The organism is Photobacterium frigidiphilum, assembly GCF_003025615.1.
GTDB classification, from domain to species: Bacteria; Pseudomonadota; Gammaproteobacteria; order Enterobacterales; family Vibrionaceae; genus Photobacterium; species Photobacterium frigidiphilum.
This window is the reverse complement of record NZ_PYMJ01000001.1, coordinates 230,686-288,356: the sequence shown is the minus strand read 5'-3', so window position 1 is coordinate 288,356 and position 57,671 is coordinate 230,686. Positions and strand designations below refer to the sequence as shown.

Sequence of the window (57,671 nt, the reverse complement as noted above, 5' to 3'; positions counted from 1 at the left end):
TCTGCTTGTTGATGATCTACTCGCAACTGGCGGTACAATTGAAGCGACAACAAAGCTAGCCCGTCGTTTAGGCGGTGTGGTTGAAGATGCTGCGTTTGTTATTAATTTGCCAGACATTGGCGGTGCAGAGCGTTTAAAAGGCATTGGCCTGAATGTATTTAGCATTTGTGATTTCGACGGCCATTAATGGTTGTTAGAATCATTAAACGCAGTGATTACGATAGCTAATTATTTCCTCTAGCCAGAATTACCTAAATCTGGCTAATGATTGGGCGCTCATCATTGCGCCCTCTCGCTCAAATACCCTCTCTGTGCTAGCATTGAATTCTTGATTTTGTAGGGCTATACGACATGAGTTATCAGGTTCTGGCACGGAAATGGCGACCGTATCAATTTAGTGATGTAGTAGGGCAGTCACATGTATTAACTGCATTGTCTAACGCTCTCGCGCACAACCGTCTTCACCACGCATATTTATTTAGTGGTACCCGAGGTGTAGGTAAAACCTCTATTGCACGAATTTTTGCCAAAGGGCTTAACTGTGAACAAGGGATTACTGCAACACCTTGTGGGCAATGTGGTACGTGTAAAGAAATTGATGAGGGACGTTTTGTTGATCTATTAGAGATCGATGCGGCATCAAGAACGAAAGTAGAAGATACGCGTGAGTTACTTGATAACGTTCAGTATAAGCCTGCACGTGGCCGTTTTAAGGTGTACTTAATTGATGAAGTGCACATGTTATCTCGTCATAGTTTTAACGCCTTATTAAAGACGCTAGAAGAGCCACCGGAATACGTTAAATTTATTCTCGCAACCACTGACCCTCAAAAGTTGCCAGTGACGATTTTATCTCGCTGTTTGCAGTTTCATCTAAAGCATTTAGACAATGATCAGATTCAAAGCCAGTTATCAAACGTATTAACTCAAGAAAATGTTGATTTTGAACCGAAAGCATTAAGCCTATTATCACGTGCTGCCGAAGGTAGTATGCGTGATGCATTAAGTTTGACTGACCAAGCGATAGCGCTGGGTAATGGCCAAGTTCATGCTGATTCGGTTTCAATGATGTTGGGTACGTTAAATACAGATCAAGCATTGTTTTTGTTAGAGGCTGTTTCTGGCGGTCAAGCGAATACAGCGATGGGTGGGCTTGAAGAACTCGCGAGTGTGGGTGTGGAATGGGATAGTTTACTACGTGAATTAGCCGCACAATTACACCGTGTTGCCATGCATCAGGCATTACCGGCAGCATTAGATATGAGTGCCCCTGATGCTGATCGTATTATTGCGCTTAGTTCAGCAATGACCCCACAAGATGTTCAGCTGTGTTATCAAATTGCGTTGCAAGGTCGTCAAGATTTAGCGTTCGCACCTGATGGCCGTATAGGGCTAGAGATGGTGTTGCTGCGCATGTTGGCGTTCAGACCGGTATCGGGTAGTGGGATTACACCTCAATCTATTAATGTACCAGCAAGTGAGCCTGCTGCGCCTCAACAAGGTATGCAGCGTGTTCAAGCATTAAAAGCACAGATGGGGTCGCAGCCACAAGCCGCTACTTCACAAGTCGCTACTTCACAAGTTGTAGCACCACACGTTATCGCTCCACAACATAGTGAGCAACAATTAGCGGCTAGTCCAAGTTCTATTCAGGAATCAGCGGGTACAGTACCGGCTGAGCAGTCTGCAGCACCACAAAATATACCGCCAGCACAACCACGTTCAGCAGCTTCTGGTTTACTGGCTGCGCGTAACAAGTTACGAAGCCAGTCAAAACGTGGTAATGAAGAGCAACCTGTAAAAAAGGGTGAACCGGCGCCAGCTAAAAAAGTCGCAACGAATGTGTTAGACCGTATTGCCAACAAGCATGCGGGGATACGTGTTCCTACCACAGGAAACACTGCAACTAACAGTGCGATGCCGGCGTCGATGATAGCGACTCATGCAAATGGTACTCAAGCAAATGTGCCTGAGAAAAAAGATGAGTATCAGTGGAAACCGATGCAACCAGTAACACCTGAAGAAGATACCAAGCTTGAGGTTGCCCCGCGTAAATTAAAGCAAGCGTTAGAGCATGAAAAAACACCTGAAATGGCGAAATTACTTGTCAAAGAAGCGGCAAATCAGGATAGTTGGTCCGATTTAGTGACTAAGCTAAATGTAGGACGGTTAGTTCAACAACTAGCGTTAAATTCAGCGTTTGAACAAGATAACAATCAGGTTACTTTGTATTTACGTCAATCGCAGAGTCACCTAGATAACCCGAAAGCACGAGAGCAGCTAGCGCAAGCAATTGGCGAGCTACAGAGTGTAGACATTGATTTAAAGATTGAGCTGAGTGGTAAAGGTCAGACGCCACTGGAATGGCGAGAAGGGCTTTATCAGCAGAAGCTGGGTCAAGCAAAAGAAAGTTTAGAAAGTGATGCTAATGTCACTTTTATCCGCCAGCGCTTTGCCGCAGTGTTGGATGAAGACAGTATTAGGCCATTGTAATGTAGCGAATTGCTACAGAGCATAATGAATTTCAACCAGACCAATAGAGAGAGATAATATGTTTGGTAAAGGTGGTATGGGTAACATGATGAAGCAAGCGCAGCAAATGCAAGAGCGCATGCAGAAAATGCAAGAAGAAGTCGCAAATATGGAAGTTACTGGAGAGTCTGGTGCTGGCCTTGTAAAAGTGACTATTACGGGCAATCACAGTGTTCGTCGTGTTCAGCTAGATGATAGCTTAATGGAAGACGACAAAGACATGTTAGAAGATCTTATTGCTGCGGCATTTAACGATGCTTCACGTCGTGTTGAAGAAACGCAGAAAGAAAAAATGGCAGGTGTTACTGGCGGTATGAATTTACCAGCTGGCTTTAAGATGCCATTTTAATCAATGCGAACCAGTCATTTACTGGAACAATTAATGGAGGCCTTACGTTGTCTACCTGGGGTTGGCCCCAAGTCGGCGCAGCGTATGGCCTTCAATTTGTTGCAGCGAAATCGCCAAGGCGGTTTACAGCTTGCTGATGCATTAAATCGCGCAATGACTGATATTGGTCATTGTCGTGATTGCCGTACATTCACTGAAGATGACATTTGTGCAGTTTGTGCGAATCCTCGTCGTCAGGAAAATGGTCAGATCTGTGTGGTAGAAAGCCCTGCAGATATTGTTGCGGTTGAATCAACAGGGCAGTTTTCTGGTCGTTACTTTGTATTGATGGGTCACTTATCGCCATTAGATGGTATAGGCCCTTCAGATATCGGCTTAGATACCCTTGAGTTCCGCCTACAAAAAGAAACGATAGCTGAATTAATTTTGGCGACGAATCCTACTGTAGAGGGTGAAGCAACTGCGCATTATATTGCCGAGCTTTGCCATGAATACGGTGTACCAGCAACGCGTATTGCACATGGTGTACCAGTCGGTGGTGAACTAGAACTTGTTGATGGAACAACCCTTTCTCATTCATTGGCGGGTCGCCAGAAACTGAACTAATTGCTTAGCAATGTACATTAGACCTTTCGATGGAATTGAACAGAGTTCGTAATAGATACCAATCATAGAGACAATCTGTGGTTGGTATTTTTTTGTCTTTTGGTTACTACTTTAAAATCATTAGTATTTATTATTCTTTATCTGGAATTTTCCCCTCTTATTTCATCACTCAATTTATACAATTATTATGATAATTAAGAAAAGCATTAAGTATCAATGCTTTATTTTATAATTTTAGATCGTTGAGTTTTTTGTAGCTCTGTTTAGTTTTTATATCAGGTTAATTTCTAATGATAACTATATAAATAATGTTTAAGTCTGTTTTTCTTTATAAGCTGTTGTTATCTATTGTTTAATACCTCCCATCATTGGAATGAAGTTTACAGCCACGGAAGATGTTCCCAAATATTCGACAGTGTGTGGCAGCACAATGACGAGGGGTGAATACATCAGGCAACTACCGATATTTTAATAAAACATCGTCAAGTGTATCTGGCCAAGTAAGGCTATTGATAAATACGCTGGCAGTTAGGAGTGAACATGAAAAAGACAACAATCGCGATCCTTGTTAGTGGTGCTTGTATGGCAAGTGCATCTGCAATGGCTACTACAGTTTATAAAGATGACACGACAAGCCTTGATGTTGGTGGTCGTGTTGAAGTACGTGCTAACTTCTCAGATGCAAATAAAACAGCAGGCGATGACAATAGCTTTGAAAACAACTCGCGTGTTCGTTTGAATATTGGTGGTGAGCATGCTGTTAATGATGATCTGAGTGTTCTTGGTTTTACAGAGTTTGAAATTACTGAAAATGAAGAGTACAGCGGTGATAATGAAGTTCGTTATATGTATGCGGGTTTGTCATCTAAAAAGATGGGTGATTTAACCTTCGGACACCAAGATAATGCTGTAACTTACCTAACAAACTGGACGGATAAAGCTGAAACATTCAGTGGTAGCATCAACGAGTATAATGCATCTACTTCTGACCGCGCGGCAAACGTTATCCGTTATGGTTATGCGACAAATAACCTAAACTTCCAAGCAAGCTACAACATTGATTCCACATCAACTAAAAATGAAGGTTGGAATGCAATGCTAGGCTACGACACTGGCTTCGGTCTGAACGTAGGTGTAGGCTATTCTGGTAGTGAACAAAAGATTAATAACGTTGGTAATCAACGTGCTGATTCGAATGTTGCTATTGTTGCTGCACAATACCAACATGATATGGGTATTGATGTAGCGATGACTTACCAAGGCGGTAAGCTTTCTGCGGTAAACAGCAATGGTGGTACAGGTCTGAATGAAAGTGACTTCGATGCGGTAGATGCTTACTTAGGTTATAACTTTGGTAATAATAATGTAAATGCGACATATAACTACCTAAGTGCAGATGATTCTAAAGACTTCGATATTAATAATATCGGGGTTGAGTACGCACACTATATGGGTAACTTTACTGCGTTTGTAAGCTATAAGTTTGCACTTCTTGATGACGATAAGAATGTTTCTTATGTAGGCGATAATGCTGACAATGAAGCAATGATTGGTGCTCGTTACGCATTTTAATGTAGCGATAAGCTAATAAATTATTGAATAGTAATAAGGAGCCTAGTGGCTCCTTATTTGATCTGATTAGGGGAAGGGTTAGAGATTGTGTTTTTAGCTAAACTCAGATGTGCCTATGCCCTTTACGATAAGTGAAATCTCATACTAGCCTAGATAACTATATGATTATTAGACTCGTTAATATTACTTGTAACTGCTTAATTATCTGACCATTTACTTATTCTTAATAGTACCAAAGCAAAGGTAAACGGTTAAAGAAGAGGGTATGTTGAGACGATAGAATAATGAATAATGAATTATGTTTGTTGCCTTGGCTTATCTGAATTACTTCTGCGGCATATTCAATATCTATTCACCATCAAAATGTATGTATTAAAAAACCACACCTAATCAGATGTGGTTTTAGAATTAAAGCGGTCTTTATGTCATTTTACAATTGCCGTTATTCTTACAGTGAATACAAAATATTTGAACCGTAAGTTAAGCTTGTTAGCAACATTGATTTTTGATCGATAATATCAATACGACGGCTTTGTTGAGCATCCATACGGAAAATCTTCTTCACAATAGTAAGATGCTGCTTTTGAAAGTCTGCATTTTTCCCTGATGTAATATCTTTAAATTCCACAGGTTCAGTCAATAAGTAACCACCGCTAATATCCCAGTTACCAGACTCAGAGATATGTAGCGTTAATGGCGATTCTTCATTACTGAATAATTTCATTAGTGTAATGCGCGAATACGTTTTATTGGGTAAATACACAACATGGCTCGTTTGCTCTACGCGACGTAGCATACCCAGCGTATTAAATTGCGTTTCTTCAATACGACTTACTGTGGTCGATTGCCATTCACGAGACATCAGCAATTGGTCTAACTTAAAGTCACTTGAATAATAAAGCCAAGTGCTAAAGATTCCCGACATGATCAAGACCATAAATGGCCAAAAGCGTTTGACAAAAGAGGGCATTTGAGTCGATTTATTTTTTATTGGCATAGCTTCGAATTATCCTCTTGGCTTGTTAGCAGGCGAAGCGTTACATTTTCATTTGGCACTGATGTGTCGTGAATATAGTTCAACCAAATTGAGTTGTTTTGACCACCCGTTACAATGATATCAACGGGGCGAATTTTATCTTTATGACTTTCTAAATAGGTCGTTACGCACTCTGAAATCATCGGTTTCCAATCACTAAGAACAGGATGAATCTTTGTCGTTGATACGGTTATGCCATCTACAGCTAGTAGTGGTGTAAACGCCGCTGACTTAGGTGGAAAACTAAGGTTAACCAGTAGGGGTAATAAGCATGCGAGTGCTAGAGCAACCCAGCCTAATACCATGTTTTTTTGTGCTGGCACAGCAGCAGTAACAGTCGCCTTACCTGATGAATGATTAACGTGTGCTGTTGCTGCCGTATTATGGCGGGGTTCATCTTGGTGATGGCTGCTTTCATGGATTGAATCTGTATTGTCCGCGGCTTCTGTTACTGGGGTTTCTGTATTATCAGTGTCGCTATTGTATTCTTCAACAGGAGCGATCATTTGATAACCGCGTTTAGGCACGGTTTTTATAAACTCTGGTGACTTTGTCGAATCTTTTAATGCTTTACGCAGTGTTGAGATTGCTTGAGTTAAGCTTGAATCATCAACTTCAAAACCCTGCTCTCGCCATACATAATCATGTAAGCGGTTACGAGTAATGATGGCGCCTGGGTCTTCAATTAATAAACCTAGGGCTCGGCTTTCATTGCTACCTAGGCGTGTTAACTCATCACTTTCATGTTGATCGATCAGGCTGTTATCGTAAGGGTCAAAAAGGAATCGTTGCCCGATCAAGTATTTGGTGGAAATTTTAAGCATTTTTTGCCCCGGATATATAGTTCGTGCGTCTATATATCATATTTGTACTGAACACAGTCTGAATATAAAAAAATAAAAACACGTACTGAAAAAATCTAAAGTGTATGAAAAGACCTATTTTAGGTTGAAAATACATTATTTGACCATATATATCTAATGAATTACGTAAACTAACTGTTTCGGAGTATTAGATGAGCGAACAAGGTACACATATCAACAAGGAAACGCGTGGCTTTCAGTCTGAAGTCAAACAATTACTTCATTTGATGATTCATTCTTTATATTCGAATAAAGAGATTTTTTTGCGTGAGTTGATTTCTAATGCGTCGGATGCTGCAGATAAGCTTCGCTTCCGTGCTTTGTCTCAACCTGATTTATTTGAAAATGATGCCGATATCGGTGTGAAATTATCATTCAATGCAGAAGCGGGTACGCTAACCGTTAGCGATAATGGCATTGGTATGAATCGTGATGATGTTATTGAACATCTTGGTACGATTGCAAAATCAGGTACAAAAGACTTCTTTTCTAAATTGACCAACGATGAATCAAAAGATTCACAGTTAATTGGTCAGTTTGGTGTTGGTTTTTATTCTTCTTTTATCGTGGCTAAATCAGTAACGGTTAACACACGAGCTGCGGGTGAAACTGCAGATAAAGGTGTAAGTTGGACGTCTGAAGGTGAAGGCGACTACACCGTTGAAGATATCAACAAAACAACACGCGGTACGGATATTATTCTGCACTTGCGTGATGATGAAACTGAATTCTTAAACGAGCACCGTTTACGTGACATCATCGGTAAGTATTCTGATCATATTGGCATTCCTGTTCATATCTTAGTGACTGAAAACGATGATGAAGGAAAACCGACAGGCAGTAAGTGGGAGCAAATAAATAAAGCTCAAGCCTTATGGACACGTAATAAATCAGAAGTAACGGAAGAGGAATATAAAGAATTCTACAAGCATGTTTCTCATGACTTTGCTGAGCCATTAACGTGGAGCCACAACCGTGTGGAAGGTACGCAAGATTACACAAGCTTGTTGTATGTTCCATCTGCAGCCCCGTGGGACATGAACAATCGCGATAGCAAGCATGGTCTTAAGTTATACGTTCAGCGTGTGTTTATCATGGATGATGCTCAGCAGTTTATGCCAAGCTACCTACGTTTCATGCGTGGTCTGATTGATTCGAATGATTTACCGCTAAACGTTTCTCGTGAAATCTTGCAAGATAACAAGGTTACTCAAGCGCTACGTAAGGCATCTACGAAACGTGCACTCAGCATGCTGGATCGTATGGCAAAGAACGATGCAGAAAAATATCAAACTTTTTGGACTGAATTTGGCCAAGTGCTAAAAGAAGGTCCTGCTGAAGATTTCTCTAATCGAGAAAAAATTGCTAATTTACTTCGTTTTAGCTCTACACATAACGATACAGCCGATCAAACGGTATCTGTAGCTGATTACGTGTCACGTATGAAAGAAGGCCAAGAGAAAATTTACTTCTTAACAGCTGATAGCTTTACTGCTGCAAAGAATAGCCCTCACCTTGAGCAATTCCGTGCCAAAGGCTTAGAAGTTATTTTGATGCATGATCGCATTGATGAATGGTTGATGAGTCAATTACCTGAATTCGACGGTAAGCCGTTCCAAGCAATTACCAAAGCAGATCTTGATCTTTCTAAGTTTGAAAACGAAGACGATAAAGAAAAGCAAAAAGAAGCAGCAGAAGAATTCAAATCTGTTGTTGAACGCGCAAAAGGTTACCTTGGTACTCGTGTTAAAGACGTGCGTACAACGTTCAAACTACATGATACGCCAGCGGTTGTTGTGACCGACGAAAATGAAATGGGCACACAGATGGCGAAACTACTCGCAGCTGCTGGCCATGATGCACCCGAAGTGCAGTACATTTTCGAAATTAATCCAGAGCATGGTTTAGTGAAGCAAATGGCGAATGAAGCGGATGAAGAAACATTCGGTCGTTGGGTTGAGCTATTACTTGGCCAAGCAATGTTAGCTGAGCGTGGTTCATTAGAAGATCCATCACAGTATGTTGCTGCGGTGAACAAGCTTCTGATTAAGGCCTAATCGCTTTTATGCCTGATACTGGTTAACTTGGTATCAGGCATTGTTTGTATTCGTTTTTGTATCAAATTGTATTCTGATAACGCATGTAATCGTAGGCAAGACGGGGTCTGGGCTTGCGAGTATGGGCTATTCAGTGTATTTTCCATGTCTTCAAAGTTACCCTTTTTAAATCCGATGTTTTTTAGCGTTATTTAAATGACAGGTTTTAAAAACGATAACTTTGTAAAACTACAGTTTATTTTTTAAAGGGGATCAAGATGCGCATCATTCTTCTGGGCGCTCCAGGTGCAGGTAAAGGTACACAGGCACAATTCATCATGGCGAAGTTTGGCATTCCACAAATTTCTACTGGTGACATGTTACGCGCAGCGATCAAAGCGGGTACTGAGCTAGGTAAACAAGCGAAGTCAGTTATTGACGCTGGTCAGTTGGTGTCTGATGATATCATCCTTGGTCTGGTTAAAGAGCGTATTGCCCAAGACGATTGTGCAAAAGGTTTTTTACTTGACGGCTTCCCTCGCACAATTCCTCAAGCTGATGGCTTGAAAGAAGTGGGCGTTGTTGTTGATTACGTAATTGAGTTCGATGTTGCTGACAGTGTAATTGTTGAGCGTATGGCGGGTCGTCGTGCTCACCTTGCATCAGGTCGTACTTATCACAGTGTTTACAACCCACCGAAGGTTGAAGGCAAAGATGACGTAACTGGCGAAGATCTTGTTATCCGTGAAGATGACAAAGAAGAAACAGTGCGTGCTCGTTTAGGTGTGTACCACAACCAAACGGCACCATTGATTGCTTACTACGGTAAAGAAGCAGAAGCTGGCAACACACAGTACCTGAAGTTTGACGGTACTAAAGCGGTTGCAGAAGTTAGCGCTGAGTTAGAAAAAGCACTAGCGTAATTATTGATTTTATGACCAGTAAGAAAAAGCGAGTAGACCTTTAGGTTACTCGCTTTTTTTTTTTGGTTTATAAAACTTGAATTCGTCGCTTAATGATAAGATAGATTTATTCTTGATTTTGATGAATGTGCAGTGGGTGGCAATGAAAAATAATAACTATGGTGTCTTATTAGTCAATTTAGGGACGCCTGATGAAGCATCACCTGCGGCAATCAAACGTTTCTTATCTGAATTCCTGCATGATAAGCGTGTTGTTGATATGACCCGTTGGCTTTGGTGCCCTATTTTACATGGTGTTATTTTACCCATTCGCTCGCCTAAAGTAGCAAAGCTTTATCAGTCGGTATGGATGGAAGATGGTTCTCCGTTAATGGTGTATTCTCAGCGTCAGCGACAAGCACTAGAAAAACAGCTGAATGTGCCAGTGGCACTTGGTATGACGTATGGTACGCCAAGCATTGCAACGGGTTTAGCTGAATTAAAACAACAAGGCTGCGATAAGGTATTGGTATTGCCTCTATATCCTCAATATTCGGGTACAACCACAGCTGCAGTTTTTGATCGGGTTGCAAAAGAGCTAAAACAACAGCCTCATATTCCAGAGCTACGCTTTATCAATCATTACTTTGATCACCCTGATTATATTGATGCATTAGCACTATCAGCCACTGATTTTTGGGCTGAAAACGGTAAGCCAGATTATTTGTTGTGTTCTTATCATGGTATTCCCAAACGTTATGCAGATAACGGTGACCCGTACCCTAAGCATTGTCATACTACAACCGAAAAATTGGCTGAAAGGCTGGCCATGCCGCGTGAAAAAATGAGTATGAGCTACCAGTCAATTTTTGGTCGTGAAGAATGGTTGCAGCCATATACTGAAGCGACTATTGAAGCATTGGCTAAAAAAGGCGTTAAACGGTTAGACGTTATGTGCCCTGCTTTTTCTGTTGATTGTTTAGAAACATTGGAAGAAATTGCAGAGCAATGTAAAGAAACCTTTATAAAAGCTGGGGGCGACGTTTTTAATCTGATCCCATGCCTAAATGATAACGAAGCACATATTCGTATGATGAAAAACTTGGTTACCCAGCACGCTCAAGGTTGGTAGCAAAGGTTTGCGTCGTTGACATATCTTTATTGGGCTCTTAAAAACTGTGAGAGCTCAGTATTTTTTGTACTATATTATGTGATAGAATCCACAAAAATCTCACAACAGACAGCTCATTTACATGAAATTTCCAGGCCAACGAAAATCAAAGCATTACTTTCCAGTACATGCTCGTGATCCGCTTTTAAGTCAAACGAAACAAGAAAAGCGTTTAACTCGTACTCATGTGGTCGGTATTGATCAGACTTTGGTTGATATTGAAGCGTATGTTGATGACGCATTCCTGGAACGCTATGAGCTAAGTAAAGGGCATTCGCTTGTCATCACCGATGAAAAAGCAGAAGAGCTATACCGTGAATTAAAAGATAACAACCTCATCACGCATGAATTTGCGGGTGGTACGATTGGTAACACATTACATAACTACTCTGTGCTGGCTGATGATAAATCAGTACTGTTAGGTGTAATGAGCAAAGATATAGAAATTGGTAGCTATGCTTACCGTTATCTTTGTAATACCTCTAGCCGTATGGATATGAACTTCCTTCAACCGGTTGTGGGCCCTATTGGTCGTTGCTTCGCGTTAATGTCTAAAGATGGTGAACGTACTTTCGCCATTAACGAAGGCCGTATGAATCAACTGCACCCAGATAATATTCCTGAGTCTATTTTCGAAACAGCTGCAGCACTTGTGCTAACGGCCTACCTTGTTCGTTGTAAAGAAGGTGATCCAATGCCAGAAGCAACGATGCGAGCGATCGAATTTGCCAAGAAATATGATGTACCTGTTGTACTTACGCTGGGCACAAAGTTTGTTATCGAAGATGATCCACAATGGTGGCGTGACTTCCTTCGTGATCATGTAACGGTTGTTGCGATGAACGAAGATGAAGCTGAAGCGCTTACTGGTGAATCAGATCCATTAGTGGCATCAGATAAAACGCTGGAATGGGTTGATCTTGTTTTATGTACAGCGGGTCCTGTTGGTCTTTATACTGCAGGCTACACAGAAGATAATGCGAAGCGTGAAACCAGCTTACCGTTATTACCCGGTGAAATTGCAGAATTTAACCGCTATGAATTTAGCCGTCCAATGTTGAAAGCAGAATGTGAAACGCCAATTAAAGCGTATTCGCACATTGCACCTTATATGGGTGGCCCAGAACGAATTAAGAATACCAATGGCGCGGGTGATGGGGCACTATCTGCATTACTGCACGATATGTCTGCTAACCATTACCACAAAGAGAATGTGCCTAATTCAAGTAAGCACCAGCAAAGCTTCCTAACGTATTCTTCATTTTCGCAGGTATGTTTGTATGCAAACCGAGTGAGTTACGAAGTGCTTGCGCAGCACTCTCCGCGTCTTTCTCGTGGTTTACCTGAGCGTGAAGATAGTCTGGAAGAAGCATACTGGGAGCGTTAAGCTTCGGTATTATCGAATTCAGCTTTTAAAATAAAAAACCGCCGAAGATGGCGGTTTTTTGTTTTATATCTGTGCTAATTTATGAGCATTTATTTATCGAGTTTGATATTAGAAGAGGCGAGTATTTACACTCGCCCTTAATATTCTTATTTATAGGCTTCTTTATGAACGGCTGCGATAGCACGTCCTGAAGGATCTGCGCTGTTCTTGAAACTCTCATCCCACTCAATGGCTTTAGCACTTGAGCAAGCGATTGACGGCCCACCAGGAACACATTTAGCTGCACTTTCTAGCGGGAATAGGTCTTCAAAGATTTCACGGTACATATAGCCTTCTTTTGTCGTTGGCGTGTTGTACGGGAATCGGAAGCTAGCTGTCTCTAGTTGTTGCTCAGTTACTTTTGCTTCCGCTACTTCTTTTAAGCTATCAATCCAGCTATAACCGACACCATCAGAAAATTGTTCTTTTTGGCGCCATGCCACTGATTCTGGAAGGTGATCTTCAAAACACTCACGTAGAATATGTTTTTCCATCTTACCGTTGCCACACATCTTATCTTCTGGGTTAATGCGCATCGCAACTTCTAGGAATTCTTTATCCAAGAAAGGAACACGCGCTTCAATACCCCAAGCAGCCATCGATTTGTTTGCTCGAGCACAGTCAAACATGTTCAACGCTAGTAGCTTACGTACTGTTTCTTCGTGGAACTCACGCTTATTTGGTGCTTTGTGGAAGTATAAGTAGCCACCGAACACTTCGTCAGCCCCTTCACCAGAAAGTACCATCTTGATACCCATTGCACGGATTTTACGTGACATTAAATACATAGGTGTCGATGCACGAATTGTTGTCACATCGTATGTCTCAATGTGGTAGATCACGTCACGAATTGCATCGATACCTTCTTGAATCGTGTAAGTGAGTTCGTGGTGAACAGTGCCAATACTGTCTGCAACTATTTTTGCAGCTTTAAGATCTGGCGCATCTTCTAAGCCGACAGCAAATGAGTGCAATGTTGGCCACCAAGCTTGCGATTTTTCATCATCTTCAATACGACGAGCAGCAAATTTCTTGGTGATCGCTGAAATAATCGATGAATCTAGCCCGCCAGAAAGTAGTACGCCATAAGGTACATCTGTCATTAATTGGCGTTTAACGGCACTTTCTAGTGCCTCTTTTAGTGCCACTTTGTCTGTAGGTGCGTCAGCAACCGTTTCAAATTCCATCCAGTCACGTTTGTAGTAACGGGTTGGTTCACCTTTTTTGCTCCACAGGAAGCTGCCAGGAGGGAATTCACTGATGGTTTTACAGATTGGTACAAGTGCTTTCATTTCAGACGCAATGTAATAGTTACCATGTTCGTCATAACCTTGGTACAGCGGGATAATACCGATATGGTCACGTCCGATTAAATACGCATCTTCAACCGCATCATAAAGAATAAAACCAAAGATACCGTTGAGGTAATCAAGCAGTTCAGGCCCTTTTTCTTTGTACAGAGCCAAAATGATTTCACAATCAGATTCTGTTTGGAAAGGGTAGTCTGGTGCAAATTCTGCACTCAATTCTTTGTGGTTATAAATTTCACCATTAACCGCTAAAACATGTGTTTTATCTTGGTTGTAAAGTGGTTGCTCACCGCTATTCAAATCTACAATTGCTAGGCGTTCATGCACAAGAATTGCTTTATCCGATGAATAGATGCCTGACCAATCAGGACCACGGTGACGCATCTTTTTTGACATTTCTAGTGCAGTTGCACGTAATGCTGATGGGTCACTTTTAATGTCTAAGATACCAAATACTGAACACATACTTTCCACTCCAACCTAACGGTTTTAATTCTATCCCTAAATTCTTTCGGGTTAAGGTTTCAGCGTCTAGTTAGATTTATAGACAGCTTTCATCTTTTCCCTTTCTGATTGTTAAAATTGCGTATTCTGTAAGTAAATGCAATAAAAAACATCTGTTCAGTTAAAGAAAATAGCCTGTGATGAATATCATTCAGTTAAATTGATTTTTTCCGAATTAAATTCAATATTGGTGGTTTTTTCGTACAAAAAAACAAACGGCAGCCGAAGCTGCCGTTGATTGTTTTTTAGGATTAAATAGCCTAGATAGGCTTAATATCCGGCTCTAGGTGCTCACATACATGGCGAGCAAAACCACTTCCTGCTTCATTGTAGATATTAAAAGCGGCATCTACGCCTAGCTCATGAAGCAACTCTTCATCATCATTATATTTAGCAATGGCAGCCACTTTTCCATCGAAATTACGCAGGTTAACTTGTTCTAAAGCAAAGGTATTCGCTTGGCTATGCGGCATGGCTAATAAAATTAATTTAATACGGTGTTTTGCTATTAGTCTTGCCCAAAAATCGGGGTCAGTGGCGTCACCATGAATCACATTACGCCCTTCAGCACGATGATTCAACGCCGAGTCTTCACGGTTCTCAACACCAATGACTTGCTTGCCATAACGGGTGACAAGCTCATCGTAGGCACCGCTGCCAATACGACCCATACCTAAAATGAGTATTTTTGCATCACCTAGATCAATGAGTTGATCATTCGCGTTGAGCTTTTCAGGGGCATATTCTTTGAGCCATTTTGATGCCTCTGTATAAAGTCGGTGCCCCATACTGTTGAGTGGGGCTGCAATTAAGAATGATAACGATACAGCAATGGCGATGGCGACAAGGAAGTTGCCTGGTAACCAGCCTAGCTTGTATGCCATACCACTCACAATAAGCCCAAATTCACTGTAGTTAAATAACGTAAGTGTACCCAATAATGATGTACGAACACGGTAGCGACTAAAGTTGAAGATAACGTAATAAAGCAATCCTTTAATCGGTAATAGCAGTAGCAATAGAATTGCCATTAAGAAGCCATCAAACGTGGGTTGTTCTGCTAAACCTATATTGAGGAAGAAGCAGACGAGTAATAACTCTTTTAAATTAAAGAGTGTTTTCGACATTTCTGATGCTTTAGGGTGAGCTGCTAGCATCATGCCAAGAATTAGTGCACCAAGATCGGCTTTCATACCGACTAATTCAAATAAACCCGCCCCTGCAACTAATGCAAGGAAAATAGCATAAAGTACGAGCATTTCACCGTGCCCTGCTTTATCCAAAATTTTGAACATAAGTGGACGTAGCAAAGGAAGGGCAAATAAGCCAAATGCTGTAATTTCGGGTACTTTGCCTGTTGAAAATGTGAGGAAAAGAACGGCAAAAATATCCTGCATAATGAGGATACCAATGGCGAGAGTACCGTATGTTGCGTTAAGTTCTCCTTTTTCTTGTAATGCTTTAATCGCAAATACAGTACTTGAAAACGAGAGCGCAAAAGCAAGCAGTGCGAGTTGCATCAATTCTAAGTCGGCCAGCATGCCAATGCCTAGCTGTTTAAAACCAAGTAACGCCAGCGTAAATAATGCTGTAGACAGTAAATTATGGAGTGTTGCCCCTCCCCAAATTTCTTTGGCTAGTAGCGTTTTTACATCGAGTTTTAAACCAATGGTGAACAATAAAAGTGTTACACCAAGATCGGCCAATACTGTAAGCGTTTCGGTTGAATGAAAGCCTGCACTATTAAGGGCAAAACCCGCCAATAAAAAGCCCACTAAGGGAGGAAGTTTGCACCTCAAGGCAATGAAGCCTGCAAGAAATGCGGCAATAACGAAAACGAGTTCCATAGCCGGAGTGACAATCCTTTAATTTTGAGCTTAAAATTATATCTATATCCAAGTCACCTCAAGGTTCTCGTTGAGGTAACGCTGAATCCTGCATCTTGAGGTGACTTGGGTATTTTCTAACGGTGCTTGTTGAGTGCCCATTAGTATCATCGATATAATATTTAAGCTTTAGCTGATATTTTGCGCGTAATATAGCATAAGGGGGTGTGTCTGTCTGACACACCCCCTTAAAAATAAATTGTTACAAATTAATTAGCTATATCAAATCAATATTGATTTCTAGCGACTATCAGTCTTCTAATAGTCGTTGTAGAAGCACACCATTTAGCATAGCACGCTTAATCATTGAGAAAGCGCCAATGGTAGGTTGGTTGTATAGTTCTGATGCAACGATTGGTAGGTCTTTGTGGAATGTTGAAAGTGATTGAGTTTCAACGCAACGGCGAATCGCAGGGAAAACCACATCTTTTGCCTGAGTAATATTACCCGCAATCACGATTTTCTGAGGGTTGAATAAGTTAATCGTCATCGCTAAGGCTTTACCTAGCTGATTACCTACTTTAATTAACGCCTGACTTGCGAGCTCGTCACCATTATTGGCCGCCTCACAAATTGACAGCATCGTAATGCCATCTAACTCTTGTAAGCTACTCGGGTAGCCTTGATCCAGAAGTTGTTGAACGTGTGAAACAACAGCAGGATCGGCAGCAACTGTTTCTAAACAACCAAAGTTACCACATTGGCATTTATCACCAAGAGGGTCGATTTGAATATGCCCGATTTCACCAACGTTACGGTTAAACCCAAGAAATATCTGACCATTAACGATAATACCGGCACCAGTACCATGATGCATACTGACAAGAATTGAGTCTTTGCTGTCTTTGCTTGAGCCGAAGTAATGCTCAGCAAGTGCTAAGCCTCTGATATCATTACCCACAAAACAAATGACACCAAAGTTATCTTTGATTGTATCTGCTAATGGGAAGTTATTTACATCGATATGAGGCATGTATTCAACAATGCCTTTTTCAGGGTTAATTAAACCTGGCAGTGTAATACCAAAAGCAACAAGTTCTTTTATTACGTTCTGATTACCGGAAATAAACCGACGAATATGGCTTAATAACCCATCAGTCAGTTCTTGTTGGGTCGTGTAATAGAAATTATGCGCAGCACTTGCAATATGTTTACCACTAAGGTCATACAGCGTAATTTCGATATAATTTCGTCCAAGGCGAATCGCAATGGAGTGGAAAGCGGCTGACTCAGTTGTCAGCGAAATAGCACGTCTACCACCGGTAGAGGCTTGTTGCGCGACCTCTTTTATTAAGCCGCGCTCAAGCAACTGGCGGGTAATCTTAGTAACACTTGCAGGCGCAAGATGACTCACGTCTGCAACCTGAATCCGTGATATAGGGCCTTGCAAGTCAATTAATCTGTAAACAGCTGCACTGTTAAGCTGTTTAACCAGATCTACATTACCAATTTGTCCGCCTGTCATATTTTAATTCTGCTCGTATTCACCGTTAACAACAGTCGCTCGAACGTTGTAATCGCGATCAAAAATAGCAAAGTTAGCAACCATGCCTTTTTTGATAGCCCCCAGCTTATTATCGACACGAATAGCACGTGCCGGATAGAGGGTAGCCATGCGAATCACTTCATCCAGAGCGATACCTGCGTGTTCGACACTGTTTCTAACCGCTTCAATCATGGTTAATGCCGAACCTCCAAGTGTACCATTCTCATCAATACACTTGCCATCACGATAATATACTTTCTTACCGACGAAAATAAAGTGATCCATGTCTGCTCCTGCGGGTGCAGTTGCATCGGTGACTAAAACAAGTTTCTCACCTTTCATACGGTGCGCCATGCGAATGTTCGCATAATCGACATGAAAACCGTCTGCGATTACACCAGTATATACGTCAGGTGTGTCGTAGATTGCGCCAACCATGCCAGGCTCACGCCCCGCGATTGGTGTCATTGCATTGAATAGGTGCGTGGCAAAACTAATGCCAGCAGCAAAGCCTTTTCGGGCTTCTACATACGTTGCATTTGTATGGCCAGCTGAAACTACAACACCAGCTTCAACTAGTTGTTCGATATGCTCTTGCGCATTTTGTTCTGGTGCCAAAGTCACTTTAGTTACGATATCAGCATTTTCACAAATTGTTGAAATCATTGCATTATCAGAACGACGAATATGATCAACAGAATGAATGCCTTTTTTCATTACATTCAGATATGGCCCTTCAAGGTGAAGACCTAAAGAATGATTTTCATATTGATTCTGATAGTTACGTGTCGCTGCAATGGCAGCTTTCATATCTTCATCAGAAGATGTGATTAACGTAGGTAAGAAACTCGTACAACCTGATTTAAGGTTAGCGCGGTGCATGGTGTGAATTGTTTCGGCATTAATTTCATCATTAAGCATTACACCACCACAACCGTTAAGTTGTAGGTCAATAAAACCAGGTGTTAGGTTAGCACCATCTAAATCAACGAGTTCAATATTTTCTGGTAATTCTGTTACCGGGCAAACAGCGTGAATGCTCACGCCGTCAATGATGACGGCGTGGTTATTCAGCACATCGCTACCGGTAAAAATGCGACAATTGGTAAGCGCGTACATGAACATGTCCTTTTGGTTAAAGGTTTTTAATATTTTGAGCTTCTAACTCTTGGAAGTACTTAACTGTTTTGATTTTTAATTCTTGTGTTGCAGGCTCATCACAAACAATCAATGCTTTAGGGTGTAGCTGAAGCGCAGATACTGTCCATAGATGGTTGACATTACCTTCGACAGCTGCTTCTAGTGCCAATGCTTTATTGTGACCCGTCACTAAAATCATGATTTCTGCTGAATCAAGCAGGGTACCTACACCGATGGTTAACGCATATTTAGGTACTTGATTTATATCGTTATCGAAGAAACGAGAATTCGCGATACGGGTATCTTGCGTTAATGTTTTGATTCGAGTGCGAGATGCTAATGAAGACGCGGGCTCATTAAATGCGATATGACCATCGTTACCAACACCGCCCATGAATAAATTAATTCGCCCGTACGACTTAATTTTAGCCTCGTAACGTTGGCATTCTGCATCAACATCGTCTGCGTTGCCATTAAGAAGGTTGATGTTTTCTTCTTTAATATCAATGTGATTGAAAAAATTGTTATACATGAAACTACGGTAAGATTCAGGATGATCGGCGGTAATGCCAATGTATTCATCCATGTTAAATGTCACGACATGCTTAAAACTTACTTCGCCTGCTTCATAAAGTTCAATAAGGCGCTTATAAGTTGTGAGAGGAGTTCCTCCAGTAGGTAAGCCTAAAATAAACGGCTTGTCTGCTGTTGGCTGAAATTTGTTAATACGATCAGATATATAGCGCGCTGACCATAAACCTACTTCTTTAGCATTATTAAGTGGTATTAATCTCACCGTGACACCTCATTGAAAATAGTTAAATCAAAAAAATCTTAACGACATATCGCCTTTGTTTCGAATGATAAAATAAATTTTATGATCGGGCTAGCAAATTCGCTTAGATCTTGGCCGTTCAGGTGATTGAGATCACAAATGGTGACCTTTTAATTTGCGGAGCGAAATTAATTTCATAAACTGCAAAGGACTTAATCGGATAACGAAAAAAAGTTGTCCATTTCAAATTCTAAGAAAGCCATAGGGGGAACTAAGGGTGAATATTCTTGGATATTTTCAAAAAGTAGGTAAAGCACTAATGGTGCCGGTAGCAACGCTACCAGCTGCTGCAATTTTAATGGGTATTGGTTACTGGATTGATCCAAATGGTTGGGGTGCGAACAGTGCACTTGCAGCTTTTTTGATTAAATCTGGTGCTGCAATCATCGATAACATGTCTGTACTATTCGCCGTTGGTGTTGCGTACGGTATGTCGAAAGACAAAGACGGTGCAGCTGCACTTTCTGGCTTCGTTGGTTACCTAGTTGTTACAACGCTTCTAGCACCTGGCGCAGTTGCACAAATTCAAGGTATCGACCCAAGCGCAGTTCCTGCTGCATTTGGTAAAATTGAAAACCAATTTGTTGGTATCCTTGTAGGTATCATATCTGCGGAAATTTACAACCGTTATTATACTGTAGAGCTACATAAAGCACTCGCGTTCTTCTCTGGCAAACGTTTAGTACCCATTCTAACGTCTGTTGCTGGTATCTTTATTGCCTTTGTACTTATGTACGTTTGGCCAACAGTGTACGGCGGCTTAGTGCACTTTGGTGAAGGTATCCAAGGTATGGGTGAAGTGGGTGCAGGTATCTATGCATTCTTCAACCGTCTACTAATCCCTGTTGGTCTACACCACGCATTAAATTCAGTATTCTGGTTTGACGTTGCTGGTATTAATGACCTACCTAACTTCCTTGGTGGTCAGGCATCTATTGATTCAGGTGTTGCGATCCCAGGTGTTACGGGTATGTACATGGGTGGTTTCTTCCCAATCATGATGTTTGGTCTACCTGGTGCTGCACTTGCGATGTACCACACGTCTAAAGCGAAGAACAAAGAAAAAGTAGCATCAATTATGATTGCTGCAGGTTTCGCATCATTCTTTACAGGTGTTACTGAGCCGCTAGAATTTGCATTCATGTTCCTAGCACCAGGCCTATATGTAGTACACGCAGCATTAACAGGTCTGTCTGTTTATATCGCCGCTTCAATGCACTGGGTTTCAGGCTTCGGCTTCTCGGCAGGTCTTGTCGATATGGTTCTACAGTCACGTAACCCACTAGCAACGAACTGGTACATGCTTGTTGTTCAAGGTTTCGTGTTCTTTGGTCTTTACTACGCAATCTTCCGTACAGTTATCGTTAAGTTCAACCTTAAGACACCTGGTCGTGAAGATGACGATGTAGAAGAGAGCGGTGTGACTGGTTCAAAAGAAACGGGTGAGCTTGCTAAGCAGTACCTTAAAGCTCTTGGCGGTCACGGTAACCTTGAAAACATCGATGCATGTATCACGCGTCTACGTCTTACATTGAAAGACAGCAGTCTTGCTAATGAAAAGACACTAAAAGCACTAGGTGCAATGGGTGTGGTTAAATTAGGTTCAAACAACCTACAGGTTATCCTTGGTCCTCTTGCTGAAATCGTTGCTGGCGAAATGAAACGTATCCCAGCTTCGGAAGACCTATCTGCTGTAAAATTGCCTTAATTACTTAAACTCTTAAGTAACGTAACAAAGCTTTATTTTTAAATTAAACGGTCTCCTCATTCTCAAAGAGAATAGGAGACCGTTCTTTTGAGTGCCTAAATTTTAAGGCCTCGATTAAAATTCCCCTTTATGGGGGCTTCGGGAGACAATTCATGAGTTTTATTTCTTTTAAATTAACCGCGCTAGCATCAGTTATTGCATTAGCAGTAACAGGGTGTGCATCACAAGGTTCGCTTGAACAAAACGTTGTAAACAACCTTGCCGAGAATCTTGATGTTAATTATGAACTTGTTACAAACCACGGTGCAAACGAAGGGCTGAAATGTCAGGAATTAAATGCTGAATGGGCATCGTGTGATTTAATTAATTTGACGTTAGTAAATAATGGCCCAGCTGTTGATAGCAAAGATTGGACTATCTATTTTCACAGCATTCGTATGATTTTGGATGTTCAGAATGACCAATTTAAAGTCACACATGTTACTGGTGACTTACACACGCTAGAACCAACCGATAAGTTTGATGGCTTTGCTGAAGGTGAAACAGTCGTTATTCCTTACATCGGTGAGTACTGGACGTTATTTGAAAATGATTATATGCCTCGTGCTTATGTTGTATCGGGTGATGCCAAGCCTAAAACAATCAAAAGTACTGATGCTGAAGACCCATCTGCATACTTAACACCTATTTCTGGTGACAATTGGAAGCGTACGCCTGATGACAATAATGTATTGGCGACGGCTCAGTCTCGTTTCGAAAAAAATAACGACGTTAATCTAATTGCAAAAGAAGAGCTTGCGGGATCAATTATTCCTACGCCTTTGAGTACTCAGCTAACGGGGGATTCAATATCATTAGCTGGCGGCATTAATATTGAAAATGAAGCGATTCCAGGTAGCATGATGGTTGCGCTAAATGATCGCTTAGAGATGTTAGGAGTAAATACTGAAGGCCAATATGCGGTAAAAGTGACTTTAGACCCAACGCGGTTTACTAAAGAACAAAAAATTGAAGGCGCTTACCAGTTAGATGTCCGTGAAGATGCGACTTACATTGTTGGTTATGATTACCAAGGTGCTTTCTATGGTATGCAGTCGTTGATCGCATTGATGACAACGGGTGATAAGAATACGGTTCCAACGGTTAAAATTACGGATGCTCCACGCTTTGATTACCGTGGTGTAATGGTTGATGTTGGTCGTAACTTCCACTCTAAAGCGGCCATTCTTCGTACGTTAGATCAAATGTCAGCGTACAAGATGAACAAATTCCACTTCCACCTGACTGATGATGAAGGTTGGCGTATTGAAATTCCTGGTTTACCAGAACTTACGGATATCGGCTCTAATCGTTGCCATGATTTATCAGAAACACAATGTGTGTTGCCTCAGTTAGGTTCTGGCCCAACATCAGATAACTTTGGCTCTGGTTTTTATTCGAAGCAAGATTACATCGATATCTTAATGTATGCGAAGGCTCGCGGCATTGAAGTGATTCCTGAAATTGATATGCCAGCACATGCACGTGCTGCAGTAGTGTCAATGGAAGCTCGTTATAAGCGTTTAGCTGCATCGGGTGATATGGAAGCGGCAAATCAATACCGTTTGATGGATCCACAAGACACATCCAATGTAACGACTGTGCAATTTTATGATAAGCGTAGCTTCATTAACCCATGTATGGATTCATCGGTAGCTTTCGTTGATAAAGTGATTGCTGAAATGGCTGCAATGCATAAAGCAGCGGGCATGCCACTTAATACGTGGCACTTCGGTGGTGATGAAGCCAAAAACATCAAACAAGGTGCGGGTTTCCAAGATATAAATTCAGCAGATAAAGTGGCTTGGAAAGGCGATCTTGACCTGTCACAACAAGATAAGCCATTTGCAAAATCACCAATGTGTCAGCAAACAATTAATGACGGTATCGTTGCAGATTACGACCACTTGCCTAGTTATTTTGCAGAGCGTGTTAGCCAACTAGTCGCCGATCAAGGCATTGCAAATTTTCAAGCATGGCAAGATGGCTTGAAGTATTCAGAAGATGCAGGAGCTTTCGCAACCGATAATGTGCGCGTGAACTTCTGGGATGTACTTTACTGGGGCGGCGGTGCTTCAGCTTATGACTGGTCAGCTAAAGGATACGATTTAATCGTGTCTAATCCTGATTATGTTTACATGGATATGCCATACGAAGTGGATCCAGAAGAGCGAGGTTATTACTGGGCAACACGTGCGACAGATACGCGTAAAATGTTTGGCTTCGCACCAGAAAACTTGCCACAAAATGCTGAAACATCACTCGATCGTGATGGTAACGGTTTTGCAAGCAAAGGCACAGCAGAATACAAAGGCTTCTATGGCTTATCAGCTCAACTTTGGAGTGAAACCGTACGTACCGATGAACAATATGAATTCATGGTATTCCCACGTGTTCTAGCGGCTGCAGAGCGTGCTTGGCATAAAGCTGATTGGGAAGTGGACTACAAAGCTGGCGTTGAGTATTCACAGCAAACTAATTTCGTGAATAAAGATGCGCTTAATGCAGAGTGGGCACGTTTTGCCAACGTATTAGGTCAACGTGAATTGGCGAAGTTAGATGCGGCAGGTATTCAATATCGCGTTCCCGTTCCTGGAGCGAAAATTGAAAACGGCAGATTACAAATGAACGTGAGTATGCCAGGTCTTAAACTACAGTATTCAACCGATGGCGGTGATAACTGGAATATCTATAATCATGATGCTCAGCCAGTAATTTCGGGTGATGTATCGGTGCGTGCCGTGAGTGCGAATGGTTTACGCTTTAGTCGAGTAACATCGTTGTAATTTGCTGAATGTTTTGATTAACGATTTAAAATAAAGTTGTGCGAGAGTGGTTCTCTCGCCAGCTTCTTAGTAAGCTCCCCCCTGAGCTTATTAAGAAGCTGCTGTTGTAGTTTCGTACCTTAGATTGTCAGATTTAAGGATTCGGTAATTCATCCTTCATGTGAATTCCTGATTGGAATGTTGTTGTTTTGACCCTCATTTAGGGTCATAAAGAATGTAATAGTTCTATTTACCCCGCTTCTGCGGGGTTTTTTTATATATATTGGTAAACAAAGCATACTAATTGTTGAGTCATGACCCATATTTATGGATCATAGTCAGTTCTAAAATCCTGTAAGCACACGAGGTGTAATTGATGAGTGAATCTGAAGCTCGTCCAACTAACTTTATCCGCCAAATTATTGATGCGGATTTAGATAGTGGCAAACATAAAAGCGTTCATACCCGATTCCCGCCGGAACCGAATGGTTACCTGCATATCGGCCATGCTAAATCTATTTGTTTGAACTTCGGTATTGCTCAGGACTATCAGGGTCAATGTAACTTACGTTTTGACGATACTAACCCTGAAAAAGAAGACATCGAATACGTTGAGTCTATTAAGAACGATGTTAACTGGTTGGGCTTTGATTGGAGCGGTGAGATTTGTTATTCATCGAACTATTTCGATAAGCTATACGGGTTTGCAGTTGAATTAATTAATAAAGGCTTAGCGTATGTTGATGAGCTAAGTTCTGAGCAAATGCGTGAATACCGTGGCAACTTAACAGAGCCTGGTAAACCGAGCCCATACCGTGATCGTAGCGTTGCTGAAAACCTTGAGCTGTTCGAGAAAATGAAGAACGGTGAAGTTGAAGAAGGCGTTATGTCTCTTCGCGCTAAGATCGATATGGCTTCATCATTTATGGTGTTGCGTGATCCTGTTATTTATCGTGTTCGCTTCGCGACTCATCACCAAACTGGTGATAAGTGGTGTATCTACCCGATGTACGACTTCACACACTGTATTTCTGATGCGCTAGAAGGCATTACGCACTCGATTTGTACGCTTGAGTTCCAAGATAACCGTCGTTTATACGATTGGGTTTTGGATAATATTACGATTGATTGCCAACCTCGCCAGTACGAGTTTAGCCGTTTAAATCTTGAATATACGGTAATGTCTAAGCGTAAGCTTAATCAATTAGTCACTGATAACTTGGTGTCTGGTTGGGACGATCCACGTATGCCAACTGTTTCTGGTTTACGCCGTCGTGGTTTTACGTCTGCATCTATTCGTGAATTCTGTAAACGTATTGGTGTTACTAAGCAAGAAAACACCATCGAAATGAGTTCACTAGAATCATGTATTCGCGATGATTTGAATGAAAATGCACCACGTGCAATGGCTGTTCTTGATCCTGTTAAAGTTGTGATTGAAAACTTTACTGGCGATGCTGAAGTATTAACAGTGAGCAATCACCCAAATAAACCAGAAATGGGAACGCGTGAAGTACCATTTACGCGTGAAGTTTGGATTGAACGTGAAGATTTCCGCGAAGAAGCGAATAAGAAATACAAGCGTTTAGTGTTAGGAAAAGAAGTGCGTTTACGTGGCGCTTACGTAATTAAAGCTGAACGTATCGAAAAAGATGCCGAAGGTAATATTACGACCATTTACTGTACTTACGATAATGAAACATTAGGTGTGAATCCATCTGATGGCCGTAAAGTGAAAGGTGTTATTCATTGGGTATCTGCAGATGCAGGTTTACCTGCAGAAATTCGTCTTTACGATCGTCTATTTACTGTTGCAAACCCAGCAGCATCAGATGACTTTGTTTCTGTGATTAACCCTGAATCGTTAACGGTACTGAATGGTTTTGTGGAGCCAAGCTTAAAAGTGGCAGAAGCTGAAAAAGCATTTCAGTTTGAACGTATAGGTTACTTCTGTGTTGATAGCAAAGACTCTTCAGCAGAGAAACTAGTTTTTAACCGTACAGTCGGCTTACGCGATACATGGGCAAAAATGGGTGAATAATCATCAATAAAGCTGATTGAATAGCCGGCTTTATTTGTCTAATAAAAAACCAGCCATTTGGCTGGTTTTTTTATGCTTACTTAGTATTAGCAAAAGAATGCATTTCTGCTTTAATACTTATTTTCTGTTGTGAAGGCTTGGGTCTGTATTACAATCGCCTTCAATACAGTGGCCATAAAGATATAGACTGTGATTTGTTAAGCGAACATTAAAGCTAGACGCAATTGCTTTCTGACGTTCTTCAATGATTTCATCAGAAAATTCGATAACTTTGCCACAATCGAGACAAACTAGGTGATCATGGTGATGTTGAGTCGCTAATTCGAAAACAGATTTACCACCTTCAAAGTGATGGCGTGTAACAATACCAGCATCATCAAATTGGTTTAGTACACGATAAACTGTAGCAAGACCAATTTCTTCACCAATATCGATCAATTTCTTATACAAGTCTTCCGCACTGATATGTTGGCAATCAGGTTGTTGCAACACTTCCAAAATTTTTAAACGAGGAAGTGTGACTTTTAAGCCTGCTTGCTTAAGTGCGTGATTATTATCTGACATCTGAGTTTCCTATTGGCTACCTGCAAAAATGAAATGCAGTAGTCTTTCCCCATATCTGTTCATTATAAGGGACGATAAGGTAACAATAAACCTTAAACGACAATGAATCTATGAGTTATGTAAATTTTCTTTAGTTTGTAAAAATGTTAAAAAAATGTATAGAATACCTCATCGTGCCAGTCAATAAGAATTAAGACTGTGTTTAAGTATCATACGCCTCGAATCGTTCATATCAGCAACGACTTTCGCTGTGTGAAAATTAAGTTGAAGTTGTCTCTACCGTTAGACGAGTATTGTATATACGTAAAAAGCCTAAATACCGCCCGATAGAAAATGATAATGACAATAATGCTTTGGAAGAGGTGAGTGCTGAAGTGTAAAGCGAAGCAGGATAAAGTAGAGGTATAAAAAAACGCGCTCTTAAAGCGCGTTTTTAACATAGGAGCAAATTGATTAGTCTGCTAATTCAGCAAGACACATTTCTTCAAAAATTTGCTTAACCCATTTTTCAACACGTTCGTCAGTTAATTCTGGTTGACGGTCTTCGTCAACGCATAAACCAACAAAATTGTTGTCATCAACAAGTGCTTTAGAAGCTTCAAATTCAAAGCCTTCTGTAGAGAAATGACCAACAATTGTTGCGCCACGTCCTTCAACGATGTCACGTACAGTGCCCATCGCATCACAGAAATATTCTGCGTAATCTTCTTGGTCACCACAACCAAAGATAGCAACAAGCTTCGTTGAGAAGTCAATATTCTCTAGTTCAGGGAAGAAATCATCCCAATCACACTGTGCTTCACCATAGTACCAAGTAGGGATACCTAGAAGCAGTAGATCAAAATTATCAATATCTTCTTTGCTGCTTTTAGCGATATCTTTTACTTCAACTAAGTTTTTGCCTAGTTGTTTTTGAATCATTTTCGCGACAGCTTCGGTATTGCCTGTGTCGCTACCAAAGAAGAGTCCAACACTCGCCATAGTAGAGATTACCCATTTATTAGTTGTTGACCGTTATCTTTAACGGTTTACATAAATTAGATCAGGATTAAACCCGAAATGTTTAGTGATAATCGTTAGATCATCATGTGCTCATAATGAGCATAACTCGATGCATGTTGAATGCATCAAGTTATTGAAATTTAGCCTAGACCTGCGCCTTCCCAGCTGATCTGAATCAGACCTTTAGTGATAAAGCCAGCACATCCTAAAAATAGTACCGTCCAAACGATCTTGCGACCAAAAGGAGGTACATTACCTTGCTTTAATACGTCTTTAATCGCCATGCCAATAAAGAAAAATATTGAAGCAAAAAGTAAATCTAGTCCAATAGATTCAAGCAAGTCCATGTACTCGTATAACACATCATCCCTTACAACAATCGAACTAGGCGCGCACTATATCACGACAGACGCTCACTGTTAATGTTAAGGGCGCTGCAAAAAGCTGAGAATGATACGATTTACGGTTTCAGGTTTTTCTGCATGTAGCCAGTGACCCGTGTTTGCGACCATGTGTGCCTTAGCATGGGGAAACTGTTGAGCAATTTTTTCACGGTGCTCGGGCAATATGTATTCTGATTCTTGTCCTTTTATGAATAATGTTTTGCCTTCAAAAGGCAAGACGTCATTCCAACCCATAATTGTAGCGTAATTTGCAATTAATCCTTCTACATTAAATCGCCAATTATAACTATCGCCATCTTTCGCTAATGATTTTAATAAAAACTGACGAACGCCCGGTTCAAGCACGTGCTTAGCGAGATAAACATCAGCCTCGCTTCGCTTATGAACGGTATGTTTAGCGACTTCGCGTAGACCTGCAAACACATTTTCATGGCGATGAACATGATAGTGCACTGGGGCCATATCAAGAATCATTAAGTGATCAAGACGTGTTGTTGCTACTTCACTGAGCGCCATGGCTACTTTTCCACCCATAGAGTGACCAACAACCGAAAATTGCTCAATATTCAATTCATCAATAACGGCAAGCACGTCATTGGCCATATCTTGATAAGTGAATGTGTCGGTATGCGCAGACTTACCATGATTTCGTAGATCAATGCTGATCACTTTATAATTACCTTTCAATGATCTAGCGAGTAACCCAAGATTATCTAAACTTCCGAACAAACCATGGATCAAAACGATCGCCTTTCCTTGGCCTTCAACACGATAATGAAGATTCACTGACTATTTTCTCTTATTAGGAGTGGTATTTACCGTAGAGTATAACCTCGGATCACGGTATAATCGCGCTGTGATTTTTAAACGGAACGATAATGAACACTACGATGAAGAGTATTGAGGTAGACGAAGAGCTATATCGTTATATCGCAAGCCAAACCCAGCATATTGGTGAAAGTGCATCCGATATTTTGCGTCGCTTGTTAATGGTACCTGCAGAGCAGCAACTTGAGGTTGTCGTGCCAGTACGTCCAAAAGGTATTATTGTAAGCAAAGACGCAGGAAATGAGCATAAACTAGATCGTGTTAAAGAAATGCGAACATTGCTTATTTCTGATGAGTTTGCGGTACAAGATAAAGCCATTGGTCGATTTATGATGATCTTATCTTCACTTTATCGCATCGATTCTGACGGCTTCATTGAAGCTGCGGCAATTAAAGGTCGTACCCGCGTTTACTTTGCAGATAACGAAGAAGCTTTACTTGCGAGTGGTAAAACGACTAAGCCGAAAGCTATCCCAGAAACACCTTACTGGGTAATTACGAATACGAATACTGACCGTAAACGTCAGATGGTTGATCAGCTTATGGTTAAAATGAACTATAACACTGACATCATTGAAAAGGTTTGCGGTGTAATTTAACTGGCTATATGCCTTCGTTTTACAAGGATAAGTACATGGCGATCCATCCTCGCGCTGGGCAACGTGCTCAGCAAGAAGATATGCATAATATTCCTGCATTAGTTGCAAACTACTTTTTGATTGAGCCGAGTGCTTCAAATCCACAGCAGCACGTTGCTTTTGGCACGTCTGGTCATCGTGGCACGGCTGATAAAGGGACGTTTAACCAGCATCATATTTGGGCTATTGCTCAAGCTGTTGCTGAAGTACGTGCTGAAAAAGGTGTAACGGGGCCACTTTTCTTAGGTAAAGACACTCACGCTTTATCTGAACCAGCTTTTACCTCTACATTGGAAGTATTAGTTGCGAATAATGTAAAAGTGGTTATCCAAGAAGATAATGGTTATACCCCGACACCGGGTGTATCTCATGCCATCCTTTGCCATAACTTGGCAAATGCTGATAAAGCTGATGGTATCGTGATTACGCCTTCTCATAACCCACCGCAAGATGGTGGCATCAAGTACAACCCTGTACATGGTGGCCCTGCTGAAGGTGAGCTGACATCTGCAATCGAAAAGCGCGCAAATGAAATTATTGCTAACGGTTTAGTTGATGTTAAGCGCGTTGCGATTGAAGTGGCACGTGCTAGCGACTTAGTGGTAGAAAAAGAGCTTGTTGCGCCTTATGTTGACGACTTAGTCAATGTTGTCGATATGGCTGCAATTCAAAAAGCGAACCTTAAAATTGGTGTTGATCCTTTAGGTGGCTCAGGTATTGAATACTGGCGTCAAATTGGTCAACATTATGGCCTCGATTTAACATTGATCAACGAATCAATTGATCCGTCATTCCGTTTTATGTCACTCGACAAAGATGGCGCGATCCGAATGGATTGTTCTTCTCCATATGCAATGGCTGGTCTTCTTGCACATAAAGATAACTACGATTTAGCGTTTGGTAATGATCCTGATTATGATCGTCATGGTATCGTTACGCCTGCAGGTTTGATGAATCCTAACCATTTCTTGGCTGTGTGTATTGATTATTTATACCGTCACCGCCCAGAGTGGAGCCAAAGTGTTGCTGTTGGTAAAACATTGGTTTCTAGTGCATTGATCGACCGTGTGGTTGCTGATTTAGGTCGTGATTTATGCGAAGTACCTGTTGGCTTTAAATGGTTTGTTGATGGTCTATATTCTGGTGAATTAGGCTTTGGTGGTGAAGAAAGTGCAGGGGCATCGTTCCTTCGCATGAATGGCACACCATGGTCGACAGATAAAGATGGCATTCTTTTATGTTTACTTGCGGCAGAGATTACTGCGGTAACTGGTAAAAACCCACAGCAATATTATGAAGAGTTAGCTGCTAAGCATGGCGCTTCTGAGTACAACCGATTACAAGCTGTTGCAAATGGCGAACAAAAGTCGGTACTGAGCAAGCTATCTGCTGAGATGGTTGCTGCTGAAACATTAGCTGGCGATGCCATTACTGCGCGACTAACTCATGCTCCTGGTAACGGTGCAGCAATTGGTGGTCTTAAAGTAACAACAGAGAATGGTTGGTTTGCTGCTCGCCCATCAGGTACTGAAGATATTTACAAGATTTACTGTGAAAGCTTTAAAGGTAAAGAACATCTAAGCCTTATTGAAAAAGAAGCACAAGAAATTGTAAGTAAAGTCTTTGCTGATGCTGGCTTATAACAAACGGCTTTTCGTTATTGTTAGCGTGTAAAGCAAACAATAATTGATACCAATAAACGCTCTACTATCCACTTTTACTATTGGATACTAGGGTGTTTTTTTATGCAATGGCCATTCATTGGGTACGACAAACCAAATTTGATTATCAGGTGAAATAGCCTGGGTTGGGCGTACTAACGAAGCGGTATCTAATATTGCTGTTAAATCTTCGTAAGCGGGGGGCGATATCCAATGTTGCTTATTGAGTTCTCTTAGCTGTATACCATTGCTAGACATTGTTTTAGCCTCTGCTTGAAAGCACCATTTTCCTGTAAGGCTATTAGGGTTAATTTCAATACTAGATTGATGATTTGTTACTGTATCGTGATTGAATAATCGTCCTTGCATAATAAGACGCTTTACCGCTGGTTGTCCATAAATCGAATTGTATTGAGTGCGATAAGCATTATGATGGCTTAATTCAAGTTGATGCTTGCTCATTCGATTAATTTTTCTGTCTAATTGATCTTGGGCATTAGGTCCAATCCAATTACCTTGATGTTCAAGATAGAATTTTATCGCCACTTCCCAATGTTCCAGCTCATTATTTTTCTTATTTCTCACAAGAAAATCAATCGCGCCAACGGTTTGATTATCCCATTGTAGCTGTATTTCTTCAGCGATTAATTCATAATTTGAATGAACATTAATAATCTTTAACCACAACCATTGATAATAGAAGCCAAGCCGATGATTGCCGTTATAAGCCTCATAGCTGGGAATAGATGCGTGTTTACGGAGTTCCTCTAGCCATTCATTATCTATTTGATAATTAACGCCAAGGGTTAGGGTGGGGCATGATAATACCGCTGATATATCCTTCCTGAATTGTTTTGCTGTGGTTGCCTCGCTGTCAGTAAACGGCATAACGAACACCTACTTTATTGAGAGAACTAAGTCGTTCAATTATTGTGCTAAATCATATATTTAATTATATGTTATCGCTTAGAATACATACAGGTTAGACCAGTTTGAAGGCTGTATGTATAAACCATTTTCGCTTTTTAAGATTATTCTTCGCCGCTTTTTTGTTGTACTTGTCGGACTTTTATCTTTTCCAGTCGTGGTTTTCTTACCTATATCTACACGTTCTCGGATCTATAGTTATTTACATCGCTATTGGCTTAAAACCAGTAATAAACCTGTTTGGTTAAAACAGACCGAGCATGGTGCGAAAGAGCTCTATTAATTAAAATATTGGATAGGAGTCTTTTGTCGTGTCTATTTTAAGCTTAGGTATGTATTGGGTATACCTTTTACTTTTCAAAGTTATAATCAAGGTAACATGGGTATAAAGATCATAACAGGAAGCCATAATGAATAACCTGAAACTGGAAGCTGCATTAAACGAATTGCTCAGCCCTCATTTAATCAAAGATTATTGCCCGAACGGCCTTCAGGTTGAAGGTAAGACTCAGGTCAAAAAAATCATAACAGGTGTAACAGCATGCCAAGCCCTAATAGAGCGTGCTATTGAAGAAAAAGCGGATGCATTATTAGTTCACCACGGATTTTTTTGGAAAGGTGAACCCGCTGAAATCCGAGGTATGAAATTTCGTCGTATTAAAGCGCTTATTGAAAATGGTATTAATCTTTATGCTTATCATTTGCCGCTAGATGTGCATCCAGAATTGGGTAATAACGCTAAACTGGCACAAATGCTTGAACTGGAAGTGATTGGTGGATTAGAAGATGGCAATCCCCGATCGGTGGCGATGTACGGACAACTCGACAAAGCGATAACGGGCGCTGAATTAGCGTCTCGACTTTCTATCGGGTTACATCGTGAGCCTTTGCATATTGGTGACAATGCACCGACTGATATTAAAACGGTGGGTTGGTGTACTGGCGGTGGACAAGATTATATTGATCTAGCGGCACAAAAAGGGCTTGATGCATTTATTTCGGGTGAGATTTCTGAGCGGACGGTTCACACTGCGCGTGAGTTAGGCATTCATTATTTTGCGGCTGGGCACCATGCCACTGAGCGTTATGGTGTAAAGGCGTTAGGTGAATGGTTAGCGCAAGAGCATCAATTCGATGTGACGTTTATCGATATTGATAACCCAGTGTAAGAGCATTCGAATTTAAAAATTAAAGTACATAGATATTTTGATATTAATTATGCTGGTACAAAAAAGGTTGAGCAAAATGGCTCAACCTTTTTAATTTATAGCGTTTAACTACGAATAGCTAGAATGATGCTATTCACGCTCATGAAGAGGTTTAAATTCGCGTTGTAGTTTACCAGTGTAAAGCTGACGAGGACGACCGATGCGATTATCAGGGTCACCGTGCATTTCGCTCCAGTGTGCAATCCAACCAACAGTCCGAGACATGGCGAAAATAACCGTAAACATTGAAACTGGAATACCAATAGCTTTCAAGATTATACCTGAGTAGAAATCGACATTCGGGTACAGTTTCTTGTCAATAAAGTACGGGTCAGAAAGTGCGATACGTTCCAGCTCCATTGCCACGTCAAGCAGTGGATCTTGGATATTAAGCTCTTCTAATACTTCATGACATGCTTCACGCATTACTGTTGCACGTGGGTCATAGTTTTTGTAAACGCGGTGACCAAAACCCATAAGGCGGAATGGGTCATCTTTGTCTTTTGCACGTTCTACATATTCTTCAATTTTATCAACGCTGCCAATTTCTTCTAGCATTTTCAAGCAGGCTTCATTTGCCCCGCCATGTGCTGGTCCCCAAAGTGACGCAATACCAGCGGCAATACATGCAAACGGGTTAGCGCCTGAAGAGCCAGCTAAACGTACTGTAGATGTTGAAGCATTTTGTTCGTGATCGGCATGTAAGGTGAAGATCTTATCCATTGCACGCGCAACAACTGGGCTTACATCATACTCTTCACACGGAGTCGCAAACATCATATGCAGGAAGTTTTCTGCATAATCTAGATCGTTGCGAGGGAAGATGAATGGTTGTCCAATTGAGTATTTGTAACACATCGAAGCAAGTGTCGGCATTTTTGATAGCAAACGGAATGCCGTGATTTCACGGTGGCTATCATTATTGATATCTAACGAGTCATGGTAAAACGCTGCAAGCGCTCCAACCACACCACACATTACTGCCATAGGGTGAGCATCTCGACGGAAACCGTGGAAGAAGCTGGCAATTTGTTCATGAACCATTGTGTGACGCGTTACTGTAGTACGGAAAGATTCGTACTGAGCGCGGGTTGGAACTTCACCATATAACAATACGTAACATACTTCTAAGTAGTCAGCGTTATTGGCTAATTGATCGATAGGATAACCACGGTGTAGCAGGATACCTTTGTCGCCATCAATGTAAGTAATTTGAGATTCACATGATGCTGTGGCTAGAAAACCAGGATCAAATGTAAAGTAACCGTTAGCGCCAAGTTTACGCACATCAATTACATCTGGACCCTTAGTGCCCCCAAGAATTGGTAGTTCGATTGGGGCCTTCCCTTCAATGTGAAGAGTCGCTTTCTTATCCGCCATAACAATCTCCTTTGCTATTATTATAATCCTAATCCGATTCGGACCTCCTTTTGTTGTACCTTTCGTTGGCCCAAATGTCAATTTTGATGCCGTTTTGTGTGCGCTTGTTAATAAGTTTGAATAAAAAGGTGTAGATTTCTAAAAGCGTGTTAGAGGTCATGTAACGAAATTTGTATTCGGTTGTTACGGGGCGTATACTCGCGGCAGGTCTCTGGTTATGCTAATGCCAGACGCGAATACTTAAGTTATTAATAATATTAGTTACTTAGGTTGAAGGCTGTTTATCTTTGATGTAAAAACAACCTGGCAACCTAGCGTTACAAATATGTTGCACTTATTCGTTGGCGTAGCAGATGGCCGGGGAGTTTTATAAAAATAAAATGCTTCAATGGAGCTGAGTGGGCAAACACCGTGAAAGTTAAAAAGCCAAGACCTGTCAATCTTGATCTACAGACGATTCGCTTCCCCTTAACTGCGATTGCGTCAATCCTACACCGCGTATCCGGCGTTATTACGTTCGTTTCTGTTGCAATCTTACTTTGGTTACTGAATATTTCTTTATCTTCCCCTGAAGGTTTTGCAAGCGCAGCCAGCATTGCTGACAGCTTTTTTGTGAAATTTATATTATGGGGTGTGTTAACAGCATTGTTCTATCACATTGTGGTAGGTGTTCGTCACCTATTAATGGATATGGGATATTTTGAAGAAATGGAAACAGGCATTGCAAGCACGAAAGTGAGCTTTGCAATTGTTGCTGTTCTTTCTGTATTTGCTGGAGGCCTAGTATGGTAAACAACGTATCCACTGTCGGCCGTAATGGTATTCACGATTTTATCTTGATTCGCGCAACCGCAATCATTCTAACCCTTTACACCATTTATATTGTCGGTTTTTTCGCTTTTGGTCCTGACCTTAGTTTTGAAACTTGGACTGCCTTTTGGGGGCAACTGAGTACTAAGGTTTTCACTATGTTGGCGTTAATCTCGATTCTTGTTCACGCCTGGATTGGTTTGTGGCAGGTTTTGACCGATTACATTAAATGTGCTGCTTTGCGAGCAGGCATTCAGTTTGGTGTTGTAGTCGTACTTTTTGTTTACCTGTTTTCAGGTTTCTTCATTGTGTGGGGTGTGTAAGTGAGCATTGCAGTTCGTGAGTTTGATGCCGTAGTTATCGGTGCTGGTGGTGCAGGTATGCGCGCAGCACTACAAATTTCTGAACAAGGCCTTAGTTGTGCTTTGTTGTCTAAAGTCTTCCCTACACGTTCTCATACTGTGTCAGCGCAGGGTGGTATTACCGTTGCTCTTGGTAATTCACATCCCGATAATTGGCAATGGCATATGTACGATACAGTAAAAGGTTCTGATTACATTGGTGATCAGAATGCAATTGAATATATGTGTCAAAACGGGCCTAAATCTGTAATCGAACTTGAAAAAATGGGTCTTCCGTTTTCTCGTTTCGAAGATGGTTCGATATACCAGCGTCCTTTTGGCGGTCAATCAAAAGCATTTGGTGGCGAACAAGCGGCACGTACAGCGGCTGCGGCTGACCGTACTGGTCACGCACTTCTACATACCCTGTACCAACAGAATATCAAGCATAAAACAACCATCTTTTCTGAGTGGTATGCACTTGATTTAGTTAAAAATCAAGATGGTGCAATCCTTGGCTGTACTGCCATTTGTATGGAAACTGGCGAAACTTGTTACTTCAAAGCGAAGGCGACAATTTTAGCGACTGGTGGTGCTGGTCGTATTTATGCATCAACAACGAATGCATTTATTAATACAGGCGATGGTGTTGGTATGGCACTTCGTGCTGGCGTACCAATGCAAGACATCGAAATGTGGCAATTCCACCCTACGGGTATTGCTGGCGCTGGTGTTTTAGTGACGGAAGGTTGCCGTGGTGAAGGTGGTTACCTACTGAACAAAGACGGCGAACGCTTCATGGAACGTTATGCACCCAATGCGAAAGACCTTGCTGGCCGAGACGTTGTTGCGCGTTCAATGATGGTTGAAATTCGTGAAGGGCGTGGTTGTGATGGCCCATGGGGTCCACACCTCAAGCTTAAATTGGATCACCTTGGTAAAGATGTACTTGAATCTCGTCTTCCTGGTATTTGTGAATTGTCGCGTACATTCGCACATATCGATCCAGTGAAAGAACCCATTCCAGTCATCCCAACATGTCACTACATGATGGGTGGTGTACCTACGCAAGTTTCTGGTCAAGCGCTTAAACAAAACAGTGCTGGTCAGGATGAAGAAGTACAGGGCCTTTTTGCTTGTGGTGAAATTGCCTCTGTATCGGTACATGGTGCAAACCGTTTAGGTGGCAACTCACTGCTTGATTTGGTTGTATTTGGTCGTGCGACAGGCTTACACCTAGGTGAAACGCTGTCAGCACAATCTGAAGCTCGTCCTGCAAGTGAATCTGATATTGAAGCATCTTTAGCACGTGTAAATCGTTGGAACAGTACGCAAAAAGGTGAAGACCCAGTTCAAATTCGTAAAGATTTACAGTCTTGTATGCAAAATAACTTCTCGGTATTCCGTGAAGGTGAGGCAATGGCGACAGGCCTAGAAGAACTTAAAGCTATCCGTGAGCGTCTGAAAGATGCACGTCTAGATGATACGTCAACTGAGTTCAACACTCAGCGTATTGAATGTTTAGAGCTTGATAACTTAATGGAAACTGCATACGCGACAGCCGTTGCTGCGAACTTCCGAACAGAAAGTCGTGGTGCACATGCTCGTTTCGACTTCCCTGAGCGTGATGATGAGAATTGGCTATGTCACTCAATTTACAACCCTGAGACAGAACAAATGTCGAAGCGTGCTGTAAATATGAAACCGATTTCTCGCGAAGCGTTCCCGCCGAAAGCGCGTACTTACTAGGGGAGGGAAGACTAATGAAACTGAATTTTTCAATCTATCGTTATAATCCAGACATTGATAATGCACCGCACATGAAAGGTTATACCCTTGATGTGCCAGAAGGCTCTGACATGATGGTTCTTGACGCATTAATTTTGCTGAAAGAACAAGATCCGACACTTGCTTTCCGTCGCTCATGTCGTGAAGGCGTGTGTGGTTCTGATGGCGTAAACATGAATGGCACGAATGGCCTTGCTTGTATTACTCCGTTGTCAGCATTAATCAATGATAAAACGATTGTTATTCGTCCATTACCGGGTTTGCCGGTTATTCGTGATTTGATCATTGATATGGAACAGTTTTACGCGAACTACGCGAAAGTGAAACCGTATCTGATTGATGATGGTGCAATACCACCTGCACGAGAAAACCTTCAATCACCAGAAGATCGTGCTCATCTTGACGGTTTATACGATTGTATTATGTGTGCTTGTTGTTCAACATCTTGTCCGTCTTTCTGGTGGAACCCAGATAAATTCATCGGACCAGCAGGTCTGTTAGCGGCGTACAGATGGCTAATTGATAGCCGAGATACAGCAACAGATGAACGATTGTCTGATCTTGACGATGCTTTTAGCGTTTTCCGTTGCCATGGCATCATGAACTGTGTAAATGTTTGTCCTAAGGGATTAAATCCAACCAAAGCAATTGGTCACATTAAATCAATGTTGCTTAAACGAGCGGTATAAGTAAAAGAATTATCGATATGCTAGCCTGACCTGCTTTGTCAGCAAGGCTAGCTTTTAAGTCCGGCTTAGAGACCGGAAAAACGGCGATAACTAGTGGTTAAGGGAAAACAATGCAGAACGGCGTTATGAAGGCATGGCTTGAGTCTTCACACCTAGCTGGCGCCAATGCGACTTATGTAGAAGACCTCTACGAGTTGTATCTTAGCGACCCAGAATTAGTTGATGAACAATGGCAAACCGTTTTTGGTGATTTGCCAGTAGTTAATGAGAATGTTGTAGAACAACCTCATTCACGTGTTCGTGATTATTTCCGACGTCTAGCGAAAGAAACAACCCATCTAAGCGCTACCGTCAGTGATCCAGATGTAGATGTTAAGCAAGTTAAGGTATTGCAGTTAATCAACGCATACCGTTTCCGTGGGCATCAACACGCAAACCTCGATCCTCTAGGATTGTGGGAACAGGAGCGAGTTCTTGAACTTGCCCCTGAATTCCACAATTTGACCGAGGATGATTTTAATGAAAGTTTCAACGTCGGTTCTTTTGCCGTTGGTCAAGAAACGATGAAACTTTCAGAAATATATGCAGCACTGAAGAAAACCTACTGTGGTTCTATCGGTGCAGAATATATGCATATTACGAATACGGATGAAAAACGTTGGATTCAGCAGCGTCTTGAATCTGTATCGAGCACTGGTACGTTTAGTAAAGATGAAAAGCAATGTTTTCTTGAAGAGTTAACAGCTGCCGAAGGTCTTGAACGTTACCTTGGTGCAAAATTCCCAGGTGCGAAACGCTTCTCGTTGGAAGGTGGCGATGCCCTTATTCCAATGATGAAAGAACTGATCCGTCATGCTGGTAGTCAGGGTGTACGTGAAGTTGTTGTTGGTATGGCTCACCGTGGTCGTCTCAACATGCTTGTTAACGTTCTGGGCAAAAAACCGCAAGACTTGTTTGACGAGTTTGCGGGTAAACATGGGGAAAGTTGGGGTACAGGTGATGTGAAATATCACCAAGGTTTCTCTGCTGACTTTGCAACCCCTGGTGGTGATGTGCATTTAGCTCTCGCATTTAATCCATCACACCTAGAAATTGTTAACCCTGTTGTTGTTGGTTCTGTTCGTGCTCGTCAAGATCGCTTAGGTGATAGTGATGGTTCGAAAGTTCTGCCTATTACACTTCACGGTGACTCTGCGATTGCAGGGCAGGGTGTCGTAGCTGAAACATTTAATATGTCTCAGGCGCGCGGTTACCGCGTTGGTGGTACTGTGCGTATCGTCGTGAATAACCAAATCGGCTTTACAACGTCTAACCCTCAGGATATGCGATCAACCGAATACTGTACTGATATCGCGAAAATGGTCCAAGCACCTATTTTCCACGTCAATGCTGATGATCCAGAAGCCGTTGCTTTTGTTACGCGTATCGCATTTGATTTCCGAAATACATTCAAACGTGATGTAGTTATTGATTTGGTTTGTTACCGACGCCATGGTCATAACGAAGCTGATGAGCCCAATGCAACTCAGCCCTTGATGTATCAAAAGATCAAAAAGCACCCAACACCACGTAAAATTTATGCTGATACACTGACCGACAGCGGAAGCTTCGAGTTAGAAACAGCAACAAGCCTTGTGAACGAATATCGTGATGCGCTTGACCGCGGCGAATGTGTGGTTAAAGAATGGCGTCCGATGAAGCTGCATTCAGTTGACTGGGCTCCATACCTTGGTCATGACTGGACAGTTGACTGGGCAAGCAAAGTTGAACGTGAACGTTTACAAGAACTTGGTCAGCGTATTTGTCAGTTCCCCGAAAGCCATACGTTACAAGGGCGAGTACAGAAACTGTATAACGACCGTTTATCCATGTTAGCGGGTGATAAGCTTGTTGATTGGGGGATGGCTGAAACATTAGCGTATGCAACTTTAGTTGATGACGGTAATCGTATTCGTATTACAGGACAAGATTCTGGTCGTGGTACGTTCTTCCACCGCCACGCTGTATTGCACAACCAAGCAGATGCCAGCACCTATGTACCGCTAGCAAACCTTCATGATAAGCAAGGTCCATTTGAAGTTATCGACTCGGTTCTCTCTGAAGAAGCAGTGTTAGCTTTCGAATACGGTTATGCAACGGCAGAGCCAAGTGGTTTAACCATTTGGGAAGCACAGTTTGGTGACTTTGCTAACGGTGCTCAGGTTGTTATAGACCAGTTCATTAGTTCAGGTGAACAAAAGTGGGGACGTATGTGTGGCTTAACCATGCTGCTGCCACACGGTTATGAAGGTCAAGGTCCTGAGCACTCATCTGCTCGCCTTGAACGTTACTTGCAGCTTTGTGCTGAGCAAAATATGCAAGTTATCGTGCCATCTACACCTGCACAGGTTTATCACATGTTACGACGTCAGGTTGTACGCCCTATGCGTCGTCCTATGATCGTGATGTCGCCGAAATCACTGCTTCGCCATCCACTGTGTGTTTCGACGATGGAAGACTTAGCGGAAGGTACATTCCAACCAGCGATTGGTGAGGTAGATGCACTAGATCCGACACAAGTGAAACGTGTCGTGTTCTGTTCTGGTAAGGTTTATTACGATCTTCTAGAGCAACGTCGTAAAAATGATAAAACTGATGTTGCTATTGTTCGTATTGAACAACTATACCCATTCCCTAAAGAAGATGTTGAAGCTACATTGGCTGATTATCAACATGTTACCGACTATGTTTGGTGTCAAGAAGAGCCTCAAAACCAAGGTGCATGGTATTCAAGTCAACACAATTTCCGTTCAGCATTGCCAAAAGGCTCTGATTTGAATTATGCAGGTCGCCCTGCATCGGCGTCACCGGCTGTGGGTTACATGTCGGTACACCTTAAGCAGCAGAAAGCGTTAGTTGAAGACGCTCTGACTATCACAGAATAAGAACTGGAAACAAAAGGACAAAACCGATATGACGATCGAAATTCTGGTTCCTGATTTACCTGAATCCGTTGCTGATGCGACAGTTGCGACTTGGCACAAGCAGCCTGGTGACTTTGTTACACGCGATGAAGTTTTAGTTGATATTGAAACTGATAAAGTTGTGTTGGAAGTTCCAGCACCTCAAGACGGTATTTTAGAAGCAATTATCGAAGCTGATGGCACAACTGTTTTATCTAAGCAGTTAATTGGCAAGATTAAAGTAGGTGCGGTTGCTGGTGAGCCAACGAAGGATGTGCCAGTAGCTGCTGAATCATCGCCGAACAAGCGTAATACTGCATCTTTGACTGAAGAAACAAATGAAGCGTTAAGCCCTGCTGTACGTCGTCTACTTGGTGAGCACAGCATTAAAGCATCTGCCGTTAAAGGTACAGGTGTTGGCGGTCGTATCACTCGTGAAGATGTAGAAGCTTACCTAAAAAATAGTAGTACTCCAGCTGTAGCACCTGTTGCTGAAGCGAAAGCAGAAGCACCACTTGCTGCGCGTAGCCAGAAACGTGTTCCAATGACCCGCTTACGTAAGCGTGTTGCAGAGCGTTTGCTAGAAGCTAAAAATAGCACTGCAATGCTAACAACGTTCAACGAAGTGAACATGAAACCAATCATGGATCTTCGTAAGCAATACAAAGATATCTTTGAAGAACGTCATGGTATTCGTTTAGGTTTCATGTCTTTCTACGTGAAAGCAGTTGTTGAAGCGCTAAAACGTTACCCTGAAGTAAACGCATCAATTGATGGTGATGATATTGTTTATCACAACTTCTTCGATGTCAGCATTGCGGTATCAACACCGCGTGGTCTAGTTACACCCGTTCTGCGTGACTGTGACAAACTAAGCCTTGCTGAAATTGAGAAAGGTATTCGTGAACTCGCTATCAAAGGCCGTGACGGTAAGCTTACTGTTGATGAATTGATTGGCGGTAACTTCACAATTACCAACGGTGGAGTATTTGGTTCTCTGATGTCTACGCCGATTATTAACCTACCACAAGCGGCAATTTTGGGTATGCATAAAATTGCTGACCGCCCAATGGCTATTGATGGTAAGGTTGAAATTTTACCAATGATGTACCTAGCATTGTCTTATGATCACCGTTTAGTTGATGGTCGTGAGTCAGTGGGTTATCTGGTAACAATTAAAGATTTACTAGAAGACCCAACACGTCTATTGCTAGACGTTTAATATCTAAAAAGCTAAGCCGGGCAGGCTCAACGTCCGGCTTACATAAAAGCTTTCAGATAGAATGACGAAGAAATACCCAAGAGTATTTCATATGGATATAACACCTCCCCTAAGGGATATAAAACGGATAGAACATCATGAATTTGCATGAATACCAAGCAAAACAGCTTTTTGCTGAGTACGGTTTGCCAGTTCCAGAAGGTTTCGCATGTGATACAGCGCAAGAAGCATTTGAAGCGGCTGGTCGTATTAGTACAGATAAGAAAGTTGTTAAGTGTCAGGTACACGCAGGCGGCCGTGGTAAAGCGGGCGGCGTAGAGATACATGATACAAAAGACGGTGTTAAAGAATTTGCTCAAAAATGGCTGGGTAAAAACCTAGTCACTTTTCAAACAGATGCAAAGGGTCAACCAGTAACCAAAATCTTGGTTGAAGAAGCGTCTAACATCGCAAATGAATTATATTTAGGTGCGGTTGTAGATCGCGCTACACGTCGCATCGTATTCATGGCATCGACTGAAGGTGGTGTGGATATTGAAAAAATTGCTGAAGAAACGCCAGAACTTATTCACCAAGCTGCGATTGATCCATTGGTTGGCCCTCAGCCATACCAGGGTCGTGAACTTGCATTTAAACTTGGCCTAGTTGGCGATCAAATTAAGCAATTCGTTAAGATCTTTCTGGGTCTAGGCAACATGTTTGCTCAATACGACTTAGCGCTATTAGAAATCAACCCACTTGTTGTTACTGCTGAAGGTAACCTTTTGTGTCTTGATGGAAAAATCAACATTGATTCAAATGCAATGTACCGTCAACCTAAGCTACGTGAAATGCACGATCCATCTCAAGAAGATGAGCGCGAAGCACATGCAGCGCAATGGGAACTTAACTATGTTGCACTAGACGGTAGCATTGGCTGTATGGTTAATGGTGCTGGACTTGCTATGGGTACGATGGATATCGTAAACCTACACGGCGGCCAACCTGCTAACTTCCTAGATGTAGGGGGCGGCGCAACAAAAGAGCGTGTAACGGAAGCATTTAAAATCATCCTATCGGATACGAATGTTAAAGCGGTTCTTGTCAATATCTTTGGCGGTATCGTACGTTGTGATCTTATTGCTGATGGCATCATCGGTGCTGTTGAAGAGGTTGGTGTTAAAGTACCAGTAGTTGTTCGCCTTGAAGGTAACAACGCACCTCTAGGTTCGAAAAAACTTGCGGAAAGTGGTCTGAATATTATTGCTGCGACTTCATTAACTGAAGCAGCGGAAAAAGTAGTTGCTGCAGCGGAGGGCAAATAATGTCTGTACTAATTAATAAAGATACGAAAGTTATTTGTCAGGGCTTCACTGGTGGTCAAGGTACTTTCCACTCAGAGCAAGCTATCGCATACGGTACAAAAATGGTTGGTGGCGTTTCACCTGGTAAAGGCGGCACAACGCATCTTGGTCTTCCTGTATTTAATACCGTACGTGAAGCCGTTGAAGAAACTGGCGCAACAGCATCAGTTATCTATGTACCAGCACCTTTCTGTAAAGATGCAATCCTTGAAGCAATCGATGCTGGCATTAAGTTAATCGTAACGATAACTGAAGGTATTCCAACGCTTGATCTTCTTGACGTAAAAGTACGTTTAGACGAAGCAGGCGTAGTGATGATTGGTCCTAACTGTCCGGGTGTTATTACTCCAGACGAATGTAAGATCGGCATCATGCCTGGTAATATTCATCAGAAAGGTAAAGTAGGTATTGTATCTCGTTCCGGTACGCTTACTTACGAAGCTGTTAAGCAAACTACAGACGAAGGTTTCGGGCAGTCTACATGTGTTGGTATCGGTGGCGACCCTATCCCTGGTTCTAACTTCATTGATATTCTTAAGCTTTTCCAAGAAGATCCTGAAACTGAAGCAATCGTAATGATTGGTGAAATCGGTGGTACTGCAGAAGAAGAAGCGGCAGCATTCATCAAAGCTAACGTGACTAAACCTGTTGTTTCTTACATTGCAGGTGTTACGGCTCCTCCTGGTAAGCGTATGGGTCATGCTGGTGCAATTATTTCTGGTGGTAAAGGCACTGCTGAAGATAAGTTTGCAGCCCTTGAAGAAGCTGGTGTTAAGACCGTTAAAAGCCTAGCCGATATCGGTAAAGCACTGCGTGAAGTTACTGGTTGGTAATTATTCACTCCTTTAGCTTATTGCGAATAAAAAAAGCCTGTCTATTATTGAGATAGGCTTTTTTATTTGAAGTGTCCCGTCCTGAAATGTGTTTCTGAGGTTTATTCACTGTTCGTTAAGCAGAAGTATATTTTAATTATAGTATAATCACTAAAAATTGAACGGTGTATTTAATGGCTATGAATAAGTACAAAATATTCTTCGTACTGCTGTTTATTGCAGGTAATGCACAAGCTAAGGAAGATAAAGCAGCGTATCAAGATTGTGTATTACAGTATGTAACGGGAACGGAAGATCCGAGTGCGGCCAGTATGTTAACCCATGCCTGTAACCAGCTTCATGTTGATAACTTCATGCTGTCAGAAAAAGATGCGAACTATAATCAATGTTTACTTGATTTCCTGCCGGATTCAAAAAATAGAGCAGTATCAATGAAAGTAAAAAAAACATGTAATGAGAAACACCGTAGCTTTTTTAACTAAGTATTTAATTACATGCCTTTAATCAATCGTGTTTGTCTTTGATAAAGAAAAGCCAGCAATATCATACTGGCTTTACTCTGTTTACCGTAATGTACTAGCAATGCTAGGCGCTATCTTTCTGCTATTTTTAACTGGCTTAGCATGAACATCGCAGCTGCTGCGACAACAACAGAAGGGCCTGCAGGTGTGTCATAATGCCATGACATTGCAAGACCTATGAATACCGCAATAATGCCAATAACAGAGGCCATACACGCCATCATTTCTGGGCTATGAGAGAATCTACGGGCGGTTGCTGCTGGAATAATGAGTAACGATGTAATAATTAATGCGCCAACAAACTTCATTGCCACGGCGATAACCATGCCCACCATTAACATCAGTGCCAGTCGCATTAAGTCTACATTAACGCCTTCAACTTGTGCCATGTCTTCATTGATGGTCATTGATAGTAGCGGACGCCAAAGTGCGATCAGCGCACCAAGTACTAAAATCCCCCCGCCGTATATCCACATCAAATCAGCGGTTGTAACGGCCAGTAGATCACCGAAAAGATAAGACATTAAATCGATACGAACATGATCAAGAAAACTCACTGCCACTAAGCCTAACGACAATGCACTGTGTGCCAAAATACCGAGTAAAGTATCTGTTGCGACATACTTTTGTTTTTGCAAGCTCACTAAAATTACGGCTAGCACCATACAACAAATAATTAGCGCTAAGTTTAGGTTTATATCAAATAGAAAACCGAGGGCTATCCCCAGTAATGATGCGTGAGATAATGTATCACCAAAGTAAGCCATTTTTCGCCATACAACGAAAGAACCTAGTGGCCCCGCAAGAATTGCGATACCAATACCAGCTGCAAGCGCAGGAAGAAGAAACTCAAGCATTATCGTGTCCGTGTTGTTTATTATGTTGGCATGGGCCGACAGGGCTACCAGCTAAATCGTGCTCATGATTATGATGATGATGATATAATGCGAGTTGCTCACTCTGCTGTTGACCAAATAGCGCAACATATGAAGGGTGATTAGTAATTGTATCGGGTTCACCTGAGCAACAAATATGATGGTGTAAACAAATAACGTTATCTGTTTTTGCCATCACTAAATGTAGGTCGTGCGATACCATTAAGATCGAACAATTTAATATATCGCGAAGGCTTTGAATTAGATTGTAGAGTTCAAGTTGACCATTTACATCTACACCTTGAACCGGCTCATCTAGCACTAATACGTCGGGTTTTTGTAATAATGCACGCGCTAATAAAACCCGCTGCATTTCACCACCCGATAACGAATGCATATCACTATGGTGTAAGTGAGTGCCACCGACTAAGGTTAATGCTTCCTTCCTTGCATTTTCGTTATAGCGACCAGCTAGACGCATGAAGCGGTCGACCGTTAATGGCAAGGTTGAGTTGAGTTGTAACTTCTGCGGTACGTAACCAATCCTAATTCCTTTTTGACGAACAACGTGTCCTGCAGAAGGTTTACGTAGTCCTGTAATGACTTTAACCAAAGTCGATTTACCTGCACCATTAGGACCAATTAATGTGGTGATCTGCCCTCGTTCAAGTTTCATTGATACTTGGTCAAGTACATGTCGGTCACCAAAAGTGACAGTCACCGATTGTAATTCAACTAACGTTGTCATAAAAAAGAATGCTTATAGAGATTTGCAAAAGTAAGGTGTTATATTATAACATCACACCATATTGCTCGTCATCTTTAATTTTTATAGGAATTCTTATGCGTCGCTTTACCTTGTGGTGTAGTGCCATTGCGTTAGCTTTTTCAACAACAGTATCAGCAAAAGACTTTACGGTTGTGACCACGGTGAAGCCATTAAATTTGATTGTGCAAGAATTGGTAGAAGGTGTAACAACCAGTGAGAGTATTTTGCCTCCAGGTACTTCTCCACATGATTATGCATTACGCCCGTCAGATGTTAAAAAAATTCAAGATGCTGATTTGGTGATATGGGTGGGGCCGGAATTGGAACGTTTCCTCACCAAATTGTTAACAGATAAAGAGAACAGTTTAGCAATTACACTCTCGCATTCAGTCGATTTTCGCCATTATGATCATGATGAGGTTATCGATCATGGTGACCATAAACATAGCCATGATGGTATAGATCCACATCTATGGTTAGGGCCAAAGCAAGCAATTCAAGCTGCAAATGTGATCACTAGCGCGCTTGTTAAGCATGATCCATTGCATAAAAATGAATATGAAGCTAACCTTTCCCAGTTCACTGCAGAGGTGGAAGAGGCAATTCTAGCGCTAGAAAATAAGTTGAAGCCGGTAGCTAACCATGGCTACTTTGTTTTTCATGACGGTTATGGTTATTTTGAAGAACAATTTGGATTAAACAATCTTGGTCATTTTACGGTAGAGCCAGATCGTAGACCAGGTGCGAAGACGTTAATCTCAATTCGTCGAACATTACAAGATCAACAAGCTTCTTGCGTGTTTAGTGAGCCTCAGTTTTCTCCTTCTGTTATTAACAGTGTAATTAATGGCACTGAAGTGAAAATAGGTACTCTTGACCCTATGGCAACAAATATTGCTGAGGGCAAGGGAGGTTATGTCCAATTCCTAGAGGAGTTGGGGGAAAGTTTTAGCAAGTGTCTTAAATAAAAATGAAATTTTACAAGGTTGCAACTTCTTCAGCTAGACAGCTACCTAGGCAGCATCAGATTGCGTTGGCCTCCACGTCATTGTTGGTGGCTCTTGCCCTTCTTTGGCAACCTGGTAAACATACTACTTCTACGTTTCAATCTACTCAGCGAGTTGAAATTCAACTCGCTCATGATGACATTGAAATTTTGTCAGAAAATAATAGCGAGCCTTTGGGTGCCGTTATTGATCAAGCCGATCCTGAGTTTTTAGCGCCTAAAGATGAATTAGAGCAGAAGCTTGATGCGGTAACAGATGTTGCACATTCCCATACAGTTACATCAGGCGACACCTTAGGTTCTATATTCTCGCAATATGCGATACCAATAAGCGACATGTATCGTTTAATTGATGCGAATAAAACAATTCAAAACCTACATGTAGGGCAAAGCATTGAATGGTCGTTGAATAAAGAGGGGAAAGTGAAAGAGCTTTCTATTCAGCGTAATAAAAAAACGACCGATACTTTTGTGTTAGGCCCTAAAGGTTATACCTATAAAGCCGTTGAAAAAACGGGTGTAATCCAATCCGTCTTCTTAACGGGACGAGTTTCAGGAAGCTTTTATAATTCAGCACAAGCTGCTGGTTTGTCCCCGTCACAAATCCAAACTGTCGTAAAAGCATTGCAATGGAAATTTGATTTTGGGCGTGTAGCGCGAAAAGGTGATCGTTTTGCTGTCTCTGTTGATCGTGAATTCATTGATGGTAAATCGGTGGGGCGAGGGGATGTTAAGGCTCTCTTTTACTTAAGTGGTAATCGAGAAGTTTTCATAATGCGTCACTCCGACGGTCAGTTTTATGATGTGAATGGCCAAAGTTTAAATCGCGCTCTTAGACGTTACCCAACGGCAAAACGTTATCGTATCAGTTCGTCGTTTAACCCTAATCGTAAGCACCCTGTAACAGGGCGGATCTCGCCACACAATGGCACCGACTTTGCTGTACCTATTGGTACGCCAATACTATCGGCAGGAGACGGTGTTGTGGTGAAATCGAGATATCACCGATTAGCTGGTAATTACATTGTCGTTAAGCACGGGCGTGATTATATGACGCGCTATCTGCATTTGAGTAAGCGCTTAGTCAAAGTTGGCGATAGAATAAAAATGGGTGAACGCATTGCTTTAAGTGGCAATACTGGACGCTCAACGGGTCCACACCTTCATTTTGAATTGATTAAAAATAATCGCCCGGTAAATGCAATGAAAGTACCTTTACCTCAAGCTGCGCCTATAGCAGGAAAAGCACGCTCAGTATTTAAGAAAGAAGCGAGTGAAGAGAAGCAAAGGCTATTGAGTGTGATGCCTGGTTAAGGTCATGTTACTAGAGTTACACTGACTTGAAAAAAGCGCACCTAGTGCGCTTTTTCATTTTTACAATCAATGAATTCACCAATGGAGCTATAAAGGTTGATTTTAAACAAGATGTAATGCATCTGAATGTGTAAGATCTTAAGTGGAAATACTAATAATTCTTATTAAGGTAGTCATTTACTGTGAAACTGTCTGAGTTGTCTTGTGGTGAAAGCGGCATTGTCACCCATTTATCTGATCTCCCTACTGCAACCCGTAAAAAGTTGATGGTAATGGGACTTTTGCCTAACACTGAAATTACGGTTGTGCGTTTTGCCCCTCTGGGAGATCCTCTTCAGGTTCGAGTTCGTGGTGTTAATATTGCCTTACGTAAGCAAATTGCTGCAGATATTGAAGTAGAGGCACATTAATGAAGTACAATATTTTAACTGTTGGTAATCCAAACAGTGGTAAAACAACTTTATTTAATGGTCTTACTGGTGCAAAGCAGCAAGTCGGTAACTGGGCTGGTGTAACGGTTGAAAAGAAAACAGGTAATTACCAATGCGCTGGTGATAATTTTGCGCTAACAGACTTGCCCGGTATCTATAACTTAGATAGTGCAAATGATGCAAATAGTTTAGATGAGGCCATTGCTTCCCGCGCTATTTTAACAACACCTGCCGATGTCATTATTAACGTGGTTGATGCATCTTGTCTTGAACGTAGTTTGTATATGACACTGCAATTACGTGAATTAGGGCGCCCAATGGTGGTCGTGCTTAATAAAATGGATGTGCTACAACGTCAGCGTCAAATTCTGGATGTTAAAGCATTAGAAAAAATGCTTGGATGCCCTGTTTTATGTTTATCTGCAAATAATTTAAAACAAGTAGAAGCCTTCAAAACGAACCTACATAAAATGCTTGCACAAGGTGTCGCAGTAGGCGACATGGTTTTAGATTACGGTCAGCATTTTGAATCTGCAATTACTGAACTTGAAGGGTTATTTTCTAATGGCCAACTAAATGCGCGCTCTCAAGCGATTCGTGTATTAGAGAATGATACTTTGGTGATTAATGGCTTATCTGAAGCAGATAAGAGCCAAGCATGTAATGCTCGTAATAAATTGCTAGTCAATGTTGACCCTGATATTCAAGTAGCAGATGTGCGTTATACCTATTTGCACCAACTTTGCCAAAAGGTGCGTCGTCAAGAAGGTAAATTAAGCCGAAGCATTAGCGACAAAATTGATGCTGTATTGTTACACCGCGCATTTGGTATCCCATTTTTCTTCGTTGTAATGTATTTGATGTTTATGTTCTCTATCAACATTGGTAGTGCATTCATCGATTTCTTTGATATTAGTGTTGGTGCGATCTTAGTTGATGGTGGTCATTATTTATTAGACGATCATTTACCAGTCTGGTTGGTGACGGTTATTGCTGATGGTGTTGGTGGTGGTGTTCAAACCGTTGCGACCTTCATTCCTGTTATTGCATGTTTGTACTTATTTCTTGCAGTACTTGAAAGCTCTGGCTACATGGCGCGAGCTGCCTTTGTGCTAGATAAGGTAATGCAGAAAGTCGGTTTGCCAGGTAAAGCGTTTGTACCATTGGTATTAGGCTTTGGTTGTAACGTCCCTTCAATCATGGCGACGCGTACTCTAGAGCAAGAGCGTGAACGTAAACTGGCAGCAGCAATGGCGCCATTCATGTCATGTGGTGCACGTTTACCTGTCTATGCTTTATTTGCCGCTGCTTTTTTCCCTAATAATGGTCAAAACGTAGTCTTCGGTCTTTATGTGTTGGGTATTTTCGCTGCTGTAATGACGGGTGTTGTTCTTCGTTACACGCTATACCCAGGTAAGAGCGATAGTTTCATTATGGAGATGCCAGATTACGAGTTTCCGACTATGCGTAATGTGGGTATTAAAACGTGGCAGAAGCTAAAGCGTTTTGTATTTGGTGCGGGTAAGACGATTGTTGTTGTTGTTGCCTGCCTAAGCTTTTTCAACTCATTGGGTACTGATGGTACATTCGGCAATGAGGATAGTGAAAATTCAGTACTATCAAGAGCGGCACAAATTGTAACACCTGTTCTTTCGCCTATTGGTGTAAAAGAAGATAACTGGCCAGCGACTGTTGGCATCATCACTGGTATTTTTGCTAAAGAAGCTGTAGTTGGTACGCTAAACAGCTTGTATGCTCCTTCGGCAGATGAAGACGCAGAATATGATTTATTTGGCAGTTTACAAGAAGCGGTAGCATCAATTCCTGCAAACTTAGCAGATCTTAGCTATTCGGATCCTCTTGGTATTACCGTCGGCGAGCTAGATGATTTAAGTACAGCGGCTGAAGAGCAAGAAGTCGATCAGTCTATCTTTGGTAATATTCAAGCGCACTTTGTGAGTTCTGCTGCGGCAATGTCTTATTTAATATTCATCTTGTTATACACGCCTTGTGCAGCCGCGATGGGTGCGTATGTTCGTGAGTTTGGTCAGAAGTTCTCTGTATTTATTGCAGGCTGGACAATGCTGTTAGCGTATACATTTGCGACTATTTTCTACCAAGTAGCACATTTTACTGACCATCCGGTAAGTAGTATGGGATGGATAGCTTTCTTCGTATTAATTAATGTTGGATTGTTTATTGTGTTTAAATACCAAGGGCAAAAACAACAGAAAGAATTGGCATTATTATGATTCTTCAACAGCTAAAGCAATATATTGAACAGCATGGGCGTTCGAGCCGTAGTAACTTAGCGACTCATTTTGGAATGTCAGCCGATGGCGTTGAAGCAATGCTAGCTGTTTGGATCCGCAAAGGGCTTATTGGTAAAGAGCTAGTGGGTTGCGATAGTGATGGTTGTTGCCAATCAGCAAAAGAAGTCTGGTACCGATGCTTAGATGCAAACGAGTTATCAATAACTGTTATGCGTTAATCTTTGCTTGATAAGAAATAGAGTATGAAAGGCAACCTGCGGGTTGCCTTTTTAATGCATGCCGTTTGAAAAACGGCTAATCATGACAGCGTTATGCTGAAACAAATCCTGTGATATTGCTCAGATCTACACGAAGATCTTCTGCTAATGCGAGTTGTAGCTCTTCAGCACGCTGTGTGCCATCAGTATTGCCCCAAACCGGCCCTGGCCATGCAACATCAACCTTAAAGCGTGCGATGTGATGAACATGCAATTGAGGAACGAGGTTACCTAACGCCCCTACATTAATTTTATCTGCTTGGTAGCTATTTTCTAATAACGAAGCAACCGCGCTTGATTCACGCATGAGCTGATATTGCTCATCTTCAGGAAGGTGATGAATTTCGGTTAAGTCTTCTTTGCGCGGTACTAGAATTAACCATGGCCCTAATGCTTCTTTAGACAGTAGCACCTGACAAAGCGGTAATTCACCTAAGATTGTGGTATCTGACGCTAATCGTGAATGTAGTATGAAACTCATTGTAAATATTCCTTAAGAGTACAGTGTTGCTCACAAGCTGAAACATTGCAGATTTCTATAAATAGGTACTTCGGTATTCTGACATTATCTGTTAAATAAAAAGACTCTGCTACTGTAAGTGTATTTATTCAGGTATAAGCGTTGTTGAGTGGAGATGAAAATGGTTAATGAATATCAGCAAGTTTTGGACTTTTGGTTTGGTGATCTGGATGGAGAAGTCCCTAAAAATGATAAGAACGCCTTGTGGTTTAAAGGCGATATAGAGACCGATACATTAATCACTGAGCAGTATAGAGACCTGATGAGCCGCGCAGGGCGAGGTGAGTTGGGCAAGTGGGCAGAAACCCCCAAAGGTGCGTTAGCACTTATCATCTTACTCGATCAGTTTACTCGAAATATTTACCGTGGATTAAGTGCTGCGTTTCGTTATGATTCATTGGCTCTGGCTATTTGTAAGCGGGGGTTAGCAAAAAATCAAGATGAAGAATTAACGCCAATTGAACGGGTTTTTTTCTATCTGCCGTTGGAACATTCTGAAACACAGGAAGATCAGGAAGAGTGCGTATTTCGCTTTGATCGCTTGCGGCAGACAGTGCTACCAGAAAACGCGGTTATCTTTGACGGCTTTTATCAGTACGCGATCAGCCATCACGATGTCATTAAGTTATTTGGTCGCTTCCCGCACCGTAATGCTGTTCATGGGCGGCTATCGACCCCAGAAGAAATGCATTGGTTAAATGGTGGCGGGCAGCGTTTTGGGCAATAAAGTGACGAGCGTTAAGAGCACTTGATATTAAGCGTACGTGATTTATTTTATGTTTGCTTTGTGAGGGAAAAGGTCATTCTTTTGTTTCAAATATTAGGGTGACCTTTTTCACACGTGATTTTTTGAGAACGCTATTGTTAGTTCAACGCTATTGTTAATTCAACGCTATTTTTAATTTAATGGTAATACGCGGTTTCTGCCCAATTGTTTAGCCTGATTCATAAAGGTATCGGCGCGGTTAATCAAACATTCACCTGACTCGTTTGGCTGCTTTTCTGCAACGCCAAAAGATGCGGTTATTGAGTTAACACGCTGACCTGTTTTTTTATCAATCACAGAAATTCGTTCAAATGCCCGTCTGAATGTTTCAGCTTGTTGACGTGCTGATGCCTTCATTTTATGAGGAAGAATAATAGCAAACTCCTCACCACCAAAACGATAAGCTTGAGCATAATCGCGACAGTTTTCTTTTAAGCGACGTGCGATGGTTTTCAGTACTTGATCGCCCATCAAGTGGCCAAATTTATCATTGAAATCTTTAAATTTATCGATATCTAACAGAATAAAACTGAGCGGGGTGTTGCTTTCGATGTAATGTTGGAAATCTCGGTCAAAAGCGCGGCGATTTAAAATACCGGTAAGCGCATCTTCATTGGCTTCTTTTTGGCTTTCAGCAAGAGCTTCGCGTAATGTGGTTATTTCATCTTTTGCGCTGCTTAATTGCCCCTTAAATGTACCCGTCGAGGCTTGAATTTGACGAGACTCTCGAATGAGATCTCTAACAAGCTTCATTGTGTCATCAAGTGATAAGCCATTTTGTTCTGCAGTTTCGAGCTGATCAAAACTCTTAGTTAATACACCTTGGAATATTTCGGTATCAGATAACGCATCTGCCATTGTGTGTGAGAGCTCTTGTACCATAGCCGTTAGGCTCTGTTTTACTTGTCGCACATCTTGTTCTGTTTGATTGGCTAAGTGTTTCTGATATAACGATTCACACAATGTAGGGGTACATAACCCGAGTTCAGCAATGCCGTGATCAATCGCTAGGTTGAGTTCAGGGGTTTGTTGCTTTGTATACGTATACCAAAGAGCGTAGTTAGTCGGGGTTATTGGAACTTTGTGTTTCATCATTAGAGGAACGGTCTTTTTTAACGTTTCAGTTGATTCCACAAAGCTATCTGTATTCATAACCTAATTCCATGTCTAAACGCAAAACTTGATATTGTGCCAATCAAGATAAAAATTAATGCTCAAAACAATACCGAGGTACTCTTAAAGGTATGTTTCTGATGGTCTAATTGATTTACCTCGTGAATGTATAATAAAAAAGCCTTCTAAGGATACCCTAGAAGGCTTAATTTTTTTAGTTTGTATTGTTTAAATTATCAGCCAGAGCTCAAAATTTATTACATACGTTCAAGGGTTTCGATGCCTAGTAGGTCTAAACCTTGTTTAATTGTTTTAGCTGTTAGTAGAGCAAGCTTCAGGCGGCTCTGCTTCACAGCTTCTTCAGCATTCAAAATTGGGCAAGCTTCATAGAAGCTTGAGAATTTACCTGCAAGTTCGAATAGGTAAGTACACATAAGGTGTGGCTGACCTTCACGAGAAACATTTAGTACTGCTTCTTCAAACTGAAGAAGAGTTGATAGAAGTGCTTGCTCTTTCTCATCGTTGATCACAATAGGATGAGTCAGATCTGCTAGGTTCACGTCTGCACGCTTAAAGATAGAAGCTACACGCGTATATGCGTATTGCATGTACGGTGCTGTGTTACCTTCGAATGCCAACATGTTGTCCCAATCGAAGATGTAATCTGTTGTACGGTGCTTAGAAAGATCTGCATATTTAACCGCAGCCATTGCTACTGTTTTAGCAATTTTGTCTTTCTCTGCTGCATCTAGATCTGGGTTTTTCGCTTCGATAAGTTTTGCAGCACGTACTTCTGATTCATCAAGAAGATCAGCCAGACGAACAGTACCGCCTGCACGTGTTTTGAAAGGACGGCCATCTTTACCTAGCATCATGCCAAATGCGTGGTGCTCAAGCGTAACTTCTTCTGGCACGTAACCTGCCTTGCGCACGATAGACCAAGCTTGCATTAGGTGCTGATGCTGGCGTGAGTCGATAAAGTAAAGTACACGGTCGGCATTTAATTGCTCGAAACGGTATTTAGCACATGCGATATCTGTTGTTGTGTATAGGAAACCACCGTCGCGCTTTTGGATGATAACGCCCATAGGGTCACCATCTTTGTTTTTGTATTCATCAAGGAATACAACCTGTGCGCCGTCACTTTCAACCGCCAGGCCTTTTTCATTTAGATCGGCAACAATGCCAGGCAACATGTAGTTGTACATGGATTCGCCCATCACGTTATCACGGGTTAGTGATACGTTTAGGCGGTCATAGTTAATCTGGTTTTGCACCATAGTAACGTCAACAAGCTTTTTCCACATTTCAGCACAGTATTCGTCACCGCTTTGTAGCTTAACAACGAAAGCACGAGCACGAACGGCAAATTCTTCATCTTCGTCGTATAGCTTTTTAGATTCGCGGTAGAAGCCTTCAAGGTCGGAAAGTTCCATAGAAACTTCGCCAGTTTCATTTTGAACGCGTTCTAGGTTTGCGATAAGCATACCAAACTGCGTACCCCAGTCACCAATGTGGTTAGCACGAATAACGTTGTGACCTAAAAATTCAAGGGTACGTACTACTGCATCACCAATGATGGTTGAGCGAAGGTGGCCAACATGCATTTCTTTTGCAACGTTTGGTGCTGAGTAATCGACAACAATATTCTGTTGCTTCTCAGCGGCAACACCAATGCGGTCATCGGTTAGTGCTTCTTCTGCACGCGCTGCAAGCCAAGATTTATCTAGGAAGATATTAATGAAGCCAGGGCCTGCGATTTCCACTTTTTCAGCGATACCGTCAAGATCTAGCACATCGATAACTTTTTGAGCGAATTCGCGAGGGTTAGTGCCTAACTTTTTAGCAACACCCATTACACCGTTTGCTTGGTAATCACCAAACTGAATTTTTGCAGATTGGCGAACTGCTGCTGGGCTACCTGCTGGTGCGCCAGCGGCTTCTAGTGCCTGAGAGACTTTATCGTTAATTAGTGCTTGAATGTTCACACGCAGATCCTTTAAATCGTTTGTAACGCTAATGTATTGATTAGCGAGATGAAAACGTTACGGTACTCAAGAGTTGCAATACGCACAACCGTCAAGAATAATCACGAAAGAGGGCTACAAGAATTCAATCAATTAATGTAAATATACGTTACGTGAGTATTTTTGACGGAACATCCTCTGGACTAAGAGATAGCATCTTGAATACATTAATATGTATAGCCCTAATAATACCCACATATTAAGGTGTTTTGGCAACCTGAAAAAGGTATTGTTTGCGTTTTTTTTTGATGAGTGGGTAACGGATGAAAATTATGCACGAATCAGATACTGCAAGGTCTCTCGTATGGTGCTTGAGGCTTCCTCTTATGGCAAAACTGTGGATAATTATGCGTTCATTGGCTGATTCAAAAATTACTGGAGAAAAAACATGCAGAAGTTAACCGACATAGGTCTACACCCTGAGCAAATGTTGGCCAATTTATCCGGTTTTTTAGATCGTATTACGGCGTTGGCAAATGAACTAGGATTACCTTTAGATCAATACCAAGCGGATCATATCGCATTGCGTGTGAATGATTTGGATATTGCGAAGGCACTTCATCAAGCATGGTTAGCGTATGGCGAAGAGTGGTCAAATAATATGATTAATGGCCGCCCTATTATTGTCATTGGTTTCCACCAGCCCTTAAACATCGGTTCTTGGTCGATTGAATGTTTAGAATTACCGTACCCAAGTGATAAGACCTATCCACAAGAGGGGTGGGAGCATGTGGAATTTGTGATCCCCGGTAAGGCGAAGAATACAGATGAACTCAAAGACGTATTAGAGTTAGCGTTTCCCCTACTTGAACAAGAATGGCCTCGACTTTCTGAAAAGGGCATCAAGCTGAAAGCAAGTTCACCTTCTGGGGAAAAAGAGCGTTTGCCGAATCCCACCTATGCATTTAAGAAAAACGGTGTGTGTATCAAATTACACCCGTGTTCGTTAAAAGATGTGATTGACAGCGAATACGCTTAAATAACGAAATAGGCAGACAGAAGGTAAAGCTAA

At 41.7% G+C, this 57,671-nt stretch carries 50 protein-coding genes (1 of these 50 running past the window's edge); 32 read left to right on the top strand and 18 right to left on the bottom strand.

All coding sequences use genetic code 11. The features are described from left to right. The 5 genes from apt to C9J12_RS01200 form a co-directional block, all read left to right on the top strand. Positions 1-187, top strand: the 3' end of a protein-coding gene (gene apt / locus C9J12_RS01220) for an adenine phosphoribosyltransferase (RefSeq protein WP_041393955.1). The gene continues 374 nt to the left of window position 1, outside the view; 187 of the gene's 561 nt are visible here — the last part of the coding sequence; its start codon lies off the left edge, out of view; the stop codon is at positions 185-187. Positions 188-351: 164 nt separating this feature from the next. Then, positions 352-2,493 carry a DNA polymerase III subunit gamma/tau gene (dnaX, locus tag C9J12_RS01215; protein ID WP_107241045.1) on the top strand — a complete coding sequence of 714 codons (2,142 nt, stop codon included), beginning with the start codon at positions 352-354 and terminating at the stop codon, positions 2,491-2,493. A gap of 58 nt (positions 2,494-2,551) precedes the next feature. After that, on the top strand, positions 2,552-2,881 hold the full coding sequence (locus C9J12_RS01210; RefSeq protein WP_006231083.1) for a YbaB/EbfC family nucleoid-associated protein: 330 nt from the start codon (positions 2,552-2,554) through the stop codon (positions 2,879-2,881). A 3-nt stretch (positions 2,882-2,884) separates the two neighbouring features. Then, positions 2,885-3,487, top strand: a complete 603-nt coding sequence (gene recR / locus C9J12_RS01205; RefSeq protein WP_107241044.1) for a recombination mediator RecR — start codon at positions 2,885-2,887, stop codon at positions 3,485-3,487. Between the two features lie 540 nt (positions 3,488-4,027). Beyond that, positions 4,028-5,059: a porin gene (locus C9J12_RS01200; RefSeq protein ID WP_227876240.1), complete on the top strand. Its 1,032-nt coding sequence runs from the start codon at positions 4,028-4,030 to the stop codon at positions 5,057-5,059. Positions 5,060-5,507: 448 nt separating this feature from the next. On the opposite strand, the gene C9J12_RS01195 is transcribed toward C9J12_RS01200, so the two are convergent. Further along, positions 5,508-6,056: a regulatory protein ToxS gene (locus C9J12_RS01195; RefSeq protein WP_107241042.1), complete on the bottom strand. Its 549-nt coding sequence runs from the start codon at positions 6,054-6,056 to the stop codon at positions 5,508-5,510. Further along, positions 6,047-6,919 (bottom strand): winged helix-turn-helix domain-containing protein, encoded by an 873-nt coding sequence (locus C9J12_RS01190; RefSeq protein ID WP_107241041.1) that lies wholly within the window; start codon positions 6,917-6,919, stop codon positions 6,047-6,049. The genes C9J12_RS01195 and C9J12_RS01190 overlap by 10 nt, the downstream gene beginning before the upstream one ends. A 191-nt stretch (positions 6,920-7,110) precedes the next feature. Here C9J12_RS01190 and htpG point away from each other — a divergent pair, with 191 nt between their 5' ends. The 4 genes from htpG to C9J12_RS01170 all read left to right on the top strand — a co-directional run bounded on the left by htpG (position 7,111) and on the right by C9J12_RS01170 (position 12,454). Next, entirely contained in the window at positions 7,111-9,015 is a 1,905-nt protein-coding gene (gene htpG / locus C9J12_RS01185; protein ID WP_107241040.1) for a molecular chaperone HtpG, read from the top strand. 257 nt (positions 9,016-9,272) lie between these two features. Further along, complete coding sequence (gene adk, locus C9J12_RS01180) at positions 9,273-9,917, top strand: adenylate kinase (protein ID WP_107241039.1); 645 nt, start codon at positions 9,273-9,275, stop codon at positions 9,915-9,917. Between the two features lie 142 nt (positions 9,918-10,059). Further along, the gene (gene hemH, locus C9J12_RS01175) at positions 10,060-11,028 is read left to right on the top strand and encodes a ferrochelatase (RefSeq protein ID WP_107241212.1); all 969 of its coding nucleotides are present in this window, start codon (positions 10,060-10,062) and stop codon (positions 11,026-11,028) included. A gap of 121 nt (positions 11,029-11,149) precedes the next feature. Continuing rightward, positions 11,150-12,454 (top strand): inosine/guanosine kinase, encoded by a 1,305-nt coding sequence (locus tag C9J12_RS01170; protein WP_107241038.1) that lies wholly within the window; start codon positions 11,150-11,152, stop codon positions 12,452-12,454. 146 nt (positions 12,455-12,600) lie between these two features. On the opposite strand, the gene asnB is transcribed toward C9J12_RS01170, so the two are convergent. The 5 genes from asnB to nagB form a co-directional block, all read right to left on the bottom strand. Then, the gene (gene asnB, locus C9J12_RS01165; protein ID WP_107241037.1) at positions 12,601-14,268 is read right to left on the bottom strand and encodes an asparagine synthase B; all 1,668 of its coding nucleotides are present in this window, start codon (positions 14,266-14,268) and stop codon (positions 12,601-12,603) included. Positions 14,269-14,567: 299 nt separating this feature from the next. After that, on the bottom strand, positions 14,568-16,154 hold the full coding sequence (locus C9J12_RS01160) for a cation:proton antiporter family protein (RefSeq protein ID WP_107241036.1): 1,587 nt from the start codon (positions 16,152-16,154) through the stop codon (positions 14,568-14,570). A 289-nt stretch (positions 16,155-16,443) separates the two neighbouring features. Beyond that, positions 16,444-17,658: a DNA-binding transcriptional regulator NagC gene (nagC, locus tag C9J12_RS01155; RefSeq protein ID WP_107241035.1), complete on the bottom strand. Its 1,215-nt coding sequence runs from the start codon at positions 17,656-17,658 to the stop codon at positions 16,444-16,446. Positions 17,659-17,661: 3 nt separating this feature from the next. Then, positions 17,662-18,798: an N-acetylglucosamine-6-phosphate deacetylase gene (nagA, locus tag C9J12_RS01150; RefSeq protein WP_107241034.1), complete on the bottom strand. Its 1,137-nt coding sequence runs from the start codon at positions 18,796-18,798 to the stop codon at positions 17,662-17,664. Between the two features lie 16 nt (positions 18,799-18,814). Next, positions 18,815-19,615 carry a glucosamine-6-phosphate deaminase gene (nagB, locus tag C9J12_RS01145; protein ID WP_107241033.1) on the bottom strand — a complete coding sequence of 267 codons (801 nt, stop codon included), beginning with the start codon at positions 19,613-19,615 and terminating at the stop codon, positions 18,815-18,817. Positions 19,616-19,871: 256 nt separating this feature from the next. On the opposite strand from nagB, the gene nagE reads away from it, so the two are divergent. The 3 genes from nagE (at position 19,872) to glnS (ending at position 26,207) form a co-directional block, all read left to right on the top strand. Beyond that, the gene (gene nagE / locus C9J12_RS01140; protein ID WP_107241032.1) at positions 19,872-21,362 is read left to right on the top strand and encodes an N-acetylglucosamine-specific PTS transporter subunit IIBC; all 1,491 of its coding nucleotides are present in this window, start codon (positions 19,872-19,874) and stop codon (positions 21,360-21,362) included. A gap of 152 nt (positions 21,363-21,514) precedes the next feature. Then, positions 21,515-24,187 (top strand): beta-N-acetylhexosaminidase, encoded by a 2,673-nt coding sequence (locus C9J12_RS01135; protein ID WP_170111693.1) that lies wholly within the window; start codon positions 21,515-21,517, stop codon positions 24,185-24,187. Positions 24,188-24,542: 355 nt separating this feature from the next. After that, positions 24,543-26,207: a glutamine--tRNA ligase gene (glnS, locus tag C9J12_RS01130; RefSeq protein WP_107241031.1), complete on the top strand. Its 1,665-nt coding sequence runs from the start codon at positions 24,543-24,545 to the stop codon at positions 26,205-26,207. Between the two features lie 117 nt (positions 26,208-26,324). Here glnS and fur read toward each other — a convergent pair whose 3' ends face one another. The 4 genes from fur to C9J12_RS01110 all read right to left on the bottom strand — a co-directional run bounded on the left by fur (position 26,325) and on the right by C9J12_RS01110 (position 28,963). Beyond that, on the bottom strand, positions 26,325-26,771 hold the full coding sequence (fur, locus tag C9J12_RS01125) for a ferric iron uptake transcriptional regulator (RefSeq protein WP_011217780.1): 447 nt from the start codon (positions 26,769-26,771) through the stop codon (positions 26,325-26,327). A gap of 453 nt (positions 26,772-27,224) precedes the next feature. Beyond that, on the bottom strand, positions 27,225-27,752 hold the full coding sequence (gene fldA / locus C9J12_RS01120) for a flavodoxin FldA (RefSeq protein WP_006231103.1): 528 nt from the start codon (positions 27,750-27,752) through the stop codon (positions 27,225-27,227). A gap of 161 nt (positions 27,753-27,913) precedes the next feature. Further along, the gene (locus C9J12_RS01115; protein ID WP_107241030.1) at positions 27,914-28,135 is read right to left on the bottom strand and encodes a DUF2788 domain-containing protein; all 222 of its coding nucleotides are present in this window, start codon (positions 28,133-28,135) and stop codon (positions 27,914-27,916) included. A gap of 63 nt (positions 28,136-28,198) precedes the next feature. Beyond that, positions 28,199-28,963 (bottom strand): alpha/beta fold hydrolase, encoded by a 765-nt coding sequence (locus C9J12_RS01110; protein ID WP_107241029.1) that lies wholly within the window; start codon positions 28,961-28,963, stop codon positions 28,199-28,201. Positions 28,964-29,067: 104 nt separating this feature from the next. On the opposite strand from C9J12_RS01110, the gene seqA reads away from it, so the two are divergent. Both seqA and pgm read left to right on the top strand, forming a co-directional pair. Beyond that, the gene (seqA, locus tag C9J12_RS01105; protein ID WP_107241210.1) at positions 29,068-29,604 is read left to right on the top strand and encodes a replication initiation negative regulator SeqA; all 537 of its coding nucleotides are present in this window, start codon (positions 29,068-29,070) and stop codon (positions 29,602-29,604) included. A gap of 35 nt (positions 29,605-29,639) precedes the next feature. Next, positions 29,640-31,286 (top strand): phosphoglucomutase (alpha-D-glucose-1,6-bisphosphate-dependent), encoded by a 1,647-nt coding sequence (gene pgm / locus C9J12_RS01100; RefSeq protein ID WP_107241028.1) that lies wholly within the window; start codon positions 29,640-29,642, stop codon positions 31,284-31,286. A gap of 87 nt (positions 31,287-31,373) precedes the next feature. Here pgm and C9J12_RS01095 read toward each other — a convergent pair whose 3' ends face one another. Next, complete coding sequence (locus tag C9J12_RS01095; protein WP_107241027.1) at positions 31,374-32,192, bottom strand: DUF1853 family protein; 819 nt, start codon at positions 32,190-32,192, stop codon at positions 31,374-31,376. Positions 32,193-32,307: 115 nt separating this feature from the next. Between C9J12_RS01095 and C9J12_RS01090 the strand changes: the two genes are divergently transcribed. Beyond that, positions 32,308-32,514, top strand: coding sequence for a DUF2517 family protein (locus tag C9J12_RS01090; protein ID WP_107241026.1), 207 nt, complete (start codon positions 32,308-32,310; stop codon positions 32,512-32,514). Positions 32,515-32,641: 127 nt separating this feature from the next. After that, the gene (locus tag C9J12_RS01085) at positions 32,642-33,400 is read left to right on the top strand and encodes a Nif3-like dinuclear metal center hexameric protein (protein WP_011217787.1); all 759 of its coding nucleotides are present in this window, start codon (positions 32,642-32,644) and stop codon (positions 33,398-33,400) included. Positions 33,401-33,529: 129 nt separating this feature from the next. On the opposite strand, the gene C9J12_RS01080 is transcribed toward C9J12_RS01085, so the two are convergent. Then, positions 33,530-34,819, bottom strand: coding sequence for a citrate synthase (locus C9J12_RS01080; protein WP_107241025.1), 1,290 nt, complete (start codon positions 34,817-34,819; stop codon positions 33,530-33,532). Positions 34,820-35,230: 411 nt separating this feature from the next. On the opposite strand from C9J12_RS01080, the gene sdhC reads away from it, so the two are divergent. From sdhC to C9J12_RS01035, 9 genes are all read left to right on the top strand, one after another. Beyond that, positions 35,231-35,611 carry a succinate dehydrogenase cytochrome b556 subunit gene (sdhC, locus tag C9J12_RS01075; RefSeq protein ID WP_107241024.1) on the top strand — a complete coding sequence of 127 codons (381 nt, stop codon included), beginning with the start codon at positions 35,231-35,233 and terminating at the stop codon, positions 35,609-35,611. Further along, a complete protein-coding gene (sdhD, locus tag C9J12_RS01070) occupies positions 35,605-35,952 on the top strand; it encodes a succinate dehydrogenase, hydrophobic membrane anchor protein (RefSeq protein ID WP_107241023.1) in 348 nt (115 codons plus the stop codon). The genes sdhC and sdhD overlap by 7 nt, the downstream gene beginning before the upstream one ends. Continuing rightward, positions 35,953-37,719, top strand: a complete 1,767-nt coding sequence (sdhA, locus tag C9J12_RS01065; protein WP_107241022.1) for a succinate dehydrogenase flavoprotein subunit — start codon at positions 35,953-35,955, stop codon at positions 37,717-37,719. It abuts the gene before it with no gap. 14 nt (positions 37,720-37,733) lie between these two features. Continuing rightward, positions 37,734-38,447 carry a succinate dehydrogenase iron-sulfur subunit gene (locus C9J12_RS01060; protein WP_107241021.1) on the top strand — a complete coding sequence of 238 codons (714 nt, stop codon included), beginning with the start codon at positions 37,734-37,736 and terminating at the stop codon, positions 38,445-38,447. Between the two features lie 110 nt (positions 38,448-38,557). Further along, the gene (sucA, locus tag C9J12_RS01055; protein WP_107241020.1) at positions 38,558-41,371 is read left to right on the top strand and encodes a 2-oxoglutarate dehydrogenase E1 component; all 2,814 of its coding nucleotides are present in this window, start codon (positions 38,558-38,560) and stop codon (positions 41,369-41,371) included. Between the two features lie 28 nt (positions 41,372-41,399). After that, positions 41,400-42,611, top strand: a complete 1,212-nt coding sequence (gene odhB / locus C9J12_RS01050) for a 2-oxoglutarate dehydrogenase complex dihydrolipoyllysine-residue succinyltransferase (RefSeq protein ID WP_107241019.1) — start codon at positions 41,400-41,402, stop codon at positions 42,609-42,611. A gap of 137 nt (positions 42,612-42,748) precedes the next feature. Continuing rightward, positions 42,749-43,915: an ADP-forming succinate--CoA ligase subunit beta gene (sucC, locus tag C9J12_RS01045; RefSeq protein WP_011217795.1), complete on the top strand. Its 1,167-nt coding sequence runs from the start codon at positions 42,749-42,751 to the stop codon at positions 43,913-43,915. Then, positions 43,915-44,787 carry a succinate--CoA ligase subunit alpha gene (gene sucD, locus C9J12_RS01040; RefSeq protein WP_107241018.1) on the top strand — a complete coding sequence of 291 codons (873 nt, stop codon included), beginning with the start codon at positions 43,915-43,917 and terminating at the stop codon, positions 44,785-44,787. Before sucC ends, sucD begins: the two co-directional genes overlap by 1 nt. Positions 44,788-44,960: 173 nt before the next feature. Then, on the top strand, positions 44,961-45,269 hold the full coding sequence (locus tag C9J12_RS01035; RefSeq protein WP_107241017.1) for a VF_A0006 family four-cysteine protein: 309 nt from the start codon (positions 44,961-44,963) through the stop codon (positions 45,267-45,269). Positions 45,270-45,379: 110 nt separating this feature from the next. Here the strand turns inward: C9J12_RS01035 and znuB are convergent, their stop codons facing one another. Further along, on the bottom strand, positions 45,380-46,165 hold the full coding sequence (znuB, locus tag C9J12_RS01030; RefSeq protein ID WP_107241016.1) for a zinc ABC transporter permease subunit ZnuB: 786 nt from the start codon (positions 46,163-46,165) through the stop codon (positions 45,380-45,382). Further along, positions 46,158-46,931: a zinc ABC transporter ATP-binding protein ZnuC gene (gene znuC / locus C9J12_RS01025; RefSeq protein ID WP_107241015.1), complete on the bottom strand. Its 774-nt coding sequence runs from the start codon at positions 46,929-46,931 to the stop codon at positions 46,158-46,160. The genes znuB and znuC overlap by 8 nt, the downstream gene beginning before the upstream one ends. A gap of 95 nt (positions 46,932-47,026) precedes the next feature. Between znuC and znuA the strand changes: the two genes are divergently transcribed. The 5 genes from znuA to C9J12_RS01000 all read left to right on the top strand — a co-directional run bounded on the left by znuA (position 47,027) and on the right by C9J12_RS01000 (position 52,194). Beyond that, the gene (gene znuA, locus C9J12_RS01020) at positions 47,027-47,920 is read left to right on the top strand and encodes a zinc ABC transporter substrate-binding protein ZnuA (RefSeq protein WP_107241014.1); all 894 of its coding nucleotides are present in this window, start codon (positions 47,027-47,029) and stop codon (positions 47,918-47,920) included. 2 nt (positions 47,921-47,922) lie between these two features. Then, positions 47,923-49,272: a murein DD-endopeptidase MepM gene (gene mepM / locus C9J12_RS01015; protein ID WP_107241013.1), complete on the top strand. Its 1,350-nt coding sequence runs from the start codon at positions 47,923-47,925 to the stop codon at positions 49,270-49,272. A 182-nt stretch (positions 49,273-49,454) separates the two neighbouring features. Continuing rightward, positions 49,455-49,682: a FeoA family protein gene (locus tag C9J12_RS01010; protein WP_006231125.1), complete on the top strand. Its 228-nt coding sequence runs from the start codon at positions 49,455-49,457 to the stop codon at positions 49,680-49,682. Further along, a complete protein-coding gene (feoB, locus tag C9J12_RS01005; protein ID WP_011217803.1) occupies positions 49,682-51,955 on the top strand; it encodes a Fe(2+) transporter permease subunit FeoB in 2,274 nt (757 codons plus the stop codon). Before C9J12_RS01010 ends, feoB begins: the two co-directional genes overlap by 1 nt. Beyond that, on the top strand, positions 51,952-52,194 hold the full coding sequence (locus C9J12_RS01000; protein ID WP_107241012.1) for a FeoC-like transcriptional regulator: 243 nt from the start codon (positions 51,952-51,954) through the stop codon (positions 52,192-52,194). Before feoB ends, C9J12_RS01000 begins: the two co-directional genes overlap by 4 nt. Positions 52,195-52,285: 91 nt before the next feature. On the opposite strand, the gene C9J12_RS00995 is transcribed toward C9J12_RS01000, so the two are convergent. Next, entirely contained in the window at positions 52,286-52,714 is a 429-nt protein-coding gene (locus tag C9J12_RS00995) for an HIT domain-containing protein (protein WP_107241011.1), read from the bottom strand. 160 nt (positions 52,715-52,874) lie between these two features. On the opposite strand from C9J12_RS00995, the gene C9J12_RS00990 reads away from it, so the two are divergent. Beyond that, positions 52,875-53,480, top strand: coding sequence for a DUF924 family protein (locus C9J12_RS00990; RefSeq protein ID WP_107241010.1), 606 nt, complete (start codon positions 52,875-52,877; stop codon positions 53,478-53,480). Between the two features lie 171 nt (positions 53,481-53,651). Here the strand turns inward: C9J12_RS00990 and C9J12_RS00985 are convergent, their stop codons facing one another. Further along, on the bottom strand, positions 53,652-54,671 hold the full coding sequence (locus C9J12_RS00985; protein ID WP_107241009.1) for a GGDEF domain-containing protein: 1,020 nt from the start codon (positions 54,669-54,671) through the stop codon (positions 53,652-53,654). A 218-nt stretch (positions 54,672-54,889) separates the two neighbouring features. Beyond that, positions 54,890-56,620: an arginine--tRNA ligase gene (gene argS / locus C9J12_RS00980; protein ID WP_107241008.1), complete on the bottom strand. Its 1,731-nt coding sequence runs from the start codon at positions 56,618-56,620 to the stop codon at positions 54,890-54,892. Positions 56,621-57,047: 427 nt separating this feature from the next. Between argS and C9J12_RS00975 the strand changes: the two genes are divergently transcribed. Continuing rightward, positions 57,048-57,638, top strand: coding sequence for a VOC family protein (locus C9J12_RS00975; protein WP_107241007.1), 591 nt, complete (start codon positions 57,048-57,050; stop codon positions 57,636-57,638). The last annotated feature ends 33 nt before the right edge of the window (positions 57,639-57,671 follow it).

Bases quoted from the DNA above. Each gene is read 5' to 3' on its own strand.
- dnaX (WP_107241045.1), top strand. From the start codon at position 352: ATGAGTTATCAGGTTCTGGCACGGAAATGGCGACCGTATCAATTTAGT.
- C9J12_RS01210 (WP_006231083.1), top strand. From the start codon at position 2,552: ATGTTTGGTAAAGGTGGTATGGGTAACATGATGAAGCAAGCGCAGCAA.
- recR (WP_107241044.1), top strand. From the start codon at position 2,885: ATGCGAACCAGTCATTTACTGGAACAATTAATGGAGGCCTTACGTTGT.
- C9J12_RS01200 (WP_227876240.1), top strand. From the start codon at position 4,028: ATGAAAAAGACAACAATCGCGATCCTTGTTAGTGGTGCTTGTATGGCA.
- C9J12_RS01195 (WP_107241042.1), bottom strand. From the start codon at position 6,056: ATGCCAATAAAAAATAAATCGACTCAAATGCCCTCTTTTGTCAAACGC.
- C9J12_RS01190 (WP_107241041.1), bottom strand. From the start codon at position 6,919: ATGCTTAAAATTTCCACCAAATACTTGATCGGGCAACGATTCCTTTTT.
- htpG (WP_107241040.1), top strand. From the start codon at position 7,111: ATGAGCGAACAAGGTACACATATCAACAAGGAAACGCGTGGCTTTCAG.
- adk (WP_107241039.1), top strand. From the start codon at position 9,273: ATGCGCATCATTCTTCTGGGCGCTCCAGGTGCAGGTAAAGGTACACAG.
- hemH (WP_107241212.1), top strand. From the start codon at position 10,060: ATGAAAAATAATAACTATGGTGTCTTATTAGTCAATTTAGGGACGCCT.
- C9J12_RS01170 (WP_107241038.1), top strand. From the start codon at position 11,150: ATGAAATTTCCAGGCCAACGAAAATCAAAGCATTACTTTCCAGTACAT.
- asnB (WP_107241037.1), bottom strand. From the start codon at position 14,268: ATGTGTTCAGTATTTGGTATCTTAGACATTAAAAGTGACCCATCAGCA.
- C9J12_RS01160 (WP_107241036.1), bottom strand. From the start codon at position 16,154: ATGGAACTCGTTTTCGTTATTGCCGCATTTCTTGCAGGCTTCATTGCC.
- nagC (WP_107241035.1), bottom strand. From the start codon at position 17,658: ATGACAGGCGGACAAATTGGTAATGTAGATCTGGTTAAACAGCTTAAC.
- nagA (WP_107241034.1), bottom strand. From the start codon at position 18,798: ATGTACGCGCTTACCAATTGTCGCATTTTTACCGGTAGCGATGTGCTG.
- C9J12_RS01135 (WP_170111693.1), top strand. From the start codon at position 21,515: ATGAGTTTTATTTCTTTTAAATTAACCGCGCTAGCATCAGTTATTGCA.
- glnS (WP_107241031.1), top strand. From the start codon at position 24,543: ATGAGTGAATCTGAAGCTCGTCCAACTAACTTTATCCGCCAAATTATT.
- fur (WP_011217780.1), bottom strand. From the start codon at position 26,771: ATGTCAGATAATAATCACGCACTTAAGCAAGCAGGCTTAAAAGTCACA.
- fldA (WP_006231103.1), bottom strand. From the start codon at position 27,752: ATGGCGAGTGTTGGACTCTTCTTTGGTAGCGACACAGGCAATACCGAA.
- seqA (WP_107241210.1), top strand. From the start codon at position 29,068: ATGAAGAGTATTGAGGTAGACGAAGAGCTATATCGTTATATCGCAAGC.
- pgm (WP_107241028.1), top strand. From the start codon at position 29,640: ATGGCGATCCATCCTCGCGCTGGGCAACGTGCTCAGCAAGAAGATATG.
- C9J12_RS01095 (WP_107241027.1), bottom strand. From the start codon at position 32,192: ATGCCGTTTACTGACAGCGAGGCAACCACAGCAAAACAATTCAGGAAG.
- C9J12_RS01090 (WP_107241026.1), top strand. From the start codon at position 32,308: ATGTATAAACCATTTTCGCTTTTTAAGATTATTCTTCGCCGCTTTTTT.
- C9J12_RS01085 (WP_011217787.1), top strand. From the start codon at position 32,642: ATGAATAACCTGAAACTGGAAGCTGCATTAAACGAATTGCTCAGCCCT.
- C9J12_RS01080 (WP_107241025.1), bottom strand. From the start codon at position 34,819: ATGGCGGATAAGAAAGCGACTCTTCACATTGAAGGGAAGGCCCCAATC.
- sdhD (WP_107241023.1), top strand. From the start codon at position 35,605: ATGGTAAACAACGTATCCACTGTCGGCCGTAATGGTATTCACGATTTT.
- C9J12_RS01060 (WP_107241021.1), top strand. From the start codon at position 37,734: ATGAAACTGAATTTTTCAATCTATCGTTATAATCCAGACATTGATAAT.
- sucA (WP_107241020.1), top strand. From the start codon at position 38,558: ATGCAGAACGGCGTTATGAAGGCATGGCTTGAGTCTTCACACCTAGCT.
- odhB (WP_107241019.1), top strand. From the start codon at position 41,400: ATGACGATCGAAATTCTGGTTCCTGATTTACCTGAATCCGTTGCTGAT.
- sucC (WP_011217795.1), top strand. From the start codon at position 42,749: ATGAATTTGCATGAATACCAAGCAAAACAGCTTTTTGCTGAGTACGGT.
- sucD (WP_107241018.1), top strand. From the start codon at position 43,915: ATGTCTGTACTAATTAATAAAGATACGAAAGTTATTTGTCAGGGCTTC.
- C9J12_RS01035 (WP_107241017.1), top strand. From the start codon at position 44,961: ATGGCTATGAATAAGTACAAAATATTCTTCGTACTGCTGTTTATTGCA.
- znuB (WP_107241016.1), bottom strand. From the start codon at position 46,165: ATGCTTGAGTTTCTTCTTCCTGCGCTTGCAGCTGGTATTGGTATCGCA.
- znuC (WP_107241015.1), bottom strand. From the start codon at position 46,931: ATGACAACGTTAGTTGAATTACAATCGGTGACTGTCACTTTTGGTGAC.
- znuA (WP_107241014.1), top strand. From the start codon at position 47,027: ATGCGTCGCTTTACCTTGTGGTGTAGTGCCATTGCGTTAGCTTTTTCA.
- mepM (WP_107241013.1), top strand. From the start codon at position 47,923: ATGAAATTTTACAAGGTTGCAACTTCTTCAGCTAGACAGCTACCTAGG.
- feoB (WP_011217803.1), top strand. From the start codon at position 49,682: ATGAAGTACAATATTTTAACTGTTGGTAATCCAAACAGTGGTAAAACA.
- C9J12_RS01000 (WP_107241012.1), top strand. From the start codon at position 51,952: ATGATTCTTCAACAGCTAAAGCAATATATTGAACAGCATGGGCGTTCG.
- C9J12_RS00995 (WP_107241011.1), bottom strand. From the start codon at position 52,714: ATGAGTTTCATACTACATTCACGATTAGCGTCAGATACCACAATCTTA.
- C9J12_RS00990 (WP_107241010.1), top strand. From the start codon at position 52,875: ATGGTTAATGAATATCAGCAAGTTTTGGACTTTTGGTTTGGTGATCTG.
- C9J12_RS00985 (WP_107241009.1), bottom strand. From the start codon at position 54,671: ATGAATACAGATAGCTTTGTGGAATCAACTGAAACGTTAAAAAAGACC.
- C9J12_RS00975 (WP_107241007.1), top strand. From the start codon at position 57,048: ATGCAGAAGTTAACCGACATAGGTCTACACCCTGAGCAAATGTTGGCC.